52 protein-coding genes (1 of these 52 running past the window's edge) are annotated in these 57,320 nt (G+C 62.1%); 14 read left to right on the forward strand and 38 right to left on the reverse strand.

All coding sequences use genetic code 11. From position 1 onward, the window contains the following. The 3 genes from A8B82_RS12295 to A8B82_RS12305 form a co-directional block, all read left to right on the forward strand. Positions 1-332, forward strand: a 332-nt coding sequence (locus A8B82_RS12295; protein WP_138069752.1) for a pentapeptide repeat-containing protein, incomplete at its 5' end; no start/stop codon positions are given. A gap of 68 nt (positions 333-400) precedes the next feature. After that, positions 401-1,693 carry a serine--tRNA ligase gene (gene serS, locus A8B82_RS12300; RefSeq protein WP_067292744.1) on the forward strand — a complete coding sequence of 431 codons (1,293 nt, stop codon included), beginning with the start codon at positions 401-403 and terminating at the stop codon, positions 1,691-1,693. 93 nt (positions 1,694-1,786) lie between these two features. Beyond that, complete coding sequence (locus A8B82_RS12305; RefSeq protein ID WP_067292747.1) at positions 1,787-2,503, forward strand: tryptophan-rich sensory protein; 717 nt, start codon at positions 1,787-1,789, stop codon at positions 2,501-2,503. Positions 2,504-2,562: 59 nt separating this feature from the next. On the opposite strand, the gene der is transcribed toward A8B82_RS12305, so the two are convergent. Genes der through A8B82_RS12320 form a run of 3 tightly spaced genes read right to left on the reverse strand, consistent with a single transcriptional unit; the run spans position 2,563 to position 6,196 of the window. Beyond that, the gene (der, locus tag A8B82_RS12310; protein WP_067292749.1) at positions 2,563-4,026 is read right to left on the reverse strand and encodes a ribosome biogenesis GTPase Der; all 1,464 of its coding nucleotides are present in this window, start codon (positions 4,024-4,026) and stop codon (positions 2,563-2,565) included. 56 nt (positions 4,027-4,082) lie between these two features. Beyond that, positions 4,083-5,450: a PQQ-like beta-propeller repeat protein gene (locus A8B82_RS12315; RefSeq protein ID WP_235604683.1), complete on the reverse strand. Its 1,368-nt coding sequence runs from the start codon at positions 5,448-5,450 to the stop codon at positions 4,083-4,085. A gap of 38 nt (positions 5,451-5,488) precedes the next feature. Continuing rightward, entirely contained in the window at positions 5,489-6,196 is a 708-nt protein-coding gene (locus A8B82_RS12320) for a hypothetical protein (RefSeq protein WP_067292752.1), read from the reverse strand. A 627-nt stretch (positions 6,197-6,823) separates the two neighbouring features. Here A8B82_RS12320 and A8B82_RS12325 point away from each other — a divergent pair. Together A8B82_RS12325 and A8B82_RS12330 are read left to right on the forward strand one after the other, a co-directional pair. After that, a complete protein-coding gene (locus A8B82_RS12325) occupies positions 6,824-8,080 on the forward strand; it encodes an efflux RND transporter periplasmic adaptor subunit (protein WP_067292753.1) in 1,257 nt (418 codons plus the stop codon). Further along, positions 8,077-11,964 (forward strand): efflux RND transporter permease subunit, encoded by a 3,888-nt coding sequence (locus A8B82_RS12330; RefSeq protein ID WP_067292756.1) that lies wholly within the window; start codon positions 8,077-8,079, stop codon positions 11,962-11,964. Before A8B82_RS12325 ends, A8B82_RS12330 begins: the two co-directional genes overlap by 4 nt. Positions 11,965-12,494: 530 nt before the next feature. Here the strand turns inward: A8B82_RS12330 and A8B82_RS12335 are convergent. Beyond that, positions 12,495-14,354, reverse strand: a complete 1,860-nt coding sequence (locus A8B82_RS12335; protein WP_067292759.1) for an ABCB family ABC transporter ATP-binding protein/permease — start codon at positions 14,352-14,354, stop codon at positions 12,495-12,497. A gap of 115 nt (positions 14,355-14,469) precedes the next feature. Further along, positions 14,470-15,933, reverse strand: a complete 1,464-nt coding sequence (locus tag A8B82_RS12340) for a LysM peptidoglycan-binding domain-containing protein (protein ID WP_067292761.1) — start codon at positions 15,931-15,933, stop codon at positions 14,470-14,472. 103 nt (positions 15,934-16,036) lie between these two features. Here A8B82_RS12340 and A8B82_RS12345 point away from each other — a divergent pair, with 103 nt between their 5' ends. Further along, the gene (locus tag A8B82_RS12345; protein WP_067292764.1) at positions 16,037-16,600 is read left to right on the forward strand and encodes a TIGR00730 family Rossman fold protein; all 564 of its coding nucleotides are present in this window, start codon (positions 16,037-16,039) and stop codon (positions 16,598-16,600) included. Positions 16,601-16,646: 46 nt separating this feature from the next. Here A8B82_RS12345 and A8B82_RS12350 read toward each other — a convergent pair whose 3' ends face one another. The 10 genes from A8B82_RS12350 to A8B82_RS12395 form a co-directional block, all read right to left on the reverse strand. Next, positions 16,647-17,099: a host attachment family protein gene (locus A8B82_RS12350; RefSeq protein WP_067292766.1), complete on the reverse strand. Its 453-nt coding sequence runs from the start codon at positions 17,097-17,099 to the stop codon at positions 16,647-16,649. Beyond that, positions 17,096-17,305, reverse strand: coding sequence for a hypothetical protein (locus A8B82_RS12355; RefSeq protein WP_067292768.1), 210 nt, complete (start codon positions 17,303-17,305; stop codon positions 17,096-17,098). Before A8B82_RS12355 ends, A8B82_RS12350 begins: the two co-directional genes overlap by 4 nt. 303 nt (positions 17,306-17,608) lie before the next feature. Beyond that, the gene (locus tag A8B82_RS12360; protein WP_067292771.1) at positions 17,609-18,208 is read right to left on the reverse strand and encodes a superoxide dismutase; all 600 of its coding nucleotides are present in this window, start codon (positions 18,206-18,208) and stop codon (positions 17,609-17,611) included. 111 nt (positions 18,209-18,319) lie between these two features. Further along, positions 18,320-18,739 carry a hypothetical protein gene (locus A8B82_RS12365; protein WP_067292773.1) on the reverse strand — a complete coding sequence of 140 codons (420 nt, stop codon included), beginning with the start codon at positions 18,737-18,739 and terminating at the stop codon, positions 18,320-18,322. A 31-nt stretch (positions 18,740-18,770) separates the two neighbouring features. Then, complete coding sequence (locus A8B82_RS12370) at positions 18,771-19,184, reverse strand: hypothetical protein (protein ID WP_138069753.1); 414 nt, start codon at positions 19,182-19,184, stop codon at positions 18,771-18,773. 70 nt (positions 19,185-19,254) lie between these two features. After that, positions 19,255-19,827 carry a sarcosine oxidase subunit gamma gene (locus A8B82_RS12375; RefSeq protein ID WP_067292779.1) on the reverse strand — a complete coding sequence of 191 codons (573 nt, stop codon included), beginning with the start codon at positions 19,825-19,827 and terminating at the stop codon, positions 19,255-19,257. After that, positions 19,820-22,837 carry a sarcosine oxidase subunit alpha family protein gene (locus A8B82_RS12380; RefSeq protein WP_067292780.1) on the reverse strand — a complete coding sequence of 1,006 codons (3,018 nt, stop codon included), beginning with the start codon at positions 22,835-22,837 and terminating at the stop codon, positions 19,820-19,822. Before A8B82_RS12380 ends, A8B82_RS12375 begins: the two co-directional genes overlap by 8 nt. A gap of 82 nt (positions 22,838-22,919) precedes the next feature. After that, positions 22,920-23,249, reverse strand: a complete 330-nt coding sequence (locus tag A8B82_RS12385; RefSeq protein WP_067292782.1) for a sarcosine oxidase subunit delta — start codon at positions 23,247-23,249, stop codon at positions 22,920-22,922. 111 nt (positions 23,250-23,360) lie between these two features. Continuing rightward, positions 23,361-23,690 carry a hypothetical protein gene (locus tag A8B82_RS12390; protein WP_067292785.1) on the reverse strand — a complete coding sequence of 110 codons (330 nt, stop codon included), beginning with the start codon at positions 23,688-23,690 and terminating at the stop codon, positions 23,361-23,363. 136 nt (positions 23,691-23,826) lie between these two features. Continuing rightward, a complete protein-coding gene (locus tag A8B82_RS12395) occupies positions 23,827-25,071 on the reverse strand; it encodes a sarcosine oxidase subunit beta family protein (protein ID WP_067292787.1) in 1,245 nt (414 codons plus the stop codon). Positions 25,072-25,570: 499 nt separating this feature from the next. Between A8B82_RS12395 and ccmI the strand changes: the two genes are divergently transcribed. Genes ccmI through A8B82_RS12415 form a run of 3 tightly spaced genes read left to right on the forward strand, consistent with a single transcriptional unit; the run spans position 25,571 to position 27,508 of the window. After that, a complete protein-coding gene (gene ccmI, locus A8B82_RS12405; RefSeq protein WP_067292904.1) occupies positions 25,571-26,791 on the forward strand; it encodes a c-type cytochrome biogenesis protein CcmI in 1,221 nt (406 codons plus the stop codon). Then, positions 26,788-27,276 (forward strand): Holliday junction resolvase RuvX, encoded by a 489-nt coding sequence (ruvX, locus tag A8B82_RS12410; RefSeq protein ID WP_067292791.1) that lies wholly within the window; start codon positions 26,788-26,790, stop codon positions 27,274-27,276. The genes ccmI and ruvX overlap by 4 nt, the downstream gene beginning before the upstream one ends. Continuing rightward, positions 27,269-27,508, forward strand: coding sequence for a DUF1289 domain-containing protein (locus A8B82_RS12415; RefSeq protein ID WP_067292794.1), 240 nt, complete (start codon positions 27,269-27,271; stop codon positions 27,506-27,508). The genes ruvX and A8B82_RS12415 overlap by 8 nt, the downstream gene beginning before the upstream one ends. A gap of 21 nt (positions 27,509-27,529) precedes the next feature. Here A8B82_RS12415 and A8B82_RS12420 read toward each other — a convergent pair whose 3' ends face one another. From A8B82_RS12420 to A8B82_RS12480, 13 genes are all read right to left on the reverse strand, one after another. Continuing rightward, on the reverse strand, positions 27,530-27,766 hold the full coding sequence (locus A8B82_RS12420) for a hypothetical protein (protein ID WP_067292796.1): 237 nt from the start codon (positions 27,764-27,766) through the stop codon (positions 27,530-27,532). 102 nt (positions 27,767-27,868) lie between these two features. Continuing rightward, complete coding sequence (locus A8B82_RS12425; RefSeq protein WP_235604684.1) at positions 27,869-28,603, reverse strand: hypothetical protein; 735 nt, start codon at positions 28,601-28,603, stop codon at positions 27,869-27,871. After that, on the reverse strand, positions 28,600-29,421 hold the full coding sequence (locus tag A8B82_RS12430) for a sulfite exporter TauE/SafE family protein (RefSeq protein WP_067292798.1): 822 nt from the start codon (positions 29,419-29,421) through the stop codon (positions 28,600-28,602). The genes A8B82_RS12425 and A8B82_RS12430 overlap by 4 nt, the downstream gene beginning before the upstream one ends. A gap of 27 nt (positions 29,422-29,448) precedes the next feature. Continuing rightward, positions 29,449-30,459, reverse strand: coding sequence for a tRNA dihydrouridine(20/20a) synthase DusA (gene dusA, locus A8B82_RS12435; protein WP_067292800.1), 1,011 nt, complete (start codon positions 30,457-30,459; stop codon positions 29,449-29,451). Positions 30,460-30,782: 323 nt separating this feature from the next. After that, positions 30,783-32,345, reverse strand: a complete 1,563-nt coding sequence (locus A8B82_RS12440; protein ID WP_067292802.1) for a flotillin family protein — start codon at positions 32,343-32,345, stop codon at positions 30,783-30,785. A gap of 13 nt (positions 32,346-32,358) precedes the next feature. Next, positions 32,359-33,165, reverse strand: a complete 807-nt coding sequence (locus tag A8B82_RS12445; protein WP_067292804.1) for a coniferyl-alcohol dehydrogenase — start codon at positions 33,163-33,165, stop codon at positions 32,359-32,361. A 1-nt stretch (position 33,166) separates the two neighbouring features. Continuing rightward, positions 33,167-34,633, reverse strand: a complete 1,467-nt coding sequence (locus A8B82_RS12450) for an aldehyde dehydrogenase family protein (RefSeq protein WP_162841710.1) — start codon at positions 34,631-34,633, stop codon at positions 33,167-33,169. A 1-nt stretch (position 34,634) separates the two neighbouring features. Continuing rightward, the gene (locus A8B82_RS12455; RefSeq protein WP_067292913.1) at positions 34,635-35,780 is read right to left on the reverse strand and encodes an ABC transporter ATP-binding protein; all 1,146 of its coding nucleotides are present in this window, start codon (positions 35,778-35,780) and stop codon (positions 34,635-34,637) included. Next, positions 35,773-36,504, reverse strand: coding sequence for an ABC transporter ATP-binding protein (locus A8B82_RS12460; protein ID WP_067292807.1), 732 nt, complete (start codon positions 36,502-36,504; stop codon positions 35,773-35,775). Before A8B82_RS12460 ends, A8B82_RS12455 begins: the two co-directional genes overlap by 8 nt. Before the next feature lies 1 nt (position 36,505). Beyond that, positions 36,506-37,441, reverse strand: coding sequence for a branched-chain amino acid ABC transporter permease (locus A8B82_RS12465; protein WP_067292810.1), 936 nt, complete (start codon positions 37,439-37,441; stop codon positions 36,506-36,508). Beyond that, positions 37,438-38,304 carry a branched-chain amino acid ABC transporter permease gene (locus tag A8B82_RS12470; protein ID WP_082899280.1) on the reverse strand — a complete coding sequence of 289 codons (867 nt, stop codon included), beginning with the start codon at positions 38,302-38,304 and terminating at the stop codon, positions 37,438-37,440. The genes A8B82_RS12465 and A8B82_RS12470 overlap by 4 nt, the downstream gene beginning before the upstream one ends. 61 nt (positions 38,305-38,365) lie before the next feature. Continuing rightward, positions 38,366-39,565, reverse strand: coding sequence for an amino acid ABC transporter substrate-binding protein (locus tag A8B82_RS12475; protein ID WP_067292813.1), 1,200 nt, complete (start codon positions 39,563-39,565; stop codon positions 38,366-38,368). Positions 39,566-39,600: 35 nt separating this feature from the next. Further along, a complete protein-coding gene (locus A8B82_RS12480; protein ID WP_082899281.1) occupies positions 39,601-40,989 on the reverse strand; it encodes an aldehyde dehydrogenase family protein in 1,389 nt (462 codons plus the stop codon). A gap of 134 nt (positions 40,990-41,123) precedes the next feature. Here A8B82_RS12480 and A8B82_RS12485 point away from each other — a divergent pair, with 134 nt between their 5' ends. After that, positions 41,124-42,044 (forward strand): helix-turn-helix domain-containing protein, encoded by a 921-nt coding sequence (locus tag A8B82_RS12485; RefSeq protein WP_067292816.1) that lies wholly within the window; start codon positions 41,124-41,126, stop codon positions 42,042-42,044. Between the two features lie 205 nt (positions 42,045-42,249). Here the strand turns inward: A8B82_RS12485 and A8B82_RS12490 are convergent, their stop codons facing one another. From A8B82_RS12490 to A8B82_RS12535, 10 genes are all read right to left on the reverse strand, one after another. Further along, complete coding sequence (locus A8B82_RS12490; protein ID WP_067292819.1) at positions 42,250-43,734, reverse strand: mannitol dehydrogenase family protein; 1,485 nt, start codon at positions 43,732-43,734, stop codon at positions 42,250-42,252. 1 nt (position 43,735) lies between these two features. Continuing rightward, positions 43,736-44,509: an L-iditol 2-dehydrogenase gene (locus A8B82_RS12495; RefSeq protein ID WP_067292821.1), complete on the reverse strand. Its 774-nt coding sequence runs from the start codon at positions 44,507-44,509 to the stop codon at positions 43,736-43,738. Beyond that, positions 44,506-45,510, reverse strand: coding sequence for an ABC transporter ATP-binding protein (locus tag A8B82_RS12500; protein WP_067292824.1), 1,005 nt, complete (start codon positions 45,508-45,510; stop codon positions 44,506-44,508). The genes A8B82_RS12495 and A8B82_RS12500 overlap by 4 nt, the downstream gene beginning before the upstream one ends. Before the next feature lie 12 nt (positions 45,511-45,522). Continuing rightward, a complete protein-coding gene (locus A8B82_RS12505) occupies positions 45,523-46,353 on the reverse strand; it encodes a carbohydrate ABC transporter permease (RefSeq protein ID WP_067292826.1) in 831 nt (276 codons plus the stop codon). A gap of 15 nt (positions 46,354-46,368) precedes the next feature. Next, positions 46,369-47,235, reverse strand: coding sequence for a carbohydrate ABC transporter permease (locus tag A8B82_RS12510; protein ID WP_067292828.1), 867 nt, complete (start codon positions 47,233-47,235; stop codon positions 46,369-46,371). Between the two features lie 127 nt (positions 47,236-47,362). Further along, the gene (locus tag A8B82_RS12515) at positions 47,363-48,679 is read right to left on the reverse strand and encodes an ABC transporter substrate-binding protein (protein WP_067292831.1); all 1,317 of its coding nucleotides are present in this window, start codon (positions 48,677-48,679) and stop codon (positions 47,363-47,365) included. Positions 48,680-48,774: 95 nt separating this feature from the next. Next, positions 48,775-49,800: a LacI family DNA-binding transcriptional regulator gene (locus A8B82_RS12520; protein ID WP_067292834.1), complete on the reverse strand. Its 1,026-nt coding sequence runs from the start codon at positions 49,798-49,800 to the stop codon at positions 48,775-48,777. Positions 49,801-49,948: 148 nt separating this feature from the next. Further along, positions 49,949-51,127, reverse strand: coding sequence for a cytochrome P450 (locus A8B82_RS12525; protein ID WP_067292836.1), 1,179 nt, complete (start codon positions 51,125-51,127; stop codon positions 49,949-49,951). A 62-nt stretch (positions 51,128-51,189) separates the two neighbouring features. Beyond that, positions 51,190-52,836, reverse strand: a complete 1,647-nt coding sequence (locus tag A8B82_RS12530; protein WP_082899282.1) for a tannase/feruloyl esterase family alpha/beta hydrolase — start codon at positions 52,834-52,836, stop codon at positions 51,190-51,192. 55 nt (positions 52,837-52,891) lie between these two features. Beyond that, entirely contained in the window at positions 52,892-53,779 is an 888-nt protein-coding gene (locus A8B82_RS12535) for an amidohydrolase family protein (protein ID WP_067292842.1), read from the reverse strand. Between the two features lie 102 nt (positions 53,780-53,881). Here A8B82_RS12535 and A8B82_RS12540 point away from each other — a divergent pair, with 102 nt between their 5' ends. The 4 genes from A8B82_RS12540 to A8B82_RS12555 all read left to right on the forward strand — a co-directional run. After that, positions 53,882-54,664 carry a crotonase/enoyl-CoA hydratase family protein gene (locus tag A8B82_RS12540; RefSeq protein ID WP_067292845.1) on the forward strand — a complete coding sequence of 261 codons (783 nt, stop codon included), beginning with the start codon at positions 53,882-53,884 and terminating at the stop codon, positions 54,662-54,664. Between the two features lie 61 nt (positions 54,665-54,725). Then, positions 54,726-55,763 carry a TRAP transporter substrate-binding protein gene (locus A8B82_RS12545; protein WP_067292847.1) on the forward strand — a complete coding sequence of 346 codons (1,038 nt, stop codon included), beginning with the start codon at positions 54,726-54,728 and terminating at the stop codon, positions 55,761-55,763. Positions 55,764-55,842: 79 nt separating this feature from the next. After that, on the forward strand, positions 55,843-56,340 hold the full coding sequence (locus A8B82_RS12550) for a TRAP transporter small permease (RefSeq protein ID WP_235604685.1): 498 nt from the start codon (positions 55,843-55,845) through the stop codon (positions 56,338-56,340). 2 nt (positions 56,341-56,342) lie between these two features. Beyond that, positions 56,343-57,320, forward strand: partial view of a TRAP transporter large permease gene (locus tag A8B82_RS12555; protein ID WP_067292850.1) — the 5' portion only. 354 nt of this gene lie beyond the right edge of the window; 978 of the gene's 1,332 nt are visible here — the first part of the coding sequence; its start codon is at positions 56,343-56,345; its stop codon lies off the right edge, out of view.

Consider the following 57,320-nt stretch of genomic DNA (forward strand, 5'->3'; position numbering starts at 1 on the left):
GGGCAGAAGTCCGCGGGGCGCAGTTGCAGGGGGCGGAGCTCTTCGGGGCAAAGTTGCAGGGGGCCGACCTCCGCAGGGCGCAGTTTGATGCCGCCACAAACCTCAGCACCGCTGATCTTCGAGGTGCCGCGCTGAGGTCTGTGGACCTTACCAATGTCCCACAAATCGCGGAGCATCTGGAGGGGCTGTTTGGCGACGGCACGGTCACGCTTCCGGAGGGAATGGAGCGGCCCGAACGCTTTAGCGTTGAATTCGAGAAGCAACTTGATTTCGACACCGCATGGCGTGCTTTCCAGCGGTCCATCGGTCAGGACCCCGCCGATCCCAAATAGTCTACCGCTCCGCCGCGATCTGATGCATAAGGCGGCGCAACACATCAATCGAGCCAAGGACGCCCCCCATGCACGACATCCGCGCCATCCGTGACAACCCCGCAGCCCTTGACGCCGCCCTGGCCCGGCGCGGCGATGCGCCGGTCTCGGCCGCTGTTCTGGAACTGGACGCGGCACGGCGGGGCAAGATTTCGGCGGCGGAGGCCGCCCAGGCGGAGCAGAACGCCGCCTCCAAGCTGGTCGGGGCCGCCAAGGCCAAGGGCGATGAGGCGGAATTTGAACGCCTGCGCGCGCTGGTGGGCGAGAAGAAGGCCGAAGTGGCCGCGATGCAGGCCGAGGCCAAGGAGCTGGACGCGCAGTTGACCGACATGCTGGCGCGCATTCCCAACACCCCCGCCGATGACGTGCCGGACGGGGCGGACGAGGGCGACAACGTGGAAGTGAGCCGCTGGGGCGACATCCCCGCCTTCGATTTTGCGCCCAAGGAGCATTACGATATCACGGGCGTGGCCGCCTCGATGGATTTCGAGACGGCGGCAAAGATTTCCGGCAGCCGTTTCGTGCTGCTGTCCGGAGCCGTGGCGCGGATTCACCGGGCGCTGGCGCAGTTCATGATAAACACCCATGTGGACGAGAACGGCTTGACCGAAGTGAACCCGCCGGTGCTGGTCAAGGACGACGCGATGTATGGCACTGATAAATTGCCGAAATTCGGGGAGGACAGCTATCGCACCGAAGAGGGCATGTGGCTGGTCCCGACCTCCGAGGTGCCGCTGACCTATATCGTGGCCGACCATGTGGTCGAGGAAAGCTATCTGCCGCGCCGCTACACCGCGCATACGCTGTGCTTCCGGTCCGAGGCAGGCAGCGCCGGGCGCGACACGGCGGGGATGCTGCGCCAGCACCAGTTCGAGAAGGTCGAGATGGTCAGCATCACCCACCCCGATGAAAGCGACGCGGAGCAAAAGCGGATGCTGCGCTGTGCGGAGGGGATATTGGAGGCGCTTGGCATCCCCTATCGCACCGTGATCCTGTGCACCGGCGACATGGGGTTCGGCGCGCGGCGCACCTATGACATCGAGGCCTGGGTGCCGGGGCAGAACACCTACCGCGAGATTTCCTCCGTCTCCACCACCGGCGATTTCCAGGCCCGGCGGATGAATGCCCGGTTCAAGCCGAAGGACGGCGGCAAGCCGCAGTTCCTGCACACGCTGAACGGGTCCGGTCTGGCCGTGGGGCGCTGCCTGATCGCGGTGTTGGAGAATGGCCAGCAGGAAGACGGATCGGTTGTGCTGCCCGAGGCGCTGGCCCCCTATCTGGGGGGCAGGACAATGCTGTCGGCAGAGGGCGCGTTGGTCTGAGCCATTCCGCTGGGCGGGGTGCCGGGGTGCCCTGTGTTGCCTTGGGGCGCATCACGGCTATCTTTGGGGGACGTACCAACCTGAAGGCCTCACATGACCCCTGCCCTGCGCCCCGCCATCGCCGTCCTATGCTTCCTGCTGGCCGTCGCCTTTGCCGTTTCGCCCTTTCTGGTCGAGGGGTTTGCCGGGTTCGATCCTGAGCAGTTCCCGATCCGCCAGGACAATCCGCCGGTGCAGCCCGCCGGCTATGCCTTTGCGATCTGGAGTGTGATTTACGGCTGGCTGATCCTGGGGCTAGGCTGGGGCATGCTGCGGGCACCGCGTGACGGGCAGTGGCATGACATGCGCCTGCCCCTGTGCATCTCGCTGGCGGTGGGCACCGCCTGGCTGTCGGTGGCGGTGGCCAGCCCGGTCTGGGCCACGGTGCTGATCTGGGTGATGCTGATCGCGGCACTTGCGGCGCTGTTCATGGCCCCGGTGGCCGACACCCCCTGGGCCGCCCTGCCCGTCGGGCTTTATGCCGGGTGGCTCTCTGCAGCCTCATGCGTGGCGCTGGGGTTGCTGGCGGCCGGGTATGGCTGGCTGGACCAGCAGGTGGCGGCACTGGTTTTTGTAGGGTTTGCGATATTCATCGGCTGTTTCGTGCAAACGGCGCTGCGCCGCGCGCCGACCTATGGGCTGGCCGTGATCTGGGCGCTGGTCGCGGTGGCAGTGGCGAACTGGCACATGGCGCAGGTCGTGGCCTGGCTGGCGGCGGTGGGCATTGTGGTGATGCTGGTGCCGACATTGGCGGCTCTGCGCAGGCAGTAAGGCGTGACCCGGAGTTTTTGAAAACTCCGGTTCGATTTTTTCGAAAAAATCGCCCCGCCTCAGTCCTTGCGGCGTCCTTCGGTGTGTTTGCGCAATTTGGACGGCTTGGCCTTTTTGCGGCCCTTGTAGGGGTTCGCATCGTTCTGGCCGCGCATCCAAAGCCGGATCGGCGTGCCGGGCATGTCAAAGTCGATCCGCAAGCCATTGACAAGATAGCGGTTATAGCTGTCCGGCACTTTGTCCGGATGGCTGCACATGACCACAAAACCGGGGGGCCGTGTCTTGGCCTGGGTCATGTAGCGCAGTTTGATCCGCTTGCCCTGCGGCGCGGGGGGCGGATGCGCCTCCATCATACCCGAAAGCCAGCGGTTCAGCTGAGCCGTGGTCACCCGGCGGTTCCAGACTTCATAGGCGCGCATGATGGCGTCGTGCAGCCGGTCGAGGCCCCTGCCCGTCTTGGCGCTGACCGTGATCAGCGGGGCGCCGCGCAGCTGTGGCAGAAGCCGCTCGAAGCTTTCCTTCAGCGCCTTCAACTTGGCTTGGCGATCTTCCTCGATGTCCCATTTGTTCACCGCGACAACCACCGCGCGGCCTTCACGCTCGGCCAGGTCGGCGATGCGCAGGTCCTGTTGTTCAAAGGGGATCTCGGCGTCCAGCAGCACCACAACCACTTCGGCGAATTTTACCGCGCGCAGCCCGTCGGAGACGCTGAGTTTCTCCAGCTTTTCCTGCACCTTGGCTTTCTTGCGCATGCCTGCGGTGTCAAAGATGCGCATCGGCACGCCGTTCCAGTCGGTGCGCAGGGAAATCGCATCGCGGGTGATCCCGGCCTCGGGACCGGTCAGCAGCCTGTCTTCGCCCAGGATCTGGTTGATCAGGGTGGATTTGCCCGCGTTCGGGCGACCCACGACGGCCACCTGCAACGGCTTGGCCTTGGTGGGTTCCGGCACGGCATCGGTGATCTCGCCGTCGTCTTCGGGCAGGTCCACATCGGTTTCGGGCGCGTCTGTCTCTGCCTTGTCGGCATGGGCGTCGGCCAGCGGCATCAGCACGGAATAAAGGTCGTTCAGACCCTCGCCGTGTTCCGCCGACATGCGGATCGGTTCGCCCAGCCCCAGGGAATAGGCCTCAATCACACCGGCATCCGCCGCCCGGCCCTCGGCCTTGTTGGCCGCCAGGATCACATGGGCGGAGCGTTTGCGCAGGATGTCGGCAAAGACCAGGTCCGTGGGTGTCACACCCACGCGGGCGTCGATCATGAACAGGCAGATGTCGGCCATGTCCACCGCACGTTCCGTCAGGCGGCGCATCCGGCCCTGCAGGCTGTCGTCGGTGACTTCTTCCAGACCGGCGGTGTCGACCACCGTGAACTTCAGATCCGCCAGCCGCGCGGCCCCCTCGCGCAGGTCGCGGGTCACGCCGGGCTGGTCATCGACCAGGGCAAGCCGTTTGCCGACAAGGCGGTTGAACAGCGTGGATTTGCCGACATTGGGACGGCCCACGATGGCAAGGGTAAAGGACATGGTTCACAAGGCTCCGACAGGGCCGATGCGGCCCCTGAGCCTCGCGCTTTAGACCATTAGCGGTAGGCGTGCAATTGCCCCTTGGTGGAGACCACGTAAAGGGTGCTGCCCGCCACGACAGGAGCGGTCGTTGCACCGCCGGGGATTTCGACGGTGCCGGTCAGGCTGCCATTGGTCGGATCAAAGCTGCGCAGCAGCCCGTCGTTGGAGGCGATGATCACCCGCCCGCCTGCCACGATGGGGCCGTGGTGGGCCACCACTTCGGACTGGCGGCGCGGTCTGTCCTTGACGAAATTCGGCAGCGGAATGCCCCAGACGCGGCTGCCATCGCTGGCGTCGAGCCGCACCAGTTCGTTCAGGTCGGTGACCGCGAATACCGAATCCCCGATCGGCCAGACCGGGCCGATGGCCCCGTCCCGCGCGGTCCACAGACGCTGGCCGCTTTCGACGTTCAGCGCGGCAAGCCTGCCCGAATGGTTGCCGACATAGACGCTGCCGCCGGACACAACCGGCGCAGAAGTCACATCGGACACGGCAGAAAGCGCGCGGCCGGGGCGCGACCCCACCACAGAGGCATCCCAGCGCGGCAGCCCGCCACGGCGGAAGACACCCTGCACTTCGCCGGTGCCATAGGCGAAGATCACGAATTTGTCCGTCACCGCAGGGGCCGGTGCGCCCAGCACGTTGTTCACGCTGCTGCTGCCGCCGACCTGCCATTCGATCCGGCCTGTTCCCTTGTCCAGCGCCCAGCCGGTGTCATCGCCCGAGGTCACATAGACCAGATCGCCATAGATTGTCGGGGTGCCCGAGCCGGAGGCCTCAAGCTTTTGGGCCCAGCGTTCGCCGCCGGTCGCCACGTCGAGTGCCGCCAGCACGCCATAGCCGATGGAGACGTAAAGTGTCTGACCGTCCACGGCCAGACCGCCGCCGGTGCCCTGACCGGATCTGTCGGTGACCGGCGTCAGGTCGCGGGTCCACAGGGTCTCTCCGCCCGTGGAGATCGCGGTGACACGCGCATCGGCGTCCAGCGTGAAGATGCGCCCGCCCGCAACCACCGGATCGGCGGTGATGCGCTGCTTGCGGCTGTCACCGGCGCCGATGTCCACGGACCAGATCGGTTGCAGGGTGGCGCGCAACGCGGGATGGGTCGTGCGGTATTGCGGCGTGCCGATGCTGTGGGACCAGGACGCGTTGTTCGCCGTACCACCCAGCGCAATCGCGCGGCTGGTGTTTGGCCCCTTCTCTTCGCCTTCAAGCGGGGCGGCCAGATCCGGGTCTTGCAGGATGGAGCGCACGGGCTCGCGTTTGCCCGGCAGATAAACCTGTTCCTCGGCACAGGCGGTCAAAAGCAACAGCGCTGTCAGCGCCCCGCCCACCATCCGGGTCGTGCCGTGGTATTGCTTTTGCATCATGGTCCTGCCCATTCTCGTGCCCTTACCTCAAACCGTTTGGCCGGCTCTGATCAGTTTCCGACCGCTTGCCCGGTGACCGCGTCACCGGCTGCAATCGCGTTCTCGTCCAGCTTAGGTTCTCCACCCAGCGCCACAATCACCTGTAGGGCGCGCTGTTGCAAGTCCGAGGTGGTTTCCGCATCCTGCAAAATGGCCTGATAGCGCGCGATGGCCGCGTCGGGTTGATCCTGGCCGATGTCCAGCAGCGCCAGTTGTTCACTGGCCAGCAGCCGCAGCGGATTGCCGGGTTGGGCCATCGCCTCAAGCGCCTGGCGACGGTCCTCGATGGGCATGTCCGTATCCGGGAGGGTCATCGCCTTGAAACTGGCGACCTGGCGGTAGATTTCCGGGACATCGCCATCCACGGCGAGGCTTTCCAGCGTCGCGGCGGCGGCGGCGGTATCTCCGGCTTCGACCTGTTCGGCAGCGGTCAGCAAGCGCAACACTGCCGCAGCCTCGGCCGAGTGCGGGGCAATCCGGGCCAGTTGCTCGGCACGGGCGGCTACGTCATTGGTGGCGAGGGCCGCCAGCATTGCGTCGCCCAGGGCCTCGGCCTGCGCCTGTTCCTGCGCCTTGCTGTACTCGCGCCACGCCGCTCCTGCCACGATCAGCACGATGGCCAGTGCGGCAATCCAGCCATAGCGCCGGAACAAGTGAAACAGACGGTCGCGGCGGACCTCGTCGTTGACTTCGTCGATAAAGCTGTCTGTGTCGCTCATCAGGGCTGCCTCTGGTCTTGGTTTTTCACCTCTTAACCCGCACGGGGGGCCAAGCCAAGGGCTTGGGCCTGTGGACATTCACTTCCGGCACCCGTTTCAGTTCAAAATTGCCCGGTTCCAGACAAGAGAGCGCAGGAATAGCCAATTATTCCAGGCAGTGTCAGGTGAACCGGGTTTGACCCGAAGTGCCAAAGCGGGTCCGGTGCTTTGGCCTGGCCATCCTGCGGTGCTTTTGCAAATGAAGACATGTCATTTTTGACATGTCTTCATTTGCAAATCAGAGCCAATAGCGCCCCGCCATAGGCTCAGGTCAAAGGCCGGACGCTGAAGTCACCCGAATCCAAAAGACGTTGCATTGATCATTCAGACCCCGGATCGCTTGCGACCCGGTTCGCGCCCACCCTCGGGACCGGGCGCGAACCTCTGTCGGGTGGGTGCCTCAATGCCGCTAAGGTCAATACCGGATGACCAGCAGTCTGCTCAAAATCGCGCGTTTTAACGGTTTTCTGCAAGAAATCCGTTAAAAATGCCTCAACTAAACTAGGCAGTTCAATTTTAAAGTACTACATAGCCGAAAACGCGGTTGGCCGAGAGCTTGGCCAACCGCCCCAAGAATGGGGCCGCGCAATGCGTATCTTCTCTATCTTTGCCGCCATTGCGGTGACTGTCATCCTCGCAATGTCCATCCTGGCACGCCCGCAGCTTATGGCTCTGTTCGGCATGTCGGATGCGGCAGAGCAATCAACCGAGGCGGTTCCGTCCGGTACGGAATCAGAGGTGGCCGTTGCCGCGCCGCTGCAGGAAACCCGGCGCGTCAAGGTCGGCGTACGGCGATTCGAGGCGCAGCAGGTCGACAGCGCCGTCGTCCTGCGGGGCCAGACAGAGGCCGCACGCGCAGTCGATGTGCGCGCCGAGACCTCGGCGGTTGTCTCCTCTGCTCCGCTGCGCAAGGGCACGGAAGTGTCACAGGGCGATCCGATGTGCGTGCTGGACGCCGGAACCCGCGGTGCCGCCCTGCAGGAAGCCAAGGCAAGGCTGAGCGAGGCTGAAAGCCGGGTGCCGGAAGCTGAAGCGCGGGTTGAGGAAGCCCAGGCCAAGCTGGAAGAAGCCAAGATCAACCAGAATGCCGCGTCACGGCTGAGCGAGGACGGCTTTGCCTCGCAGACGCGGGTTGCCTCTTCGGATGCCTCCGTCGCCACGGCACGGGCGGCAGTCAGTTCGGCAACTTCCGGGCTGAGCGCTGCGCAGTCGGGCATCGAGGCCGCGACCGCTGCCGTGGCCAGCGCAGAAAAGGAAATCGAGCGCCTGACCATGACCGCGCCCTTTGACGGGCTGCTGGAAAGCGATACAGCCGAACTGGGCAGCCTGCTGCAGCCCGGTGGGCTTTGTGCAACCATCATCCAGCTGAACCCGATCAAGCTGGTCGGCTTTGTACCGGAAACCGAAGTGAACCGCGTCAGCCTGGGCGCGCAGGCCGGTGCGCGGCTGGCAGCGGGCGGCGATGACCTGGTGGGCAAGGTGATTTTCCTGTCACGGTCCGCCGATCCGCAGACCCGCACTTTCCGGGTCGAGATCGAGGTGCCGAACCCCGACCTGACAATCAGGGACGGGCAGACCGCCGAAATCGCCATAGCCTCGGCCGGGGTGCAGGCACATCTGATCCCGCAAAGCGCGATGACCCTGAACGATGACGGGGCGCTGGGTGTGCGCATGGTGGACGACACCGACACCGTATCCTTTGCCCCGGTCAGCATCATGCGCGACACCGCCAGCGGCGTCTGGGTCACGGGCCTGCCCGACACCGCGAATGTGATCGTGGTTGGTCAGGAATATGTGACTGCCGGTGTGCAGGTCGATCCGACCTATCAAGAGGTCACGCAATGAGCGGCATTGTCGATTGGGCCGCCGGCCGGGCACGGATGGTCCTGGCCTTTATCCTGCTGAGCCTTGTGGTCGGCGGCTATGCCTATTCCACCCTGCCCAAGGAAGGCGAGCCGGACATCGAGATTCCGGCGCTTTTCGTTTCGGTCCAGTTTCCGGGCATCTCGGCCTCTGACAGCGAAACCCTGCTGGTCAAACCGATGGAGACGGAACTGGCTGACCTGGACGGGCTGAAGACCATGACCGGCACGGCGGCGGAGAATTACGCCGGGGTCGCGCTGGAGTTTGAATTCGGCTGGGACAAGACCAAGATCATGGCCGATGTCCGCGACGCCATGGGCAACGCCCAGGCGGATTTTCCCGAAGGGGCGGAAACCTATACGATCAACGAGATCAACTTTTCCGAATTCCCGATCATCATCGTGAACCTGACCGGCCCTGTGCCCGAACGCACGATGGCCCGCGTCGCCCGCGATCTGCAGGACGATCTTGAGGGGCTGGACGCGGTGCTGGAAGCGGGCGTTGCAGGCGACCGCGACGAGATGCTGGAGGTGCTGATCGACCCGCTGCGGCTGGAGGCCTATAACGTCACGGCGAACGAGCTGATCAATGTCGTCCAGAACAACAACCAGCTGATCGCGGCGGGCGAGGTCGAGACGGACCAGGGCACGTTCTCGGTCAAGATCCCTTCCTCATTCGACGATCCGTCCGATGTCTACAGCCTGCCGGTCAAGACCAATGGCGACCGGGTCGTCACACTGGGGGATCTGGCCGAAATCAACCTCACCTTCGAGGACCGCAAGGGCACGGCGCGGTTCAACAACGAAAAGACGCTGGCGCTGCAGGTGGTCAAGCGCAAGGGATACAACCTGATCGACACGGCGGCGCAGGTTAAGAAAATCGTCGCTGAACGCTCTGCCGCCTGGCCCGACGGGTTGCAGGCGGCGGTCACCGTCGGCACCTCCAACGACCAGAGCCGTGTCGTGGACAGCATGGTGCAGCAATTGCTCGGCTCGGTCTTTACCGCCGTTGCGCTGGTGATGATCGTGGTGCTGGCAGCACTTGGCATTCGCGCCGCCTTGCTGGTGGGCTTTGCGATCCCGACCTCTTTCCTTCTGTGCTTCGCCTTCCTCGCGCTGATGGGCATTTCGGTGTCCAACATCGTGATGTTCGGCCTGATCCTGGCCGTGGGGATGCTGGTGGATGGTGCCATTGTGGTGGTGGAATACGCCGACAAGCGCCAGCAAGAGGGCGAAGGCCCGATGCGCGCTTATGTCGAGGCCGCCAAGCGGATGTTCTGGCCGGTGATCTCTTCCACCGCGACGACGCTGTGCGCCTTCCTGCCGATGCTGTTCTGGCCCGGTGTGCCGGGTGAATTCATGGGCATGTTGCCGGTCACGCTGATCTTTGTGCTGTCGGCCTCGCTGGTGGTGGCGCTGATCTATCTGCCGGTGATGGGCGGCGTGACCGGGCGGCTGGAAAACTGGATGGCGCGCCAGATGACCGCGGTGGCGGCGCTGCCGCTGTGGCTGCACCTGTTGCTGTTCGTTGGCGCGGCGATCCTGTTCGTGCCCGCCGTATTGCTGATGGGCCCGACCGCGCCCGGTGCACCCGGCCTGCTGTTCCAGTGGATCGGTGCGCAATTCAGCGGCATGGATGCGCTGTCGGTGTTCTCGGTGGTCAGCACCTTTGCCATCGTGTTTGCGATCATCGTGATCGCGGCTGCGGTTGGCGCGCTGGCACTGGGGGGGCTGATGCTCGGGCTGGTAAGCCTGTTCGCGCTGATGACCCGTCTGGGCCGTGCGGGCCGCTGGCTGGTCGCGCGCATGTTCCGCCGCGAACCCGACCGCATCCATGCGGGCTATCGCCGGAACGGCTTTGGCTATGTGATGGCCTTCATCGCGGGCAACCCGGTGATGCCCTTGGTGATGGCAGGCGCGGTGTTCATCTTTGTCGGCACCGTGCTGATCTACTTCACCAACAACTCCAGGGGTGTGGAGTTCTTTGTCGAATCCGAGCCCGAGCAGGCAATTGTCTATGTGCTGGCGCGGGGCAACCTGTCGCTGGAGGAAAAGGACCAGCTGCTGCAACAGGCCGAAGCGATTGTGCTGGACCATCCCGGCGTCGAAACGGCCTTTGCCTTTGCAGGCGAAGGTGGGCTGAACAGCAACACCGGCGGCGCGCAGACCCCCAAGGACAGCATCGGGCAGGTCCAGTTCGAGACGATCCCCTGGGAAGACCGCCCGCAGATGGTGGAACCCTGGTTCACGATTCCCTTGCTGGGCACGACCGTGACCCGCCACACCCAGGACCCGGCCTATGATGGCGATGTGATCATCGACGACCTGACCGCGCGGCTTGAGCAGATCCCCGGCATCCGGATCGAGATTCTGGCGCAGGCACGCGGCCCCGCATCGGGCAAGCCCGTGCATCTGCGGCTGAAGTCCGACAGCTACACCGATCTGGTCAAGGCGACCGAACAGGTCCGCGCGCAATACGAAAAGACTCCCGGTCTGACCCTGATCGAAGACACCCGCCCCCTGCCCGGCATCGACTGGCAGATCGACGTGGACGTCGAAAAGGCGGGCCGCTATGGCGCGGATGTGGTTTCCGTGGGCGCGATGGTTCAGCTTGTCACGCGCGGGTTGCTGCTGGACACGATGCGGGTCGACACATCGGACGAGGAAATCGAGATTCGCGTGCGCCTGCCCGAAAAGGACCGGGTGCTGTCCACGCTGGACACGCTCAAGGTGCGCACCGCTGACGGGCTGATCCCGCTGTCGAACTTCATCAGCCGCACGCCGGTCCCGAAGCTGGCCGAGATCAACCGGATCGACCAGAAGCGCTATCTTGACGTCAAGGCGGATGTGGCACCGGGGCTGATGAAAGTGGTGCGTGGTGACGCCGCCACTGGCGAGACCATCGCAACGCTGCGCCCCGCGCGACCGGGGGCTGCGGCGGACGTGACCCTGCCGGAGACTGGTGCCTATACCGTGATCGACCGCACCGAAGCCGGCAAGGGCGCAGACCTTCAGGCCGACCTGACCAGCGGCGCGTTCCGGCTGGTGCCGATCAACGCCAACGAGCGGATCGCGGAATTGACCAAATGGCTGGATACCAAGCCGCTTGACCTGGGCGTCACTGCCGAATGGACCGGCGACCAGGAGGATCAGGCGGAAAGCCAGGCATTCCTGTCGTCGGCCTTTACCGCCGCGCTGGGGCTGATGTTCATCATCCTGCTGGCGCAGTTCAACAGCTTTTACAATGCGGTGCTGGTGCTGGTGGCGGTGGTGCTGTCCACAACCGGGGTGCTGATCGGGATGCTGGTCATGGATCAGACGTTCAGCATCATCATGACCGGGACGGGCATCGTGGCCCTGGCCGGGATCGTGGTGAACAACAACATCATCCTGATCGACACCTATCAGGAATACGAGCGCTACATGCCCCGGATCGAGGCGATCATCCGCACCGCGCAGGCACGTATCCGGCCGGTGCTGCTGACCACGATCACGACAATGGCGGGTCTTGCGCCGATGATGTTCGGCCTCAGCCTCGACTTTGCCGTGGGGGGCTATACCATCGACAGCCCGACCGCGCTGTGGTGGAAACAACTGGCCACTGCGGTGGTGTTCGGCCTTGGCATCGCGACGGTGCTGACGCTGATGGTGACGCCCTCGCTGCTGGCGATCCGGGTCTGGGCCACCACCTATGTGCGCTGGGTGGCGCGGCTGCTGGCGCGGATGTCGCTGGGGCGGGCCAGCCGGGCGGCGCGGGACTGGGCGCTGGCGCGCGATGCCCGACGCATGAAACCGCAGGAGATCATCTGGGATGACGTGCCCGCGCCGGTTCCGGTGATGGCACAGCGCCTGTCTGCCGCCGAATAGGCGGCCGGCTGGCTGACCAGCAAGGAGAGCAAAGCGGACCTTCGTGCCGGGTGCAGCGAGCGACCGGAAAGAGCCCTTGCCGCATTCCACCCGCGCGGAGACAAGGCCGCAGGCCGCCGGCACGGCGATTTGGCTTCTGTAGTGTCTGACAGATAGTTAGGAGGTGCGTGGCTGCCATAAACTGCCAATCACTGAGGTCGGATCGCCGCGCCACGGCCCAACGATGCGCGGCTTTGCGAACGGCAGCAAAGTCCGCACACCTGACCTCAATGCGTCCCGCGTCAAAGGTCTGGTCTGGGTCAGGTATGCCTGTCCCGGCCCAAAGCGTTTCGGGATATACCTGGATCACTTGTTCGCTGCCTCTCCATTTGGTCAAACGCGAAAAGTGATCAGCGATGTTTCAGGTTTATCCCGAAACGCTGCATTGACGAGATTCAGAATGTCCGTGGGTCCGGGTCGCTGGCACAGGACAAACGACACGTATTTTTGACATAAAGAAGCGGGGACCGGCGATTGCCGACCCCGTTGCGCTATGCCTCTTCTTCGGATTGCTGGCGCTGCCACAGCTGCGCATACCGTCCGCCGCGCGCCAGCAAGTCGTCGTGACGGCCCTGCTCGACGATCTCGCCCTTTTCCAACACCACGATGCGATCCGCTTCGGCGATGGTGGACAAGCGATGCGCGATGGTCAGCACGGTACGCCCCTGCCCTGCACGGCGCAGCGCGTCCTGGATTTCCTGCTCCGTTTCGGTGTCGAGCGCGCTTGTCGCCTCGTCCAGCAGCAGGATCGGCGGGTCCTTGAGCAGGGTGCGCGCGATACCGACACGCTGCTTTTCGCCCCCCGACAGCTTCAAGCCCCTTTCGCCCACAGCCGTCTCATAGCCCAGCGGTAGGGACTGGATGAAGTCGTGGATCTGGGCATCGCGGGCGGCGGCTTCGATCTCTTGCCGCGTGGCACCCTCGCGCCCGTAGGCGATGTTGTAGAGGATCGTATCGTTGAACAGCACCGTATCCTGCGGCACCACCCCGATGGCGCGGTGCAGGCTGTTCTGGGTCACGTCGCGCACATCCTGCCCGTCAATGCGCAGCGCCCCGCCCTGCACGTCGTAAAACCGGAACAGCAGCCTGCCGATGGTGGATTTGCCCGAGCCGGTGGAGCCGACGATGGCCACGGTTTCACCGGGCTGCGCCTCAAGGCTGATGCCCTTGAGGATCTGGCGGTCGGGGTCATAGCCGAACCGCACGTCATCCAGGGTGACGCGCCCGCCGGTGACCTTCAGCTCTGCCGCGCCGGGTTTGTTGGTGATCTCGGCCGGTTGTTCCAGCAGGCCAAACATCTGGCCCATATCGACAAGCGCCTGCCGGATTTCCCGGTAGACCGTCCCAAGGAAGTTCAGCGGCACGGTGATCTGGATCATATAGGCGTTGACCATCACGAAATCGCCCACTGTCAGCGTGCCGTTCTGCACGCCGACGGCCGCCATGACCATCACCACGACAAGGCCCGCGGTGATCAGCAGGGACTGGCCGAAATTCAGGAAGGCCAGCGAATAGTTGGTCTTGATCGCCGCCAGTTCATAGCCTGCCATGGCATTGTCATAGCGGGCGGCCTCGCGGCTTTCCGCGCCGAAATACTTGACCGTCTCATAGTTCAGCAGGCTGTCGATGGCCTTTTGATTGGCGTCGGTGTCCTGATCGTTCATCTGGCGGCGCAGCTTTACGCGCCATTCGGTCACGGCAAAGGTGAACCAGACATAAAGCGCGATGGTGACCGCCACGACCACCGTGTACCAGAAATCGAACAGCGCAGTCAGGATCACCGCAATCAACAGCAGTTCAAGGATCAGCGGCCCGATGGAGAACAGCAGGAAGCGCAGCAGAAAATCCACGCCCTTGACCCCGCGTTCGATGATCCGGCTCAGGCCCCCGGTCTTGCGCGTGATGTGATAGCGCATGGAGAGCCTGTGGATATGCTCGAAGGTCTCCAGCGCCAGCATCCGCAGGGCGCGCTGGCCGACACGGGCAAAGACCGCATCGCGCAATTGCTGGAAGCCCACGTTCATCAGCCGTGCCATGCCATAGGCGATGGTCAGCGAGATCGCCCCAAGCGCCAGCATCGGCGTGCCTTCGCCCGCCAGCGCATCCACCGCATCCTTGTAGAACAGCGGCGTTGCCACCGAGATCAGCTTGGACACCACAAGGGCGACCATTGCCCAGACAACCCGGTGTTTGACCCAAGGCATGTCGCGGGGCCAGAGGTAGGGCGCAACCTTGCGCAGCACACGCATGGCGGATTGGCGTTCGGCCTGATCCGCAAGTTCTTCGTCTGTCAGGGGTTCGGGTGGCGTATCGGCCCCTTTGACAGAGGGGCTGGCGGTGTCTGACGGCATGGGGGTTCCTATCGGCTTGAAACCCTACATAAGGCGGGACAGCGGCGGTTGCCACCGCAACCGGAATATTCAGAATTTCCGGAGCATCTTTTTCCGAAAGCGTGGCGTCACGCCGTCAGTCGGGCAGATCGAAGACCTGGCCGGGATAGATCAGATCGGGGTCCATGATCGCGCCGGCGTTCGCCTCGAACACCCGGACATAAAGCAGCCCGTCGCCATATCGCGCGCGCGCAATGGCCCAGAGGGTCGCGCCCTTCTGCACGGTGATCGCCTTGATCGGTCCGTCCTGCCCGGCCCCGGCGGCTTCCAAAGTGGCCACGGATTCACGCTTGAACGGGGTCTCGACACGGCTGGATACCTTGCCATCGGTGGACACCTCATCCACCCGCAGGGTGTAGACCCCCGCATCCACATCCGGCAGATCGCCGCGCCAGCGGCCATTTTCGTCGACCGGCAGGCTGATCACCGACCTGTTGTTCAGATAGACACGCACCACCTGGGTGTCACGCCGCGCGCGCCCGGACAATTGCACCTCTCCGGCATCGGAATAGCTGATGGTGTCCAGTGCGACCGATTGCAGGGCATCCGGGCGCGGGGCATTGAGCAGTTCCACCCCGTCATCCGTCGCCTTGAGCAGTGCAACGCCCTGGCCGGGTTCCGGCGCAGTTGCATTTTCGGGGGCTGCGGCGGCGGTTTCAGGTTGTGACACCGCAGAATTTGACACGGCAGGCTCTGACGCGGGGCCGACACTGGCCATCCCGACCGATGTATCGTCACCTGCCACCGGTTGTGCCTCTTGAGCGGTTCCATCTTGCAGCGCTGCGGTTTCAGTTTCGGGCGCGGCCTGGCCTTCTGCGGCCTGGTCGAGGGCCTCTGTTTGCGCCACCACCGGGTCAGCGGGGGCCGGGTCAGGTACATCGGAACCGGCAGCCTGTTCTGTGGCAGGCACCGCATCCTCTGCCGATGGCACTTCGGCCTGCGCCGCTTCGGTCTCTGGTGCGGTTGTCGGTGCGAGGATGATGCTGTCGCGGGAGATAGTGGTCTGCCCCCCCGGCGCTGTCTGGGACAGGCTGAGCACATGGCCCTCGCCATCCGGCGGGATCATCGCAAGCGTCGCGAACTTGCCACTGCCGTCCGCTGTGGCGCTGGCGATGGCATTGCCGTCTTGCAGGATCTCGATCTGCGCACCGGGTGCGGCACGGCCTGCGATGACGGTCATGCCGTCACCTTCGCGGCGCACCTCATCAAATGCCGGGGCGGATTCGGGCTCGGCTGATGCCAACTGGCCGGAGTCCGCCGGCGCGGCCTGATCCGAAGTCACGGGATCTGCCACCGCTTCTCCCTCTGCCGGATCACCCTCTGCACTGGCTTGCGCCGGTTCATCAGTCTCCGCTGCGGCGGGTGCATTACCCGTCTCGGCTTGCGGCACTTGCGGGACAAGCGCCACGGGCGTGGCCTCTGGCGCATCTTCGGACCCGCGCAGCTGAAACCAGCTTGCCGCCCCGATCACAACAGCGCCGATGGCCACGAGTGCCAGAACACCTGACTTGCCGCCAAGCGCCGCCATTGACTTGCTCATGCAATCCGTCCTTCCCCAAGGTTGAGCCTTTCTATCAGGCGCGGTAACAGGGGTCAAAATCCCACTGCGGGTGACCTTCGATTTCCACAAAAGAGGTGCCGAGATGACGCATACCCCTAGCCCCAATTCCGTCTGTGTCTACTGCGGCTCGCGCCCCGGCACCGATCCGGCCTTTATGAAAGACGCGGAGAGCCTGGGGACAGGCCTGGCCCATGCGGGCCTGCGGCTGGTCTATGGCGCGGGGGATGTGGGGCTGATGGGAAGTGTCGCGCGGGCGGCGCAAGCGGCGGGCGGCGTGACCTTTGGCGTGATCCCACAGCATCTGGTGGCCTGGGAAGTCGGCAAGAGGGATCTGACGACCTATGTGGTGACAGAGACCATGCACGAGCGCAAAAAGGTCATGTTCATGAACTGCGACGCGGTGGTGGTTCTGCCGGGCGGTGCCGGGTCATTGGACGAATTGTTCGAGGTTCTGACCTGGCGTCAGCTTGGTCTGCATGAGAAGCCTGTTTTTATCGTAAATACAAATGGCTACTGGGATCCTTTGATGCAATTGGTGAACCATGTGATTGATCAGGGCTTTGCCGACGCCAGCTTGCTGGATTACCTCACGCCTGTGTCGGACGCGGCAGACGCGCTTGCCAGGCTTGACGCGCATTTCGGCTGAAGCGCCACTTAACGCGACGCTTCAACTTTTGGCATTAAACGCCTGATCAGGCTGCGATTTCCTTGGCAACCAGGGTCTCGATCTGATCAATGGGGTGGTTCGTCAGCGTCTTGGGAACCTCCGCCACAACCTTGTCCGCGACTTCCTTGTGGATCTCTTGGCGCAGCTCTCCAAGGGTGTGTGGTGGGGCGACCAGAACAATCCGGTCAAACGCCCCCTGGTGCGCCTTTTTGTACAGGATTTCTGCAAGCTCCGCGGCAAAACGATCCTTTGCCAGTTGGTGCCAGTCGGTGTCCTGCACGGCGGAGCGGTGGACGCTGGGGCCGTCGTTGAACCGCCCGCGTCGGTTCGCGGCCTGTTCACGGTTAGGTGGATTGTCTTGCGCCTCCTCCCGGAACACCTCCAGAAACGGGTCTTCGCCGTCGGTCTGATTGATCAGGAACAATGCCTTTTCACCATCAGCGATCAGAACCCATGTGCCATTTGTGAGTTTTGTCATGCGCTCTCTCCATGGTAGCGTTTGTCCTGTCCGGTAACACGTGTGGCCCCTGCCGGTTTCTCGGTGGCGCGCTTCTTTTCGTCCTGGGTGCCGACGTCCCGCTCCAGATTGCCGCCTGCGCGGCCTTGCTGGCTGATCCCGGCGCTTTCACCGATGATCCTGACGCTGTCTTTGCTGCCGTCTTTGGATCTGTGACGCTCTGCCATGTGGTGCCTCCTTTGGTTTGGGTGGTTAAGGAAGAAACGCGGGGGGCCGCCACGGGGTTCCGACACGAAAACACCCCGCAGGCTGAGCTGCGGGGTGTACCTGTCTGATCTCATTCAGATTTGGATCGCCATTTGCCTCAGAGCCGCGAGGCGACGTTTTCCCGGTTCGCCCAGCGTGCCACCGGCGCGCGTCGGTGACTGGGAGAGCAACGGTTCGATTAGAGCCGCGAGGCAACGTTTTCCCAGTTCACCCAGCCTGCCGCAAAGCGGCGGGCGTCGGTGACTGGGAGAGCGCCATTTGCCTCAGAGACGGGATGCAACGTTTTCCCAGTTCACAAGGTTGTCCAGGAAGTTGGACAGGTAGTCGGGACGCGCGTTGCGGAAGTCGATGTAGTAGGAATGTTCCCACACGTCGCAGCCCAGCAGTGCCGTCTGGCCAAAGCAGACCGGGTTCACGCCGTTTTCCGTCTTGGTGACCTTGAGGCCGCCATCGGTGTCCTTGACCAGCCAGGCCCAGCCGGAGCCGAACTGACCCGCACCCGCCGCCTTGAATTCATCCTTGAACTTGTCGACGGAGCCAAAGCTGTCGGTGATCGCCTTTTCCAGCTCACCGGGCATGGCGGTGCTGTCCGGGCCCATCATCTCCCAGAACTGGTTGTGGTTCCACAACTGGCTGATGTTGTTGAAAATTCCGTTCTGCGCGACGGCAGAGGCGTCGTAAGTGCCCTTGATGATTTCCTCAAGGGACTTGCCTTCCCACTCGGTGCCCTCAATCGCCTTGTTGCCGTTGGTGACATAGGCATTGTGGTGCTTGTCGTGGTGAAACTCCAGCGTTTCGGCGCTCATGCCCTTGGGGGCAAGCGCATCGTGGGCATAGGGAAGATCGGGAAGTTCAAAAGCCATGATCAAGGCCTCCTAAATTGCATTTCTCAGGTGTCACATGAAGTACGCATGACACATAGGTCAAGTGCACTCTATGACATCAACGCAGAAGATCAGCAATTCGATGCATCTTCATTTGATTTTCTTGCACTGCCCTTCGGTAAAATATCTGCCGACATTTGACGGAACGATGGATTCCATTCTGATATGAAGCGTTTTCTTGTCAACGGACCCTTTATAGATCACCCGACCGATGCTGGTGCCATCGCGGAATTTCAGGCCCTTCAGCTCCCAGTCAAAGCGAACACGCTTGCCCTCGTTGCTGATCAGATTGATCGGAATCGGCACCTCGTGAAGTTCCATGATCGCACCATCAAATGCCGCCGGGTTGGTCCAGCCCTCGACGAAACTCAAATACATTCTGTCGCCAAACCCACCGTTGGTGTTCAGCTGCTTCAAGTTGCATTCAAGAGTAAAACCCTTGGCCGCCTGCACAGGCCCCACACCCGCCAGAACCGCCAGGCCAACCGCTAAACTCTTGATAAACTTCATACCGCTATCTCTATTCCTGAAATCACCGCAATTATTTGTCCCGTATCTTGCAACTGCCCTTGGCGGACCACCGCTGAGGATACGCCGCGGGTTTGGCCACAACCGAAACAGCATGCGTCGCGGAATTCAGGTTCGCGAAGTAGCGGAATGTCGGTATGTAATTGCCAGCGTCGTCCTTGGCGTTCGCGACGGTCCAATTGATGCGCAGGTTGTCCCCGCGCCGGGTGACCTTTGCCTCCGCAGGTCCGTCCAGAAAGGCCAGCGTGATACCGTCGATCACCTTTGCCCCGCCGTCGTCTTCAATAACAAAGGCCATCTTGGGCGAAACCCAGCCATTGTGGATGCGAGTCTTGAGATCACATTCGAAGAGGGTCGCAGCCTGGGCAACGCCCGCAGCAGCCATGAGCACGAAAGCCGCGCCCGTCAATGAACGTCCAATGGTCACCTGAACTGCCCCGCACTCATTACACGAACTGGTTTTAAATCGCGAATGGCGGGGCAGGTCAAGGAATGTGTCAGGCGTAGTGACGTACTTCGGAACCCGGCATGGCGGCGTCTTTCAGCAGATCGAACATATATTGCGCGACCGACCGGAAGCAGACGATGCGTGCCGATCTGCCATCCGGCATCCAGAAGGCGGCAGGCACCTGGGCAAAGCGGGTGCGGCGGAACATGGTGCCGTTGAACTGATCCGGGTGCATGTCGACCGGGGCCAGCTTGGCAATGACCTCGCGCAGATGGTCGCCCGTGATGTCGAACACCGCCCGCGCGTCAGAGACGTTGACCGCCAGCGCGTGGCTGCCCGCCAATTTCTCTTGCAGGTCCGCCAGACGGGCGTGCACGTCCGCATAGGGGCACATGATCAGCAATTCGTCCGACGACATCCAGGCGATGCCCTGGCTGCCTTCGGTGTTGCACTGGCCCTGTTCGGGCAGGTTGACCCCGCCCGCAGCCACCGCAGCCTTGCCTAGCACCTTGTCCGACAGATCGCCGCGCAGGGTGACCATGCCGATGGGGCCGATTTCGGATACTCTCACTAGACCGGTGTCGTCAAAGATATTCTTGAGCGCGCTTACAGGATCAGACATTCTGCTTTTCCCCGTCCTTGTCATAGAAAACCGGATCGACGATCCGTGCCTCGTACACCTTGCCGTCCACGCCGGGGAAGCTCAGCACTTCGCCCATGCGGTCGGGTCCGTGATGGACCAGCCCCATGGCGATCCCCTTGCCCAGGTTGGGCGAATGATAGGTGGAGGTCACACGGCCCACGGTGTTGCGCTGACCGTTGTCGTTGGTCCCTTCGCCCACCGCATAGGCCCCGTCCGGCAGGGTGCTGCCGTCGGTGGTCTCCAGCCCGACCAGTTGCCAGCGTTCCGGGTCGGCCATGTGGCTGCGCGCCTGCGCACGCTTGCCAAGATAGTCATCTTTCTTCTTGGAAATCGCCCAGCTCAGCCCCAGATCCTGCGGGATCACGGTGCCGTCGCTTTCGTCCCCGATCATGATAAAGCCTTTTTCGGCGCGCAGGATGTGCAGCGCCTCGGTGCCATAGGGCATCACCCCCAGATCGGCACCCACCGCCATCAGCGCATCCCACAGGGCCTGCCCGTGGCTGGCATCGACCGCGATCTCATAGCTCAGTTCGCCCGAGAAGGAGATGCGGTAGACCCTGCAGTTGAACCCGCCCAGCGTGCCATCTGCCCAATCCATGAAGCCCAGCGTTTCCTTGCTGACATCCATGCCGCCCAGCCGTTCCAGCGCCTGCCGGGCATTGGGGCCGACCACGGCGATCTGCGCGTATTGTTCGGTCACATTGGCGACATAGACCTGCCAGTCCCACCATTCGGTCTGCAGCCATTCCTCCATATGGGCATGGATGCTTTCAGCACCGCCGGTGGTGGTGTGGCACAGCCATGTATCTTCGTCGATCCGTGCGACAACACCGTCGTCGATCAGGAAACCGTTTTCGTTGCACATCAGGCCATAGCGGCATTTGCCCGGCTTCAGGGTCGACATCATGTTGGTGTAAAGCATGTCGAGGAAACGGCCCGCGTCCGGCCCCTTGACGATGATCTTGCCAAGGGTGGAGGCATCGAGCAGCCCGAGGTTCTCGCGCACGTTCTTCACTTCGCGCATGACCGCGTCATGGGTGCTTTCCAGCCCACGGGTATAGGCGTAGGTCCTGCGCCACTGGCCCACTGGCTCCCAAATGGCACCGTTGGCGTCGTGCCAATCGTGCATCGGGGTGCGGCGCAGCGGCTGGAAGGTGGCACCACGCGCCCCGCCGCCGATCGCACCCATGGATATGGGGTGATAGGGCGGGCGGAACGTGGTGGTGCCGACAGTTGGGATCTCTGCATCCAGCGCGCCGGCCAGCGTGGCAAGCCCGTTGATATTGCTGAGTTTCCCCTGATCCGTCGCCATGCCCAGCGTGGTGTAGCGTTTGGCGTGTTCGACGCTGACGAACCCCTCTTGCGCGGCCAGCCGCACGTCGGAGACCTTGACGTCGTTCTGGTAGTCCAGCCAGGTCTTTTCGCGCAGCTTGGCACCCGCGCCGTGGGGCATCATCCAGACCGGGGCCATCGGCGCTTCCTCGCGGCGGGCAGCGTTGGGGGGGCTGATGTCGCGGGGCAGCTTGAAGCCCAGTGTCGTCATCACGCCATCCGCCGCCGCGTGGGCGTCGTGCAGCACGTCGTCCAGCGGGAACATGCCCGAAGCCGCCCCGGCGGTGGTGACAAAGCCAACACCATCGGCACCCTTTGGCGGGTTATCCACATCCGGGCTGAAACAGGCACGTTTGCTGTCCCAGCGCAGTTTGCCGCCGCAATGGGACCACAGGTGCACCACCGGCGACCAGCCGCCGGACATGGCAACCGCATCGCAGGCGATCTCTTCCAGCACCGCGCCTTCGCCCGCTTGCGAACAGATGGCGATACCGGTCACCCGCTTGCCGCCCTTCACAGCGGAAATCGCATGGCCCATCAGGATGCGGATACCCAGGGCACGGGCCTGCGCGACCAGTTCGCTGTCCTGCGGCAGGACCCGCGCATCGAGGATCGCAGGCACGTCGAGGCCCGCATGCTTGAGCGCAATTGCCGTAAGGTAAGCGTTGTCATTGTTGGTGACCAAGACGGTGCGGTCACCGACGGACACGCCGAAGTTCACCAGATAATCGCGCATGGCCCCGGCCAGCATCACACCGGGAATATCGTTTCCGGCAAAGCTGAGAGGGCGTTCGATGGCCCCGGTGGCGGTGATCACGTGACCTGCCCGGATGCGCCACAACCGGTGGCGCGGACCGGCGTTTTCCGGCACGTGATCAGTCAGTTGCTCATAGCCCAGGACATAGCCGTGGTCATAGACCCCTGCCCCCATGGTGCGCAGGCGCAGCTGGACATTCTCCATCTCCGAAAGCTCTGCTAGAATTTCCTCCACGAACTTATCCACAGGCTTGCCATCGACGGTGCCACCATCGACCGGCGCGCGGCCGCCAAAGTGGTTTGTCTGCTCAAGCAGCAGCACACGCGCGCCGCTGCGGCCTGCGGTGCGCGCGGCCTCAAGCCCCGCGACCCCGCCGCCGACGATCAGAACGTCGCAGAAGGCGTGGAAGTGTTCGTAGGTATCCGCGTCGCGCGCTTTGGGCGCCTTGCCCAGACCGGCGGAGTGGCGGATGAAGGGCTCATAGACATGTTTCCAGAAACTGCGCGGATACATGAACATCTTGTAGTAAAAACCCGCGGGCAGGAATCTGCTGAGGTGGGTGTTGATCGCGCCCACGTCGAACTCCAGGCTGGGCCAGTGGTTCTGGCTTGCCGCTTCCAACCCGTCGAAAAGCTCTGTGGTGGTGACGCGCTGGTTCGGCTCGAACCGTCCTTCGCTGCCAAGATTGACCAATGCGTTGGGTTCTTCGGGGCCCGCGGCAACCACGCCGCGCGGGCGGTGGTACTTGAACGACCGACCCATCAGCATCTGGTCGTTTGCCAGCAGCGCCGAGGCAAGCGTATCGCCCTCATAACCGCGCAACTGCTTGCCGTTGAAGGTGAAATTCAACGGTTTGGCGGTGTTCAGCAGGCGTCCGCCTGTGGCCAGTCTGGTGCTCATGAACGCGAACCTTTGTGCGGGCGGAGGCTGCGAGTGCCTCCGGCGGGAGTATTTTGTGGCATAAGGAAACGGGGGGCCGGGATCATCTTGCCGGGCCTGCTGCGGTATCGGGACGCCGGTCATGGATGATGTCCATGATCTCCTGCGGGGGCTCGGTGGTCTGGGCGCTGTAGCTGCCAAAGACTTCAAGCGTCATGGTGCAGCGCGCGACGTGGAACCATTTGCCACAGCCGTACTGGTGTCGCCAGCGTTCGAAATGCACGCCCTTGGGGTTCTTGCGCATGAAAAGATAGCCTTCGAATTCATCCTCGGATGAACCGGGGCCAAAGCGTTTCAGATGCGCCTCGCCGTGGGCGTGGAATTCTGTTTCCTCGGCGGTGACGCCGCAGCAGGGGCAATGGATGGTCAGCATGGCGATGTCCCGTGAAATTGGGGCGCGGGCAGGCGCGAAAAGGACGTGGAGACGGCAAAAAGGCCGATGCCCATGGGGGCATCAGCCTGAGTGCAGGTGGTGTGGTTGGTCTTAGTCGCTTGCGGCAGGCGCAGTTTCGCCGCCACCGGAGTTCTCCGTGGCAGGAGCAGGCGCTTCGCTGTCGGCTGCTGGCGCATCGGCGGCTGGTGCTGTTGCAGCAGGCTCTGCGCCTTCGACGGTGATGTTGACATCATCTGCGCCACTGGTGACGCCGTCATTGCCGCCGCCAAAGACGAAATAGGCAAGAACCGCGACGACAAGAACCAGCGCCGCGACGATGATGCCGACGTTGTTGCCACCAGACGTGGTGGTTGTGGTTGTTGTGGTGTTACGCTCCGCCGTGGTGCGATGTTCCGGGTCAGTGTTCTCTGGGTGTGCCATGAATTTGTTTCTCCTTCGTATCCCTCGTTCCGGGATTCAACGAAGGAAGCGACAGGCCGGTTCCGGGCAGCGCACCGCGCCGGCGTAATATCGCCTGCGCTGCGGCGATTCCGGGAAAACAACGGATGCGCGGCCATCAGTGCGCCACCCCCGCCGCGACGGATTCGTCAATAAAACGGCCTTCGGTAAAGCGATTCAGCCCAAAGGCGTCGGTCAGCGGCGAGTGGCCCTTGGCGATCAGCTCGGCCATGGCCCAGCCCGATCCGGGGATCGCCTTGAACCCGCCGGTGCCCCAGCCACAATTGACAAAGACACCCTCGACCGGGGTCTTGGACAGGATGGGGGAACGGTCGCCGGTCACATCGACGATCCCGCCCCACTGGCGCAGCATCTTGAGGCGCGACACCATCGGGAAGGTCTCGATCAGCGCACGCACGGTTTCCTCGATGTGGTGGAAGGACCCGCGCTGGGTGTAGTTGTTGTAGCCGTCGGTGCCGCCGCCGATGACCATCTCGCCCTTGTCGGACTGCGACATGTAGCCGTGCACGGTATTGGCCATCACGACCACGTCCATGCAGGGTTTGATCGGCTCTGACACCAGCGCCTGAAGGGCCACGGATTCAATCGGCAGACGGAAGCCCGCCATGTCGGCCAGATGCCCTGAATGGCCCGCAACGACCATGCCCAGCTTGTCACAGTCGATGTCGCCACGGGTGGTGGAAACGCCGGTGACCTTGCCAGCCGTCTGGCGGATGCCGGTCACTTCGCATTTCTGGATCACATCCATGCCCATGTCGGAACAGGCCCGCGCATAGCCCCAGGCCACCGCGTCATGCCGCGCAGTGCCGCCACGCGCCTGCCACAGCCCGCCCAGCACCGGATAGCGCGGCCCGTCCAGGTCGATGATCGGCACCAGTTCCTTGACTCGGCTAGGGCTGATAAATTCGGTCGGCACGCCTTGCAGCGCATTGGCATGGGCGGTGCGCTTGTAGCCGCGCACCTCATGCTCTGTCTGGGCCAGCATGATCACGCCACGCGGGCTGAACATCACGTTGTAGTTCAGGTCCTGGCTCATTGTCTCATAGAGCGAGCGCGACTTTTCGTAGATCGCCGCTGACGGGTCCTGCAGGTAGTTCGAGCGGATGATGGTGGTGTTGCGGCCGGTGTTGCCGCCGCCGAGCCAGCCCTTTTCCAGGATCGCCACATTGGTGATGCCAAAGTTCTTGCCCAGGTAATAAGCCGTGGCCAGCCCGTGCCCGCCTGCGCCGATGATGATCACGTCATAGCGCTTTTTCGGCGCGGCATCACGCCAGGCTCGGGTCCAGCCGCTGTGGTGGCGCATCGCTTCGCGGGCCACTGCAAAAACGGAATATTTCTTCATGCTCTCAGGGTCCCTGCTTGGCTGGAGTAGGCAGATTCGGGTCGGGCGCGGTCGCTTACCCCGTTCTGGCTATCTTGGCCAAAAAAAGAATAATGGCCACGGCACTCCTTGGCAAATTTGCGACATGGGTCGCGATTGTTGCGGACGCGCCGGGAGGGTGGTCAAAATGTCCCCTTTTGTGCATGGGGTTGAATGACTAGGGCCTGTGGACGTTCATCTTCCGCCACCCGCGCGAGTCGGATTTTGCCGCTGGCGCTCTGATTTGAGTGCAGCAATGTGATCATTGGAAGCGAAAATCCGAGATGGCAGAGGCAAAATCCGCCGCGCCCTGCAAGGGTTTCGCCAAAATTGCCCATTTCTGCGTTAAGAGAGCTTGAAATAGCTGGCTATTCCTGCGCTCTCTTGCCTGGAACTGAGCAATTTTGGACTGAAACGGGTGGTGGAAGATGAACGTCCACAGGCCCTAGGTATTCTTGAATTCGAATCTGTCGGGGACTGCATGACGTTCTGGATCATCACCTGCGCGATGGCGGCCATGGTCGCGGCCCTTCTGGCGCGCGCGATGGCGCGTGGCGCAAAGGTCGGACCGGAGGATGCGGCGGCCTATGATCTGCGGGTCTACCGCGACCAGCTGGCCGAAGTGGAACGCGACGTGGCGCGCGGCGTTGTCCCGCCCGAGGACGCTGAACGCGCAAGAACCGAGATTTCGCGTCGCATTCTGGCGGTCGGTGCCGCAGAGGGCAAAACGCCCGCTACCGGCAAAGGGTCACCGCGTATCGTCTATGGCCTGCTGGCGCTTGTGGTTGTCGCCGGATCCTTGCTGCTTTACCGCTCTGTTGGTGCGCCGGGCTACGGCGACCTTGGGCTGGCGGATCGGATCGCCTTTGCCGAAGAGATGCGCGAGAACCGTCCCAGCCAGCAAGCCGCCGAGGACAGCCTGCCCGCAATGCCCGCTGAGCCCGGCATTACCGAGGAATTCCAGACCCTGATGACACGGCTGCGCGAGACCGTCGCGAAACGGCCCGAAGATTTGCAGGGCCACCAGTTGCTGGCAACCAACGAGGCCCGGATCGGGAATTTTTCGGCGGCGGCAGGCGCACAGGCAGAGGTGCTGCGGATCAAGGGCGACAGTGCCACCGCAGCCGATTACAGCGATTACGGCGAATTCCTGGTGCTGGCGGCGGGGGGATATGTTTCGCCGCAGGCAGAAACGGCATTGCGGGCCGCGCTGGGGCGTGACGCGCAGGACGGGCGGGCGCGCTATTATGTCGGGCTGATGATGGTGCAGACCGGACGGCCGGATGTCGCGTTTCGCATCTGGGACGGATTGCTGCGGCGCGGGCCGGAGGACGCGCCGTGGATCGCGCCGATCCGGGCGCAGATCATGCCGGTCGCGACACTGGCCGGGGTGGACTACGAAATGCCGCAGGCAAGCGCGGCGCGCGGCCCTTCTGCCGAGGACATCGAGGCCGCCGGAGACATGAGCGCGGAAGACCGGATGGAGATGATCGGCGGCATGGTGGCAGGGCTGTCTGACCGTCTGGCCACCGAGGGCGGCCCGGCGACGGATTGGGCGCGGCTGATCACCTCGCTGGCGGTGCTGGACCGGGCCGAGGAGGCGCGGCGCATCTATGACAACGCTTTGGACGTCTTTGCCGGGGATGCCGCGGCGCTGGACATCATCAGCCGCGCGGGACAGCAGGCCGGGGTGGCGGAATGATTTATGACGAGATGGCGGAATTTGCGGCCGCCCTGCCCCCGATGGCTGCGCTGATCGGGCTCGATTTGGGGGAAAAGACCATCGGCGTCGCGGTCAGCGACAGTTTCCTCAGCGTGGCGACCCCGCTGGAAACGGTCCGACGCAAGAAATTCGGACTGGATGCCGCCCGCCTGACAGAGATCATCCGCGACCGGCGCATCGGCGGTCTGGTGCTGGGCTTGCCGCGCAACATGGACGGCTCCGAAGGGCCGCGCTGCCAGTCCACCCGCGCCTTTGCCCGCAATTTCGACCGGTTGCTGCCGTTGCCGATCACCTTTTGGGACGAGCGGTTGAGCACGGTGGCGGCAGAACGCGCGCTGCTGGAGGCGGATACGACACGAAAACGTCGCGCGGAAGTGATTGATCACGTCGCAGCGGGCTATATTCTGCAAGGCGCGCTGGACCGTCTGGCGGTGATGCGCAGGCAAGGAGCCAGGGATGACTGACGACATCTGGAAACGCGCCGAGATCGAAAGCCCCTGCATCAAGATATGCGTGGTGCATCCGGACTCGCGGCTGTGCACGGGATGTCTGCGGTCGATTGACGAGATTGGGCGCTGGTCCCGGATGACCCCGGAAGAACGGCGCGGGATCATGGCGGAATTGCCGGGCCGGGCGAGTCAGTTGACCAAACGCCGGGGCGGTCGCGCCGCGCGCCTGGCGCGACAGGGCAAATAAACTTGAAAAAGCGGGTTGTTGTCAGCGGTTGCCGGCAATCTGGTAGAGCAGGTCGAGCCCGAAATCCGCGGTGATCGCCCCTTCGGCGCCGGTCGGGGCGTGGTTGCCATTAGCGGCGAAACGGCTCAGCCGGGCAAAGCTGCATTTGCGTTCCAGTGCCGCGGCCTGGAGTTTGCCGAATGCCATTGTTGTGCGGCCGTTCTGAGCGGCGTTCCAATACGCCACTGCGCCGTCGGGTCCTGTCAGAATAATGTTCATTTTGCCGTCCCCGGATCAAAAAATTTATGATCCATGAATTGCTGCAGGAAAAGGCAACAATGAGGCGCAGTCGAGGTGATTGTTGGGAAATCGGGCGGATGTTCAGCCGTTCAGCCAGGCGGAGGCGGAAATTTGTGGCCGGAAATAGGCAATCATCCGCCCCTCCGGCGGGGCTGTTTCGCCTTTGGCCCAGGGGGCGACGCCGTGCAAAAGGTGGCGGTGCAGCAAGGTGGCCTGCCCCGGTTCGGCCAGCACCTGCACCGGGTCGATGGCATCGAAAACCACGCGCCGTGCAGCCCCGTAGGCATCCGTCAGGTCGACTGTTCCGGGGTCGCGGTCGCCAATCGCCCGGCGCAGGGTGTCGCCCATGATCCGGTGACTGCCCGGCCAGACCACCAGCGGTGCGGCATCGGCATGGTTCAAAGGCAGGCCGAGGATAAACCCATGCGGTTCTCGCAGGAAACGGCGGCGGGCGGGGCCTTCGGGCAGCAGCCCATCAACATGCGCGGCATGGCGGTTGATGCGGAATTGGTGGTTCGCATCGCTCTCTGACGGGTCCTTCCCCGGATAGCCGGGATAGACGATGGACAGCTGCGCGCGGTGCCAGTGGTCAGGCGGCGCAATATCCCCACGCCAGGGCCCATCAAGCGGCACCCCGGCGATGCTGCCATCCGGCGCATTCGGCAAGGCATCCACGCCCACGAACCAGGTGTCGCCGTGACGCAGGTTGTCGGCACGGACCGCCGGGTCGTTTGCAAGGTCCAGCGCCAAGCGGTGCGCGGCCTGCGCCCAACGCAGGGTGGCAGGGTCCGGGGCGAATACCCGGAACCCGCTCACCAGCCCAGCGCCTTGCGGATCATGTTCAGCGCCACCAGGATCAGGAACACCGAAAACACCCGTTTCAACGGTTTGGGGTCCATCGCATGGGCCAGCTTGACCCCCAGCGGCGCGGTGATCAGCGTCATGGCGATCACGATGCCAAAGGCGACGAGGTTGACCGTGCCGATGGTCAACGGCGGTGCGCCTGTCGTCATCGGGACAAACAGGAAGCCGATGACCGAGGGCACCGCGATCAGCACGCCGAACCCTGCCGCCGTGGCCACCGCGCGGTGGATCGGGGTGGCATAAAGGCTCATCAGCGGCACGCCGAAACTGCCCCCCCCAATACCCATGAGTACCGACAGGAAGCCGACAGATGGCGAGAGCAGCGCGCGGGTGATCCCGCGCGGCATCGCGGCCCCCAACCGCCATTCCGACCGGCCCAGCCCCATATAGAGGCCCACAACCAGCGCCAGGCCGCCAAAGATCGCCTGCAAGGTGCCGGAGCGCAATTGGGAGACCAAAAGCATCCCGCAGATCGCCCCGATCACGATACCCGGTGCCCAGCCGCGCAGGATATCCCAATCGACGGCACCCTTCCGGTTATGGCTCAGCACTGACCGGACGGAGGTGACGATGATGGTTGCCAGCGAGGTCGCCAGACACATCTGCATCAGCTGCGGCCCCTCATAGCCAAGGGTCTGAAAGGCATAGAAAAATGCGGGGACAAGAACGATCCCGCCACCGACGCCCAAAAGCCCTGCAAGCACGCCTGCAAAAGCGCCGATAAAGGCCAGGAGCACGCCCATCTGGATCAGCAGTATCGTGTCTGGCATGGGGTCTCTCCTTCTTGACGCCCCCTGCTACACCGCCTGCGCCTGCTGCGCCAGCGCCTCTATCTCTTCCAGCGCCTGAACCACCAGTTCGGGGCCTGCGCTCGGCTTGCTGACCCCTTCGGACAGGCTGCGCCGCCAGCCGCGCGCACCGGGGCGGCCCGCGAAAAGGCCCAGCATGTGCCGGGTGATCTGGTTCAGCCGCCCGCCCTTGACCAGATGCGCCTCGATATAGGGCAGCATGTCATGGACAGCCTGTTCCGGCGTGCTGTCCGGGCCTGCGCCAAAGATCCGCCGGTCCGCCGCGCAAAGAAGGTCGGCGGGGCTGTGATAGGCGGCGCGCCCGACCATGACGCCGTCCAGGCCCCCGCCCAGAAACGCCTCCGCCTGATCCAAAGAAGTGATGCCACCGTTGACCGAGATGTGCAGGTTCGGAAAATATTCCTTCATCAGGTGCACAAGCGGGTAGTCCAGCGGCGGGATGTCGCGGTTCTCCTTGGGGCTGAGCCCCTGCAGCCAGGCCTTGCGGGCATGAATGCTGACGCGGGTGCACCCGGCAGCCACAATCCGGGCAAGGAAATCCGGCAGGACATCCCGTGGTTCCTGATCGTCAACGCCGATGCGGCATTTGACCGTCACCTCCACGTCCACCGCCGCCTGCATTTCGGCCACGCAATCTGCCACACGGGCCGGGTCCTTCATCAGCACCGCGCCAAAGGTGCCCGATTGCACCCGGTCAGAGGGGCAACCGCAATTGAGGTTGATCTCATCATATCCCGCATCCGCCCCCAGCCGCGCCGCCTGTGCCAGTTCGCGCGCGTCGGAGCCGCCAAGTTGCAGGGCAACGGGGTGTTCACTGACGTCATGTTCCAACAGATGCACCGCCCCGCCCCGCACCAGCGCAGGTGCGGTCACCATCTCGGTATACAGCAGCGCCCGCCCGCTCAGCAGCCGGTGCAGGTAACGGCAATGGCGGTCGGTCCAATCCATCATGGGGGCGGTGGACAATCGCGCTGCCGCACTGGCTGCGTTGTTGGGCATTCTTCACTCTCCTGTGGTCCGCGACCCGGTTCTGCGTGCTTGTTGCACACATACTGCACAGGAATTGGGGCAGTCCAGCCCCCCGCAAGGCAAGACTGGGAAACGGCGGCTATTGGGGGGATATGCAATCTTGGTGACCCACTCTATCGCACAGCCTCGGTGCCGGGCGCGGACCTATGTTGCGCGCGGTTATCAATGCCGCGAACTTTGATAACCTGTCACGCCAGCGTCCGGCCTTTGACCTGAGGCAGACCCCATCGCCAACGTCCCGAGAGCACGTCGCGCGGCAAGGTATTGGCGGTTCAAGTTTGAGGCCGGACGCCTTAGCTCTTGTCGTCAGCTTCTTCGGCGTCTTTCTTAAGTGCAGTATCCAGATTGACGCCAATACTGTCTCCCAGCTTTTTCAGCGCGGGCAATGAAATGGCCATGTCCATGATTGCGTCGACCGTCTGATTGATGGGTGAGGCCGCCCCCCTATCACCGGATCTCTCAAGTCCGGTGATGTGGTTGATCGAAATCCCGTTGATCTTTTCTGCCGGCTTCACCATTTCAGCAAGAATTTGTGGCAAGGCATTCAGCCGCGCCAATTCCAACGCCATCTTGACCTGCGCCTCGGAACGGGCATTTTCTGCGCTGATCTGCGCAAGGTTCGCTTCCGTTTCGGCCAGTTTCATGGCCTTGAGAGCTTCAGCCTCTTCGCGTTTGGCTGCGGTCTTGTCGGCAGCAGTGGCCTTATCGCTTGCTGCGGCGATCTTGGCGCGCGCGGCTGTGGCTTCGGCCTGTTCTTGTGCTGCGATCAGGGCGAGCGCCTTGCGCCTTTCAGCTTCTGCCATCTGGCGGGCGGTATGCACGGCTTCCGCGGCCGTCACAGCGGCAATGCGTGCCGTATCCGCTTCGGCATGCGCACGGCTTCCTTCCTGGGACTTTGCGGAAAAGGAAATTGCGCGATCCTGTTCCGCGACTTCGATGGCCAGCGCTTGCGCTATTTCCGCGACGCGCAGTGTCTGTTCCTTGGCAATATCTGCCGAAGCGATGTCTTGCTCCATCTGAATGCGCGCCTGCGCAGCAGAGCGTTCGCTGTCAGCCTTGCGTGCGGCGATTTCAGAAAGCTGTGCTGCAATCAGTGTTTCTACTTCCTGCGTTTGCGCGATTTCGGCACGGCGCTGTTCAAGATTGATTTCCAGTTTGCGGCGCGCGGATTCCATCGCAGCGCGCGCGACACTGACCTGGCTGTCTCCTTCAATTTCGGCCCGTTCTTTTTTGGATTGCGCAATCACCTCAGCAAGTTTCCGCATCCCCACAGCGTTAAAGGCGTTGTTTTCATCCAGCGCGGCAAATGGGGTCTGGTCAAGCGCCGTAAGCGACACTGAATCAAGCTGCAAACCATAATTGGCGAGCGTATCCGTCAGGGCCTCGCGCACCTGTTTGACAAAGCTGGCACGGGTCTCGTGCAATTCATCCATGGTCATCTGCGCGGCAACCGAACGCAGCGCATCAATCATCATTCCGTCGATCAGATTTTTCAGCTGATCGGGTTGGAACACCCGCTGCCCCAAGGTCTGCGCCGCCCGCGTGATCGCGTCCTCGCTGGGGGTCACGCTGGCGAAAAACTCAGCGCCGACATCGACGCGCAGGCGGTCCTTGGTGATAAGGGATAATTCTCCCGACCGGGTCACGTCCATGCGCAGGGTTTGCATGTTGACGCGGTTGATCTCGTGGAAATAGGGGATCGCCAGGATACCCCCGTCGATAATCACACGGCGGCCGCTCAGACCGGTGCGCACAAGGGCGACCTCGTTCGTGGCGCGTTGGTAGAACGACGCGGCAAGCGCGATGACGATTGCCGCGACAACCAGTATGATGATGATCCAAGCCAGTGCTGACATGTTGTCGCCCTCCTTATGATGACAGCCCGTGCATGTCGCACAGGATGTTCGGTGACATGCCGCCGTCGGCGGGAATATTGGTGCCGCGGATCCAAGATGTCATGTCTGACAACAGGAAGGCGACGATAGGTGCAAGATCTTGCGGCGAGCCGGGACGATCCATGACGCGGGCGTCCTCTTCGGCGCGTGCGCCAAGCGTTTCAAGAAAATCACCCAGGATGGGGGTATCGACCGGCCCGGGACTGACAGCGTTCATCCGGATGCCACGGTCCCTCCAGGTCCAACGGTTTTGCATGGTCCAGGCAATCAGCGCCTCTTTGGAAAAGAAATAGCTGCGCCCGCCTGCGTTGGTGATCTGCTGATCTGCGGCAAAGCGCGCGGCATCATCCACATGCACGCCTTCACTGGCCCGGATGGCAGGAATAGAGTCCGGCCAGCCGAATCCCGCAAGCGATGCAAGGTTCACGATGCTGGCACCATCATTCAATTTCGGCAGCAGACCAAGCGTCAGATGCTTGAGCCCGAAGAGATTGACGGCGAGCACCTTTTCCGCAGGTGCAGTGGGCGGCAGGCCTGCAATATTGGCAATCCCGTCGATACCCTTGGGCAGCACGTCAACCAAGGCGTCAATCGTGGCGCCATCAGACAAATCCGCGCGGTAGAACTCTTCGACATGATCAAACCGTTTGGTCACATCAATGCCCAGCACCTTCGCCCCCATCGCGGTGCAGACACGCGCGGTTTCCAGCCCGATCCCCGATGCGGACCCGGTCACGACGATTGTCTTTCCCTTCAGCAGGGGTGCGCGTTCCCAACTCATCTCAAAACACCGGCGGGTAGGGGCGATCGCCACGATCGAGCGTGATCCAGCGCGTTTCGGTAAATGTTTCCATCGACCATTTCCCCCCATGCTTTCCGACGCCCGATGCTTTGCTGCCACCGAAAGGTACATGCGGTTCGTCGTTCACGGACGAACAGTTGACATGGCACATGCCCGTTTCCAGCTTGCGTGACATCTCAAGCGCGCGATTTTCATCACGTGTAATGATCCCGGAACTCAGCCCGTATTCGGTGTCATTGTTCAGCGCAATGGCCTCGGCATCCGTACGAAACGGAGCCACAACCGCAACGGGGCCGAATGTTTCGTCCTGCCACACGGCCATGTCAGGGGTGACATTGGTCAGGATCGTCGGTTCCACATAGCGGTCCCAGACCCGTCCACCCAGCACGGCCTTAGCACCCTTGGACAGCGCATCCTCGATTTGAAACTTCACCCGTTCGACCTGCCGATCATTGATCAACGGGCCGATCACATTGGACTCGTCCGCAGTATCACCGGTTTTCAGCGTGGCCGCGCGGGCCACGAACTGGCGCAGGAATTCGGGATAGATGCTTTCGTGGACCAGCACCTTTTCCACCGACATGCAGATTTGCCCCTGATGCATGAAGCTGCCGAAACTCGCGGCGGCTGTCGCGCGGTCCATGTCGGCGTCTTCCAGCACGATCAGGCTGTCCTTGCCGCCCAGCTCGACGCAAGCCTTTTTCAGATGCGCCCCGGCCTTGGCCATGATCTGACGCCCGATGGGGGTGGACCCGGTAAAGGAAATCCCCTTGACGACAGGGCTCTCAACCATCTCGTCGCCCATTTCTGACACGCGGTCGCGCGAGCAGGTGATGACGTTGAACACACCTTTGGGGATGCCAGCCTCTTCCATGATTTCGGCGAAATACAGCCCCCCCGCATAGGGGGTATCCTCGGATGGTTTCAACACAATCGTGTTGCCCGCAGCCAGTGCAAAGGCAAAGCCGCGCGATGACAGAATGCCGGGCATGTTCCACGGGCTGATCACGCTGACCACGCCCATCGGGACACGTTCCACCATCGACACCTTACCGTGTTGCGACGGCAGCATTTCCCCGATGGCGTTGTAGCACATGGCAGCTGCGGCGCGGAAAACTTCCGGGACGTAACCTGCCTCGAACATCCCCTTGCCGAACCAACCGCCTCCTTCGGACCGGACTGCGTCGACAAAATCCATCTTGCGCCGTTCCCAGACATCCGCAGCCTTCAGCAAGATACGGGCGCGGTCCTGAAAATGCAGCGCAGCCCATGCCGGAAAGGCAGCCTTGGCCGCATCAATCGCCGTGCGTGTTTCCATGCGCCCCCCGTCGGGGATCTGCGCCCAGACGGCACCGGTCGAGGGGTTGATGTCGTCAAACAAGCGGCTAGATGTCACCCAGTCCCCGCCGATGAACATGCCTTTGATATGGTTGTGTGAATCGAGCATTCTATTTCCTTTCAAAGCCGGTGCCATCGGGCTGGCGGCGATAGACTTCCACGCGGGGTGCCCGGTAGACTTCAATCACAGGAGGCGGTTTTGGCTCTGGTGATCTGTCTTGGGTCGGGGCGGTTGCGGATGGTTTGGGTATTGCGGGCGCTTTGGTGCGTTTGCGGGCTTCGATCGCGCCACGTTCAATTCTGGAGAGCGTCGCAGACAAGCGGTCTTGCGGGATTTCGGCGCTTGGCCCGTGACCGGTGGCAGGCCGCGTTTGCGCCACCGCATCACCGCTTTGACGGCTGGCTGCGGCAACTAGGTCGGCCACGGACCGGCCAAGGATCGCATCCGCCGACTGGGTTTGCTGGCTACGTGGTCGGATCTCAACGGCCGGAACCAAGGGTTCATAAATATCCGCAGCCTGCGCCGGTGTGGCGGTTGCCCCGGCGCTGCCAACACCCAGATAGGCCGCCTGAACTGCCGGATCGCGCATCAGGTTGGCGGCGCTGTCCTCATGCACCACATGGGCGTTTTCAATCAGATAGCCCCGGTCCGCAATGGCCAGCGACTGTTTGGCATTCTGTTCCACCATCAGCACGCCAATCCCCAGATCGCGGACGCGGGTAAGGTTTTGAAACAGCTCCTTTGACAACAACGGCGACAACCCCAGCGAAGGTTCGTCCAACGTCAGGATCGCCGGGTTCGACATCATCGCGCGGCCAATGGCGACCATCTGTTGCTCGCCGCCGGACATGGTGCCGACGATCTGTTTTGCACGCTCGCGCAGCTTGGGAAACAGACCATAGACTCGCTCCAGCGTCATCTTTTCGTCGTCCCGCGCCCGTGATGAATAGGCCCCGAGCGTCAGGTTTTCGCGCACGGTCAGGTCCGGAAAAACGCCACGGCCCTCGGGCACAAGTGCCAGTCCTGCATCGACGATCCTGTTTGCAGGCAGTCCCGCCAGATCGGCCCCGTCAAGCAGGATGCTGCCCGCAACCACCCCTTCGCAGATCCCGCTCGCTGCCTTTAGCAAGGTCGACTTGCCCGCCCCGTTGGCACCAAGGATGACCACGATTTCGCCCTTGGCGACGTTGACGGATGCCTTTTCGAGCGCGCGGTGCTGGCCGTAGTGGACGGTGACGTCATGGAGTTCAAGCATCGTCATCTCCCAGATAGGCACGAATGACTTCCTTGTCGGACAAGACTTGCGTCGGCGTGCCTTCTGCAATCTTTGTGCCTGCGGCCATGACCACGCAGCGGTCGCAAAGCGACCGGATTGCATCCATCACATGTTCCACCAGAATGATCGTGCGCCCCTCGTCGCGCAGCGATTTGATCAGTGTGATCCCGATTTGCAATTCCGTCGGGTTCAACCCGGCCAGCCATTCATCCAGCAGCAGAACCTTGGGGTCGCTCGCCAGGGTGCGTGCCAGTTCAACCCGCTTGGTATCAATATAGGTCAATTGGCGCAGGGGCATATCCCCTTTGCCACCAAGGCCCACCTTATCCAGCAGATGTTCGGCATGATCATGCGCGTCATGCCCCCAACGACGGCGGTGACCAAAGACTGCACCGGCAATGACATTCTCGCGCACGTTCATCGACGGCAGCAGGCGCACAAGCTGGAATGTGCGGCTGACCCCTTTGCGGTTGATTGTCTGCGCGGGCAGGCCAGAAATCGGACTGCCCCACAGTGACACGGTGCCGGAGGTCAGCGGCAAAGCACCCGATACAAGGTTCAAAGTTGTCGATTTGCCAGAACCATTTGGCCCTAGCAATCCAACCACCTCGCGCTCGGCTACGTCAAAGTCCATCGCATTGACCGCCACCAGACCGCCAAAGCGTTTCGTGACACCGCGCAGGGACAGAACGGGATTTACCATGTTACGCCCCTTCCCTTGCGTTGAGCCGGTGCAGAATCTTGCCCAGCAAGCCGACAAAGCCGCCGGGCAGCAGATAGACGATCACCAGAAATGCGATGCCGATGACCAGCGTGGTCTGGTTGGGGAAATTGGACGACACGGCCTCTAACAGAAAGGTGAAGGGTATCACGCCGACCAGCGGCCCCCACAGGCGCGATGCGCCGCCCAGCAAGGCCATGATCACCACCTGAAACGACAGGATCGGCGCAAAGGCCAGCGACGGTTCGATATAGACATAGCGCGGCGCAAGGATGGCCCCGGTCATCGCCGCGACCGCACCGGGCAGCATGAACAGCAGCACCTTCGCGCGGGCGGTGTTGATCCCGGAATGGGCCGCGACGGTTTCATCATCGCCAATGACCCGCAGGGCAAAGCCAAGGCGCGACCGCCCGATCAGCCAGCCCGTCAGAAACACCGCCGCAGCCAACCCAAGGAGCCACCAATAGATGCCTGCTTCGTCCAGATCGGTCAGGACATAAAGCCCCTTTTGCCCGGTGTTGTTCTGCACCCAGGTGATGGATTGCCGCACCAGTTCGGCCAGTCCCAGTGTGAAGATCACGAAATAGACGCCCGACAATCGCAGCGTCGCCAGACCCACAAGCGCGGCCAGCACCGCGCCGATCAGACCGGCAATGGCGACCAGCGACCAGAACGGCAGCGCATCAATGCCCAGCCCCGTCACATAGGTCCCCACACCAAAGAAAGCGGCGGTGGCAAGGCTGATGTAATGGGTCGGCCCAGAAAACAGCGCCCAGGATGTGGCAAGGGTTGTGAACATTGCGATCGTGACGCCAAGTCCCAGCCAATAACCATTGTCGCCCAAAGGCAGCAGCGCACAGATCGCGAGGGCCGCCGCCGCAAGGATCAGGTTGCGGATATCGGTTTTGGTCAGGCTCATGTCGGCTTTTTTCCAAACAGGCCCTGTGGGCGAAACAACAATATCCCAAGAAACATCACATAGGCGGCGGCAAGGGTCAGGCCCGGATCAAGCAGTGTTGCGACCAGCGTTTCCAGGATGCCCAGCAGCAGGGCCGCGACGATCGTGCCGCGCACGTCACCGACGCCGCCCATGATGACGATGATCAACGCCTTGAGCGTAAAGACAACGCCGGTCGATGCATCAAGCGTCAAATAGGTTGAAATCAGCGCGCCACCAACGGCTGTCACGGCCCCGCCAAGCGCAAAGGTAAAAGCCGACAATGCCTTGACGTCGATCCCCACAAGACGCGCCGACGCAGGCGTCGTCCCGATCGCGCGGATCGACAGGCCCGCGCGCGAACGGTTCAGCCAGAGATAGAGTGCGCCACATATCAATACGGCCATGACAAAAGACAGCACACGGTTTGCGCCATAGGTATTGCCAAGCACCTCTACCGGCACCGCCATAAAGCTGTATGAAAAGTAATCACCGCCGAAAAAGCTCAGCATCAGGCCCACGCCGATGAACGACAACCCAAATGTGGCGAGGATGCTGTCACTTTCCAACTGGCCACGGGACTTGGCGCGGTTGACCAAAGGTTGCAGCATCACGCGGTAGATCAGCGAATTCAACGCAAATGCCAATGGTGCGACCAGAAAGATCGTCAGGATCGGGCTAAGCTGCGTCGCAGTATAGGCAATAAAGGCAAAATAGCCGCCTGCCACAAGAATTTCACCATTGGCGAGATTCATGATCCGCGCCACGCCGTATTGCAGGTTCAACCCCATCGCGATCAACGCATAGGTGCCGCCCAGCAAGATGCCTGTGACCAGAATGTCCAAGGTGGTGTTTCCTTTGTCTGTCGTTTTGGGGCGGCGTTCCCTCCCGCCGCCCCGTTTGGGACTACTCCCAGCCGTCTTTCAGGATGACAGGCACGGTGCCGTCGCGGCCACGGGATGCCACGCCCTTGAACACGCCACCCTGCCACTGACCCACTGTCCAGAAAGCAGCATTGGAGTTGTTCTCGTCAAAGCTGATCGGGCCAAGGATTGTCTCGAAGGTGCTTTCCTTGAGGTGCGCAGAGACCGCAGCACGGTCCAGACCGACGGCCTCGATGGCCTGGCCAAGGATCTCCAGCGACGCATAGGTCGTGGCAGACGCCCAATAATCCGGCTTGGCACCTGTCACCGCTTCATGCGCTGCGGCATATTCCATGAACGCAGGGCTCGCCGGGTTGACGCCACCAGCCCCAAGAATGCCTTCTGCTGCGGCACCAAATCGCGTGCCATAACTGGGGAAAGGCGTGGCAACGGCGGTGTAGAACGCCTTCACATCAAGGTTTTCGATCATCGCCTGTTCGGTCAGACCGAAAGTGTCCGGCGGATAGGACCACGCCACGAATGCGTCAGGCGCGGCGGCCGCGGCCCCTTTGATCACAGGCGACAAATCCTGCGTGCCAAGCGGATAGGAGGTTTCATAGACGATATCGAAACCCGCTTCTTCGAACAGCGGTTTGGCGGCGGTTGCCAGTTCGATCCCGAAGGCGTCAGCCACGTTCACCATGGCGACCTTGTTGCCCATCTGGCCCGCGTCGCGCATCCCGCTCAGGACCTTGACCACATCTGCGGCCAGTGCCGTGGTCGTGCCCAGCGTGAAGAACATGTTGGAGAACTTTGCAGCCAGGTCAGCCTGCTGGTCGGTGATGGCCGACACCGCAATCTGCGGGTATCCATAGCGGTCGAACAGGGGTGCGGCGGCAAGGTTCAGACCCGTGCCATAGGGCGCGATGATGAAATTCGCGTCATCCTGGGTTGCCAGACGCTGCACAGCCTTGATGGTTTCGCCGGGGTTTGTCTGATCGTCATATTCGATCAGTTCGATCATCATCTTTTCGCCATCAACGGTCAGGCCGCCAGCGGCGTTGACCTGGTTGACCCAAAGCTGGATCGACGGCCATTGTGTGACTGTCGCACCACCGGCAAGCGGTCCGGTCTTGGGTGCCACGGCACCGATGCGGATGGTTTCGGCGCTGGCGGCGGTGGCGGCCAGGGCGGTGGCGATTGTCAAAGCACTGACAAGTTTCAAAAATGGTCTGCGGTTCATTGCGTATCCTCCATTTGCAATTGGTCGTCTTACGTTCAAAGTTTCGGTCTTTGGTCCTGCGAATGCGTGGCGATCCAGCGTGTTTCAGTAAATTCAGCGATGGCCTGTGCGCCGCCAAAGCGTCCGTATCCGCTGTGCTTCATGCCGCCGAATGGCATCTCCGGATCGTCATGCACGGTCGGGCCGTTGATCTGCACGACGCCGTATTCCAGCCGGTCTGCGATGTCGTGGGCGCGGTCAATGTCACGGGAAAAGACCGCGGCGTTCAGCCCAAAGTCGGAATCATTCGCGATCGACACCGCTTCTTCGGCGTCATGCACACGCATGATGCTTGCCAATGGCCCGAAGGTTTCTTCGCGGTAAAGCCGCATGTTGGCGGCGATCCCGTCAAGCAGGGCGGGTTGCATCACGCAGCCGTCGATCTGGCCACCGACCAAAAGCCGCGCGCCCTTGGACACGGCATCCTCGATCAGCCCGTTGACGCGTTGTGCGGCCTCGGCAGATATCATGCGGCCCAGTTCGGTGACTTCATGCATGGGGTCAGCGGCCACGATTTGCCGGGTGCGCGCCTCCAGCTTGGACACGAATGCATCGGCCACGGATCGCACCACGATGATCCAATCGGTGGACATGCAAATCTGACCCTGATTGAAGAAAGCCCCAAAACAGGCCGCTTCGGCAGCGGCATCCAGATCAGCGTCGTCCAGAACGATCAGCGGGGCCTTGCCGGACAGTTCCAGAAGGGCGGGTTTCAGGTGGCGCGCGGCTTCGATTGCGACTTCGCGACCGACGCGGGTGGAGCCGGTGAAATTGACGCGGCGAATGCAAGGATGCCCAATCAGCTGCACCATCGTGTCATGCGCATCCTCGGGCGCGCTCAGCACGCAGGTCAGCGCGCCTTCGGGAAGGTCGGATTCATTCAGAACATCCACCAGATGCTGGTGCGTTCTCGGGCAGTGCTCTGACCCTTTCATGACGACCGTGTTGCCGCACATCAAGGCGTTGGCAATCGCCCGCACTCCCAATGCAATCGGCGCGTTCCAGGGGACCAACCCCAGCACGACGCCAGCGGCCTGCCTGCGGATGATGGAATGTTTGCCCGATTTTGGGTCCGTCACGATCTGATCATCCAGCGCGGGGGCAAGGCCCGCCACATGCGACAGCATCGCCATCGCAAGGTCGATATTGAAAGCGGTCCATGATTGTGCGGCCCCGGTTTCCTCTGCGGCAATCGCGTAGAATTCGCTGCGATGACCATCAAGAAGAGTGATCATCTCGCGCAGGACCGCTGCCCTTTCAGCGACCGGCGTGCGCGACCAAATCGGGAAAGCAGCCGCGGCGGCATTCACAGCCGGTTCCACGGGAGTCGCGGAAACATCCACCTCCCTCATCCGGCCAAAACTGGACGCCACTTGCTGCAACATGATCCCCCCGGTTCTGCCGAACGCACCTCCATACGTTCGGACAGACGGCCTATCTGTGGCCGCTGCTGCAAAGTTAGATCAAACAGCCAATCAAGGAATATTGATATCTGGTCATTTATTGTCATTATCCGGGAATGCGGACGTCATTTTCAACTTTCGAAGCGCTTCGGGGCCACAAGGCCACCGTCCATGCAGACGCGTTTCGCAGCGCATTGGCCGATCGGTTCCTGGGGGGACTCGTCGATTTTCCGGGCCGGACGGTGCAATGCATCATGGTCCTGTCAGGCAGAGCTGTCCGCCTGCAACAGGACGAGGAGGAGACAATCATCGGGCCGGCGATCAACTGGGGCCCAAAGGACAGCCACACCCGGATCAGGGCCAAGGCAGGCAGCAACGGCGTGATCATGACGATTGGCGATAGCACGTTAAGCAACGCGATCGGGCACAATCCCGAAGCGGCCACATTGCGCCTGATGTCGGCGCGGTCCTTTACGCTGAACCTTGTGGAAAAGCCAGATATCGCACACTCACTGTCGGCCTGTTTCGACGCGATCTTCAAAGAGCTCGATGCGGGTCAGACGGGCATGGAAACCGTGATCGAGGCGCAAATCAGGATCATGTTGGTATCTCTCTGGCGCGCAGGCGTGAATGAAATGCTTGAAGACCAAAGCTACCGGACCGCGAACCTGACGCTGGAAAGGTTTCGCCATTTGGTAGAGGCACATCTGCGCGAACGCTGGCCGGTACACCAATTCGCCACCGAGCTGGGCGTTTCGCCTGATCGTCTTCATGACATTTGCACCCGCACGCTCGGCAAGCCGCCGCAGCGCCTTGTCCGCGACCGCCTTACCTTCGAAGCGCAAGCGTTGCTGCAACGCTCGCACCAGACACTAGATCAAATCGCCGACTATCTTGGGTTTCGCAGCACGTCCCAGTTCAGCGCGTTTTTCAGATCGGAAACAGGCCAGCCTCCAGGTGCTTTTCGCAAGGCAATCCGACGCAATGACATTGCAAAAAGCCAAGTAGACGTTGGCAGTTTTGCGGATTGGCCCTGAGCACACATTTTCACTTGCAGCGGGGCCTGATTCTAAAGGCCTGCTGCCTCTGAACAAATCCTTTCCCAGTTTCCATCTGCCAAGTCGGCCTGAAGATCAGAACCGTTTGCCGGGTGCTGCTTTGCGAACACACCCGCAAGATCTGGCCTCCAGAATCAGATCGTTTCATCCTCAATCCGACCCACCAAATGCCGGGATCAAGCACCTAACCCTGTTTCGAACACCCCGCCGTGCAATATTCGTTAAGGGCCGATCTGAGGCCCTGCTCCCAGATGGTGCGCAGCCAATAGTCGAACCGCGTCGAGAAGGCCTCCTGCCCGGCAAGGTCACCATAGATGCCCGTCATCTCCAGCCATGCGGCGGGGCGGCTGCGCGCGGATTTTGCCGTCTCGGTCAACTTGTCCCACATCGGATCGTTGGGCTCGATCACGCTGCCATCCTCGCGCGTGCCTTCGCACATCCGCGCCCAGCACGCTTCGACCATGGCCAGACCGTCCATCGGCAGCCCCGCTGCCAGCGCCCGGCGCACCAGCGGCAACACGAAACCAGTGTGCCGCGCACTGCCGTCAAAAGCGACACGTCGGGTTGTATCCTCGATCTGCGGATTGGAGAACCGCGCCGCAATCAGATCGACATAAGCCACCGGGGTCATGTCCGGCACCGGTGCGACATGGGGCACGATTTCGCGCAGCGCGACTTTGCGAAACAGCCCGCCCACCTGGGGATCGTCCATGCAGGCAGAGATTGTGGGGATCGACAGAACCTCGCCCGCATTGGCGATCACCTGATGTCCGGCGTTCAGGATACGGATCTTCATGGTTTCATAGGCGTGGACATCGTTCGAAAATATCGCCCCTGCCCGGTCCCAGTCGGGCCTGCCCGCGCAGAAATAATCCTCCATCACCCATTGGCGGAAATTCTCGTGGCAGACGGGTGCCGTGTCGTCGATGCCCAGCGCGCGGGCCTGGGCAATCTGGGCCGGGCCGGTGGCGGGCACGATGGAATCGACCATCGAATTGGGAAAGCTGCAATTGCTGTTGATCCAGCCTGCAAGCTCCGGGTCCTGCATGCCGGCCAAACCGACGACGGTATGGCGCAGAATGTCACCATTGCCCTGCAGGTTGTCGCAGCTTTGCGCGGTAAAGGGACCTGTGCCTGCCTCGCGGCGCAGGCGCAGGGCCGCCACAATCGCGCCGAAGGCCGTGCGCGGGCTGTCCGGGTTCTGCGCGTCATGCAGGATATCTGCATGCATGGCATCAAAGGCCTTGCTGACCGGATCAATGTAATAGCCCCCTTCGGTCACTGTCAGGGCCACGATGCGGATGTCGGGCTGCGCCATGCGCGCGATGAGGGGGCCATTGCCCTCTTTGATGGGCACATACTCGATCATTGCGCCCACGACCTCGGCAGACTGGGACGTGGGTGACAATTCGATCAGCGTTGTCAGGTAATCTTGTTCGGCCAGACGCAGCCGCATCGCCTCGTCATAGGGGCGCACCCCGGCACCGACAATCGCCCAGTCAAGTGCCGCGCCCTGTTGCATCAGGCGGTGCAGATACCATGCCTGATGCGCCCGGTGGAAATTGCCCACGCCGATGTGGACAATGCCCGGCGTCAGGGCGGCTCGGTCATAGCTGGGCCGCAGGATGTCATCCGGCAGGTCGGGCAGCGTTGCATTGGACAGTTTCATGTCAGCTCATCCATTGTCCGCCATCCACGTTGTAGGTCTGGGCAACGATGTAATCGGCCTCGGAGGAGGCCAGAAAGACAGCCATCCCGGTCAGATCCTCGGCGCGGCCCATCCGACCGAATGGCACGGCTGCGCTGACTTCGCGCTTTTTCTGGCCCGGTGCCTTGTTCTCGTATTTGGCAAAGAAGGCATCGACGCCGTCCCAATGTTCACCGTCCACCACGCCGGGCGCGATGGCGTTCACGTTGATGCCATGTTCGATCAGGTTCAGCCCTGCGGACTGGGTCAGGCTGATGACTGCCGCCTTGGTGGCGCAATAGACCGCGACAAGGCTCTCGCCGCGGCGACCGGCCTGGCTGGCCAGGTTGATGATCTTGCCGCCGCCACCTTGCGCAATCATCTGCCGTGCCACCGCCTGCAGGGTGAACAGGCAGCCCGACACGTTGATGTCAAAGGCACGCTGGTAGTCCTCGCGGGTAATCTCGACGATCGGTGCCGCGGTAAAGATCGCGGCGTTGTTGATCAGAATGTCGATCCTGCCGAAATGGGCGACGGCCTGAGCGATACCGGCGTCGATGCTGGCCTGATCTGTCACATCCATCGCCACGGCGCAGGCGTTTTCGCCCATCGCCGTGGCTGTCTGCACTGCTCGGTCGTTGTCGATATCCGCGATCACCACCTGCGCGCCTTCGCGCAGATAGGCTTGCGCGAAGGCTTGTCCGATACCCCGCGCCGCGCCGGTGATCAGCGCGGTCTTTCCTGCCAGTCGGTTCATGCGATCCGCAATCCTGCTGTGTCAAAGCGGTGGATTTCATCCGCGCGGGGCGCGAGGTGGATCTTATCGCCATGGGTCAGGCTGACGTCACCAATGGCGCGGACGGTCAGCGTGTCGGCCAGCCCGGTGTTGTGGATGTGGAAGAACGTGTCGGAGCCAAGGTGTTCGGCCACGCCAACGGTGCCCTGCCAGGTGCCGCCGCTTTCGACCACGTCGATATGCTCGGGCCGGATGCCGATGGTATGGGCGTCGTGCTTGGCCGCTTCCTCGCCGGTGATCAGGTTCATCCTGGGCGAGCCGATGAAACCCGCGACAAAGGTGTTGCGCGGGGCGCGGTAAAGCTCAAGCGGGCTGCCAACCTGTTCGATCACACCCGCTTGCAACACCACGATCTTGTCGGCCATGGTCATCGCCTCGACCTGGTCGTGGGTGACGTAGATCATCGTGGTGGCCAGCTTCTTGTGCAGTTCGGAGATTTCCATCCGCATGCCAACGCGCAGGGCGGCATCGAGGTTTGACAGCGGTTCGTCAAACAGGAAGGCCGCCGGTTCGCGCACGATGGCGCGGCCAATGGCGACACGCTGGCGCTGGCCGCCCGACAGCTGGCCGGGGCGGCGGTCGATATAGTCGGCCAGGTTCAGCACCTGCGCTGCCGCATCCACGCGCTTGTCGATCTCGGCCTGGTCCATCTTGGCCATCTTCAGCGGAAAGGCGATGTTCTTGCGCACCGACATATGCGGATAAAGCGCATAGGACTGGAACACCATCGCCAGCCCGCGCCGTGCAGGAACCACATCCGTTGCATCGCTGCCGTCGATCTCGATATGGCCGGTGGTGATGTCCTCCAGCCCCGCGATCAGACGCAGAAGGGTCGATTTACCACAACCCGAAGGGCCCACGAATACGGTGAATTCGCCATCCTTGATGGTCAGGTCCAGCGGCGGGATGACCTGCACATCGCCAAAGGATTTCGTCACCTGTTTAAGTTCAATCTGTCCCATATTCCCGGTTCCCTATTTCACGGCGCCGAAGGTCAGGCCCCGGACGAGTTGTTTCTGGCTGAACCAGCCAAGGATGAGGATTGGCGCGATGGCCATTGTCGATGCGGCGCTGAGTTTGGCGTAGAACAGCCCTTCGGGGCTGGAATAGCTGGCGATGAAGGCAGTCAGCGGTGCCGCCTGTGCTGCGGTCAGGTTCAATGTCCAGAACGCCTCGTTCCAGGCCAGGATGAAATTCAACAGCAGGGTTGAGGCAATGCCGGGGATCGCCATCGGTGTGAGCACATAGAGGATCTCCTCCTTGAGCGTGGCCCCGTCCATCCGCGCGGCTTCCAGGATTTCGCCGGGAATTTCGCGGAAGTAGGTGTAGAGCATCCAGACGATGATCGGCAGGTTGATCAGCATCAGGATGATGACCAGCGCCACGCGGTTGTCGAGCACGCCCAAACGGATGCACAGCAGGTAGATCGGGTAAAGCACCCCTACCGCCGGCAGCATCTTGGTCGAGAGCATCCACAGCAGGATGTCCTTGGTCCGTTTGGACGGAACAAAAGCCATCGACCACGCCGCCGGCACCGCGATGATGATGCCCAGAAGGGTCGAGCCACCCGCGATGATGATGGAGTTCCACAGGAAGCGGCCGTAGTTCGACCGCTCCATCACGGTGCTGTAATTCTCGGTGGTCCAGTCAAAGAACAGGAACAGGGGTGGATCGCTGATCGCCTGGGCTTCGGTCTTGAAGCTGGTCAGGATTGTCCAGAGAATCGGGAAGAAGATCAGCAGCCCGATGATCCACGCGATTGTGGTATTGATCGTCTTGCGCTGTGTCGTGACGGAACGTGCCATTTGTGGCCTCCTCCCTCAGGTATCAAGGTTCTTGCCGACGATGCGCATCAGGAAGATGGCAACGATATTGGCAAGGATGATGGCATAGACACCGCCCGCAGAGCCCAGACCGATGTTCTGGCTCTCCAGCACGCGCTGGAAGATCAGATAGGACAGCGTGCGGGTGCCGAAGGCGCCGCCGGTGGTGACGAAAATCTCGGCAAAGATCGCCAGCAGAAAGATCGTCTGGATCAGCAGCACGATGGTGATCGCGCGGGAAAGATGCGGCAGGGTGATGTAGAAAAACCGTGCAAGGGGCGATGCGCCATCCATTTCGGCGGCCTCAAGCTGTTCGCTGTCCAGCGACTGGATTGCGGTCAGCAGGATCAGCGTCGCAAAGGGCAGCCATTGCCAGCTGACGATCAGGATGATCGACGGGGTCGCCGCGTTAGACAGCCAACTGACCGGGTCCGCCCCGAAGAACCGCCACAGATGGGCAAAAAGCCCGTTGGTGGGGTCCATGAAGATGTTCTTCCAGACCAGCGCCGAAACGGTGGGCATGACAAAGAAGGGTGCAATTACCAGGATGCGGACAACCCCCTGCCCCCACATCGGCTGATCCAGCAGGATCGCCAGCAGGACGCCAAGGGCGATGGTGATGGCCAGGACACCGGCGACGATAATCAGCGTGGTCGAGACGGCGGGCCAGAAGGAACTGGAGGTGACAAAGCGAACGTAGTTGTCAAAACCGGTCCAGCCCTGGTCACCGCCACGCAGCGGCAAATAGGTTCGGAAAGAGAACCACAGCGTCATCGTGAGAGGCACCAGCATCCAGCCCAAAAGCAGGATCACGGCGGGGGCCATCATCAGTCTGGCGGCGGATCGGGAAGCCTTGGTCGCCATGGGATACGTCTCCTTGTTTGACGAAACGCCGGTTCAGGCGTCCGGTGCTTGGACGTGGATGAAATTGCGGCATTGATCAAAGACCACGGGGCGGGCGATGCGCCGCCCCGTGGGTCGGGTCATCGGCTTACCGATACCCGGCAGCTTCCATCGCTTCGTTGGTGATGTCCTGCGCCTTGGCCAGTGCTTCCTCGACGGTTTGCTGACCGGCATAGGCGGCCGAGAACTCCTGGCTTACCTCGGTCGCGATACCGGCAAATTCGGGGATCGCGGCGAACTGGACACCGACGTAGGGCACCGGATCGACGGTCGGGCTTTCCGGGTCAGCCGACAGGATGCTGTCCAGCGTCATCTGCGCGAAGGGCACTTTCTGGTATTCGGGGTTCTCGTAAAGCGACTTGCGCGCGCCCGGCGGGACATTGGCCCAGCCTTCGTTTTCGGCCACCAGTTCGATATAGTCCTTGGAGGTTGCCCATTCGATGAATTGCTTGGCTTCGGCTTCCTGCTGCGTGCCGGCGGGGATCGCAAGAGCCCATGCCCAGAGCCAGTTGGACCGCTTGCCCAGCCCGGTATCGGGTGCCAGCGCAAAACCGACGCTGTCGGCGACGGTGGAATCATTGGCGTTGGTCACGAAGGAGGCCGCAACCGTGGCGTCGATCCACATGCCGCATTTGCCTTGCTGGAACAGCGACAGGTTTTCGTTGAAGCCATTGGTCGCATAACCGGCAGGGCCGGAGGCATCCATCATGTCCTTGTAGAAGTTGAGCGTGTTCGCCCAGGCCTCGGTATCGAACTGGGCATTCCAGTCCTCGTCGAACCAGCGCGCACCAAACGAATTGGACATCGCGGTGATCAAGGCACCACCCTCGCCCCAACCGGCCTTGCCGCGCAGGCAGATGCCGTTGATTTCATTGTCGCGGTCGGTCATTGCAGCGGCGGCTTCGGCGATGAATTCCCAGGTCGGGGCTTCGGGCATTTCCAGCCCGGCCTTTTCCATCAGATCCGTGCGGTACATGATCATGGAGCTTTCGCCGTAGAACGGTGCTGCATAAAGCGTGCCGTCATGGGACAGGCCCCCTGCCATCGCGGGCAGGATGTCGTCGACGTCATATTCGGCGGACAGATCGTCAAGCGGCACCAGCCAGCCCTGTGCGCCCCAGATCGGGGTCTCGTACATGCCGATGGTCATGATGTCGAACTGGCCACCCTTGGTGGTGATGTCCGTTGTCACGCGCTGACGCAGGACGTTTTCCTCCAGTGTCACCCACTCCACGGCGATGCCGGTCTCTTCGGTAAATGTATCGGTATAGCCCTGCATCCGGATCATGTCGCCGTTGTTGACGGTGGCAATGGTGATGGATGGGCTGTGGCTGTCTGCATATGCGCTGCTGGCTGCGATCAGCCCAAGCGCGGTTGCAGCACAAAGCGTGCTCTTCAAAGACATCCGTTATCCTCCCTGGTTGGACGTTCTGATCCGAGCCTATGGCAGAGATGTACGCGACGTCAACAAAAATTTATCGCGCGTAAACTATTTGCACATCACGCGGAGTCTCTCAGGATCAGCCTGCCTTCCAGGCGCGTGCTGCTCCAGGGGGTCACCTCCCCGTTGATCGCCGCGAACAATGCATCGGAGGCGGCTTTGGAAACAGCATCATAGGCATGCGAAATGGTGGTGAGCGGCGGACAAGTATAGCGCGAATGCGGATGACCGTCCTGCCCCGCGACGCGTACGGCACAATCGGGCCCACGCCCCACGGTCACACCCTTTTCATAGCAGGCCGTCAGCAGCCCGATGGCCAGCCGGTCATTGCTGCACAGGATGGAGTTTGTGGGGAAAAGCCCCTCGGAAAAGGCGGTGTGCCCCCCCAGACGCCCGATTTCCTCAAAATCCCAGCCATCGCCTTCGACAGAGATGACATGGGGCTCGTGACCAAATTCTGCCATCGCATCCAGATAACTCTGGCGGCGGCGGTGGGCATTCGGGTTGGTCGGGCGCTTCATCTCGAAAAAGCACGGCGGCTCACCGGTGCGGCAGAGGTAATCGGTGATATGGGCTGTGAACTGGATATTGTCCGAACCGACAAAGGCGAGGCCCAACTCGCCCACGTTGCTGTCAAACAGCAAGGTTGGCACATCCGCGCAGAACCGTTCCAGCGCACCACGATCAGAGGCGCGGCCCAGCGGGGCCAGCAGGACACCGGCGGGCCGGATCGCACGCAGGGAATTCAGCACATCCGTCTCATGCGCGGGATCGCCATGGGAGCTGAACAGCGTGGGGTGATAGCCCGCCTCGATGCAATGGCGTTCCAGCTTGCGCGCGATCTCTGCAAAATAGGGGTCCGTCAGCAGGGGCACCACGATGCCGACATTCTTGGTCAGCTTGCGGTTCTGGTTCATCGCGTAAAGGTTTGGCCGGTAATCGTATTTCTCGATTGCCGCTTCGATCTGTGCGCGGGTTGACGCCCGGACACTTTCGGGATCGTGAAAGTACTTTGAAACGGTTGGCCGGGAAATGCCGCTGACGGCAGCGAATTCCTCCATGTTCCTGATTGTCCTGGTCGACATGTGGCCCTCGCAGTATTTTTACACCTGCAACCATGACTTTCCGCGCGGAAAGTATCAACCTTTCTTTGCGAATAAGCCATGCCTTCCTCCGCGGTCTGCCGGTTCAGCATGCCGGGGCACCAAAGGGGGATGCAAAAAGGCTTTGCCGTTACTGCAGCAGGATCGGTATCTGGATCGGTCCGCGAAAGCCAAAGCCTTTCCAGATCACATCATCCCTGTCAGGGATGCTCATCTTCGGGAAGCGGTCGAACAGCATCGGCAGCATGATCTGCCCCACAGCCCGGCGGGCGACGTGGGTGCCCTGGCAGAAATGCGGCCCGTTGCCAAAGGCCTGATGCGGGGCCTTGTCGCGGTAGACGTTATAGTTTTCGCCGTCTTGATAGATGTCTTCGTCCCGGTTGGCGCTGGCCTGAATGGTCATCACGGTATCGCCTTTTGGGATCGTGTATCCGCGCAATTCGGTGTCCTGCGTGACCAGCCGCGATGAGGCCTGGATCGGCGCGACCCAGCGCACGCCTTCCTCAAAGGCCTGGTCCCAGTGGTCATTCCTGCGGACCTCTGCCAATTGGTCCGGGTGGGTCAGCAGGCCATAGAGGATGGTATTGAGCGCATCGCGCGGCTCGTTGATACCGCCACCGATGGCGATCTTGATGTTGGCATATATCTGCTTTTCCTCGATCGGATCATCGGCATTCAGCATCACCGAGAACGCCGAATTGTCCGGCTCGGCGCGGTGCCGGTCCTGGATGCTGTCGAGCAGCGCATGGATCTGCGTATTGGCCCGGTCCGCGCGTTCAAAGGGCGCATCGGCCCAGCCGAAATTACCCGCCCCTTCAATCAGCGCCTGCGACCATTCCATCATGTCCTCGTCCGAGGCTTCGGGCATCCCCAGCAGGATCGCCAGCCCCCGCGCGGCATAGGCCCCCGACAGGACCGCGAAAATATCCACAATCTCGCCGCGCGGCAGACGCGCCACGTATTCCTCGGCGATCTTCACATATTGCGGCATCCAGTCGTTCTTGATCACCTTGGGCGAAAAGGCCGGGGCCATCGCCATCCGCTCGCGCTTGTGATCCTCGCCATCCTTGCGCATCAGCGTATGCGACCAGAACGCCCGCTTCATCGGCGTGTTGGGATCGTCGGAGCTGAAAATCTCGGGGTTGTCTTTGACGTATTTCGTGTCTTCCGCCTTGGTCAGCAGGGTGCGCCCGGCGGACTTGACCCGCAGCACCGGTGCCTCCGCACGCAGGCGGCGGTAGATCGGGTAAGGGTCGCGATCAAGCTGCGCCAGCGTGATGCTTTCGTCCAGTGGGGCAAGCGTAGGCATTGTGAAACTTTCTCAGGCAGGAAAGACGCAGGTGCCGGGGCACCCGCGCCATGACCCCCATGTTATTCGCAAGTGAAGCTTTCCGCCATCCCCTCGTCGCCACCGGTGTAGCGCGCGACAGTTGGCGCAGGGCACAGCGGGCGCGAGATGTCTGCCATCGCTTCGGGCAGATCGCGGTTCGACGCCCGCGCCGTTGCGGTCACGGCCTGCGGTTCTGTGCCGTTTTCAACCCATGCGACCAGTTCCGCGAACATGTCGAAGCCTTCGACCGCAGGGCCACCCGAACAATGGGTCATGCCGGGCACGGGGTAGAACCTGGCAAAGGCTGCCGCCTTGCCTGCATTGTTGGAATCCAGCTTGCTGTACCAGTTGGCGGTGTCGTTGACGGAAAATACCGGGTCCGAGACGCCGTGAAAGACGATCATCTTGCCACCTGCATCGCGGAAGGCTGCCAGTTCGGGGTTGTCCGATCCGGGTGGGGTCATCACCTCCATTGCCGATTCAGGGTAGGCTTCGCTGGTGGCATAGATTTCCGCCGCGCGGGTGGACAGGTCAAAGTCCTTGAGGAACTGTTCCAGCGTGTCGGGGTCGCCCGCCACTTCGGTTGGTGGCGTGGTGAAGACCTGTGCCAGCGATGACGCGCCCATCACCGCGATGATCGGTTTCTTGCCCCAAGGCGGGATCGGGCTTTCCAGTTTCCAGAACCGCCAGCCGCCGCCCGCGATCCCGGTGTCCCAGGGGAAATCGCTGTAGACCGGGGTGCCGCCATCTGGCGTGCCTGCATGAATGATGTCCAGTGCGGTGACCTGTTCGGGCGAGAGGCAGGCCGAGTTCTGACCGTCGGTGCATTGCAGGGCGGCGCTGTCAAAGCTGGCCTGACAGGCGGCGGTGTCCATCACCAGTCCGTCTTGCAACCCGTCCAGCGCGTCACATGCTGCAAGGACACCATTCGCCACGGTTTGCAGATCGTCCGGGCTGAAAGCGGTGGCCAGATCGCCGGTGATGGCGGTCAGGGCCTGCACATCAACCGCATGTTGCAGCGCCGCCTTGGGCAGGTTGTAGCCCGGCGCGCCGGCCAGCAGACCGTCGAAAGCCTCTGGCATACGCGATGCCGCAACCAGCGCGTGCCGCCCGCCGTTGGAGCAGCCCACACCATAGCTGTGGCCGATCCCGGCCCCATAGAAGGCCTCGACGATCTGACGGGCCAGCGGGTCCAGCACCGCGACGGCCTTGTAGCCGTACATCTGCCGCGCCTCGAAATCGAAGCCAAAACGCGCGCCGCCCGCAAGGCCCGCATCCGCGACAGCCTTGCCGTCATGGCCAGCATCCGAGGAGACCACCGCAAAGCCGCGCGCCAGGGGGGTCTGCTCACCCGTACCAGCGCCCATGCCGCCGGTGGCCGGTTTCACTTCACCGTCGTTGCCGCCGTTGAACTGGTGGACATAATCGCCGTTCCAGACCTCCGGCAGGGCCAGCTCGAACCGCAGCGCATAGGCGCGCCCGTCGGTGCCGGTGCGTTCGGCAGTGGTGGCACGGATGCGGCATTGCGCGGCGGGGTTGTCATCGCCCGCGGGCACTGCGGCCACATCGGTAAAGGTGACACCGCTCAGGCCCAGTGCCTCGGGCGTAAGCCCGTCACACTGCATTTGGGCCGCAGCCAATGTGGCCGTTCCGCTCAACAGCGCGGCTGTTCCTATGGTTTTCAACATCACAATATTCCTCCCAGAGTGTGTGATTTGTTATTCTTCACGACGCGCCCGCGCCTCAGCCGGTTTCTCCCAACAGACGCAGGGCGTTTTCCTTCAGGATCAACGGGCGCACCTCGTCCTTGAACGGGGCCGCCTCGAAATCCGCCAGCCAGCGGTCGGGCGTGATCGCGGGCCAGTCCGAGCCGAACAACATCTTCTTTTTCAGGATCGAGTTGGCATAGCGGATGAAGGTTTCGGGGAAGTATTTGGGCGACCAGCCGGACATGTCGTAATAGACATTCGGCTTGTGCTGGGCGACGGACAGACCTTCCTCGGTCCAGGGGAACGAGGGGTGGGCGAGGATGATCTTCATGTCGGGGAAATCCACCGCCACATCGTCCAGGTACATCGGGTTGGAATACTTCAGGCGCATTCCCATGCCGCCCCGCATGCCCGACCCGACGCCGGTCTGGCCGGTGTGGAAAAGGGTGATCACGCCCTCTTCGGCACAGGCTTCCAGCACCGTATAGCAGGCGTCGCGGTCATTGGGGTAAAAGCCCTGCATGGTGGGGTGAAACTTGAACCCGCGCACACCGAACTCGCGCACCAGACGGCGCACTTCGCGCGCTCCGGCCTTGCCCTTGTGCGGATCGACAGAGGCAAAGGGGATCAGGATGTCGTCATTCTCTGCGCAGATCTGCGCGACTTCTTCGTTTGAATAGCGGCGAAAGCCTGTCTCGCGCTCCGCATCGACGGGAAAGATCACCGCAGCGATGTTACGCTCGCGGTAATAGCTGGCGGTATCCTGCACCGTGGGCAACATGCCTTCGGCACCGGCGGGATTTTTGAAGTAAGCCGCCATGCCGGCCTGAAACTCGTTATACCCATCGTCGCGGTGGTCACAGCAGGGCTCTTCTGCATGGGTGTGAAAATCAATCGCCTTCACCTTGCTGAAATCGACCATCCTGTTTGCCTCCCCAAAACCGTTGATGTTAAAAACCGCTATACAAGAAAACTGTTAATCTGTACAACATAAATCTAGGACAGGCAGGAGGGGGAGATTCCGATGCAGGATAGCCAGAAAACCGGCAAGGCCACGCGTGTGGAGATTGACGGCGATATCGCCACGATCATTTTCGACCGCCCTGACAAGCGGAACGCGATGAACGACGCGTTGGTCGGCGACCTCGATGCGTTTTTCTCCAACCCGCCCGAAGGTGTGAATGCCGTCATCCTGACGGGTGCCGGGGGACATTATTGTTCCGGCCTGGACCTGGCCGAGCATGAACAGCGTGCGCCGATCGCGGGAGTCTACCATTCGCGCAACTGGCATCGCGTGGCCGACCTGATCGAGTTCGGCCCCCTGCCCGTCATTTCCGCCATGACCGGGGCGGTGATCGGCGGCGGTCTGGAAATCGCCACATCGACCCATGTGCGCATCGCGGAGCCCGACGTGCGGTTCCAACTGCCCGAGGGGCGGCGCGGTATTTTTGTCGGGGGCGGGGCGACCGTGCGGGTCAGCCGTATCATCGGTGCCGACCGGATGCGCGAAATGATGCTGACCGGCCGCAACTACGGGGCCGAGGAAGGTCTGGCGATGGGACTGGCGCATTACTCTGTCGGCGCGGGAGAGGCGCTGCCACTGGCACGCAAGCTTGCGCGGAAAATAGCAGACAACGCGCCGTTTTCGAATTACCTCATGATACAGGCGATCTCGCGGATCGGCGATATGTCGCGCCACGACGGCCTGTTCACCGAAAGTCTTGCGGCAGCCATGTCGCAAACCTCGGACGGAGCGAAAGAGGGCCTGCGCGCATTTCTTGAGAAGCGCGAACCAAAGTTCAGATAGCGCCCTGCCGGGAAGTGGAGACCCGGTAAGGCGATGACAGAAAACAACAGGGAGGAAGACCATGAAAAGAAGAGAATTTCTGAAAACGACCGCTGCCGGCACGGCCATGATGGCCGCCATGCCCGGCGTTGCACTGGCCCAGGAAGTAACCCTGCGGCTGCACCAGTTCCTGCCCCCCGTGGCAACAGTGCCCGCAAGGATCCTCAAGCCCTGGGGCGAGCGTCTGGCAGAGGCCTCTGACGGCCGCCTGAACGTGCAGCATTTCGATGCGATGTCCCTTGGCGGGCGTCCGCCCGAGTTGATGGACCAGGCGCGCGACGGTGTCGTGGACCTGTCGATGACGGTTGTCGGCTATACGCCGGGCCGCTTCCCGCGGACCGAAGTCTTTGAGCTGCCGTTCATGATGACCAGCCCCGTCGCCACATCGCTGGCGTTTTGGCAGATGGTCGAAGAGGACTTCCAGTCCAACGAATATGCCGACTTCAAGGTGCTGGGTGCCTGGGTTCACGGACCCGGCGTGATTCACTCCACCGATCCCATCGAAAAGCTGGAGGACATGAAGGGCAAGACCGTGCGCGGCCCTACCCGCGTGATCAACGACATGCTGTCCGAACTGGGGGCCACCCCGGTCGGCATGCCCCTGCCCGCAATCCCGGAGGCGCTTTCGAAAGGTGTCATCAACTCGACCGTGATCCCCTGGGAAGTCACCCCGGCGGTCCGTCTGACGGAACTGGTGTCGAACCACACCGAATTCTCCGGGGCGGAATCGCTTTATACCGCGACCATCGTGCTGGTGATGAACAAGGCGAAGTATGACGCCTTGCCCGATGACCTCAAGGCCATCCTTGACGCGGAATCCGGCGCCAAACTGTCGGAATTCGCTTCGCAGATAATGTGGGACTACGACGCACCGGGACGTGAACTGGCGGTCAAGAACGGCAACAACATCATCCAGCTGGGCGAAGCCGAAGTCGCCCGCTGGAAGGAAGCGGCCCAGCCGGTGATTGAACGCTGGGTGGCCGACCTGGATGGCAAGGGGATCGACGGGCAGGCGCTGATCGACCGCGCCAAGGCCCTGATCGCCGAAAAGACAACCTGACGTCATGAACTGACATCAGAGGGCCCTCGGGCCCTCTGCTTCTATGGGGAAGTGGCTGATGTACGCGGCAAGTTACAAAATGGCTGATATCATCGCGCGGGGGCTGGCGTTTGTCGGTGGCGGCATCCTGATCCTGATCACGCTGATCACCTGCGTGTCGATCATCGGACGTGCCTTTGTGCCGCTGGATATTGGCATCGGCCCGATCCGGGGCATTTATGACATCACGGAAATCGGCATGGCAGCGGCGATCTTTGCCTTTCTGCCCTGGGCCCAACTGCATGAAACACATGCGCGGGTCGATCTGTTCCAGGCGTTCATGCCGGGCGGATTCGACCGGGCACTGGATCTGCTTTTCAACATCGGCATGGCCATTATCGCCGCAATTGGCACCTGGCGGCTCTACCTCGGGATGCTGGACAAACTGTCATACGGCGAAACCACATTGATTGCGCAGATTCCGGTCTGGCAGGGCTTTGCGGCCTCGCTGGTCGGGGCAATCGGTTTTGTGATCGTGGCAATCTTTTGCATCTGGCGGTCGGTCCGCAGGCTGGCCGGCATGGAACAACAGGAATAGAAATGTCGAACTTTGAACTCGCACTCTGGTCGTTTCCCGTCCTGCTGATCCTGGTATTCCTGCGCGCGCCCATTGCTCTGGCGATGATTGCGGTCGGGGTTGGCGGGACCTATCTGGTCATCGGCACGCCGATGATGACACTGAACCAGCTGAAGACGCTGACCTATGGCACGTTTTCAAACTATTCCTTTTCGATCATTCCGCTGTTCCTGCTGATGGGCCAGTTCGCCACGCTGTCGGGCATGTCGGCCTCACTGTTCAAGGCCGCAGAGAGCTTTCTGGGCCACCGTCGCGGCGGTGTCGCGATGTCAGCCGTGGGGGCCTGCGCGGGCTTCGGCGCGATTTGCGGGTCGTCGCTGGCGACCGCCGCCACCATGGGCCAGGTCGCCCTGCCAGAGCTGCGCCGCTATGGCTATCCCGATTCACTGGCCACCGGCGCGCTGGCGGCAGGCGGGACGCTGGGCATCCTGATCCCGCCCTCGGTGATCCTGGTGATCTATGCGATCCTGGCCGAACAGAACATCGAGAAGCTTTTTGTGGCCGCCCTGATCCCCGGCATCCTGGCCGCCATCGGCTATATGATCGCCATTTCGATCTGGGTGCGCGTGTCGCCGAACTCTGCCGCTGTACGCAACCGGGTGCCATGGGGGGAACGCATGGTGGCCCTGGGCAAGGTCTGGCCGGTGATCACCATTTTCGTCACTGTTGTCGGCGGGATCTATGCGGGCATCTTTACACCTACCGAAGCCGCTGCCGTGGGGGCCGCAGGGACCGGGCTGGTCGCACTGGTATCGGGCGAGATGTCATGGGACCGCCTGCGCGAGGCAGTCCTGACGACGGCGGGCTCCACTGCGATGATCTTTCTGATCATCCTGGGGGCCGGCATCTACAACAACTTCCTGTCGCTGACGCAGCTGCCGCAATCGGCCTCGATCTGGGTCGGGGAACAGGGGTTTTCGCCCTGGTTCGTTTTGACCATC

It is taken from the genome of Sulfitobacter sp. EhC04, assembly GCF_001650875.1.
Classification (GTDB): Bacteria; Pseudomonadota; Alphaproteobacteria; order Rhodobacterales; family Rhodobacteraceae; genus Sulfitobacter.

Bases quoted from the DNA above. Each gene is read 5' to 3' on its own strand.
- A8B82_RS12335 (WP_067292759.1), bottom strand. From the start codon at position 14,354: ATGCCGTCAGACACCGCCAGCCCCTCTGTCAAAGGGGCCGATACGCCA.
- A8B82_RS12305 (WP_067292747.1), top strand. From the start codon at position 1,787: ATGACCCCTGCCCTGCGCCCCGCCATCGCCGTCCTATGCTTCCTGCTG.
- A8B82_RS12465 (WP_067292810.1), bottom strand. From the start codon at position 37,441: ATGAGCCTGACCAAAACCGATATCCGCAACCTGATCCTTGCGGCGGCG.
- A8B82_RS12395 (WP_067292787.1), bottom strand. From the start codon at position 25,071: ATGAAGAAATATTCCGTTTTTGCAGTGGCCCGCGAAGCGATGCGCCAC.
- A8B82_RS12480 (WP_082899281.1), bottom strand. From the start codon at position 40,989: ATGTTGCAGCAAGTGGCGTCCAGTTTTGGCCGGATGAGGGAGGTGGAT.
- A8B82_RS12390 (WP_067292785.1), bottom strand. From the start codon at position 23,690: ATGGCACACCCAGAGAACACTGACCCGGAACATCGCACCACGGCGGAG.
- der (WP_067292749.1), bottom strand. From the start codon at position 4,026: ATGTCCTTTACCCTTGCCATCGTGGGCCGTCCCAATGTCGGCAAATCC.
- A8B82_RS12460 (WP_067292807.1), bottom strand. From the start codon at position 36,504: ATGGTAAATCCCGTTCTGTCCCTGCGCGGTGTCACGAAACGCTTTGGC.
- A8B82_RS12360 (WP_067292771.1), bottom strand. From the start codon at position 18,208: ATGGCTTTTGAACTTCCCGATCTTCCCTATGCCCACGATGCGCTTGCC.
- A8B82_RS12375 (WP_067292779.1), bottom strand. From the start codon at position 19,827: ATGTCTGATCCTGTAAGCGCGCTCAAGAATATCTTTGACGACACCGGT.
- A8B82_RS12330 (WP_067292756.1), top strand. From the start codon at position 8,077: ATGAGCGGCATTGTCGATTGGGCCGCCGGCCGGGCACGGATGGTCCTG.
- A8B82_RS12365 (WP_067292773.1), bottom strand. From the start codon at position 18,739: ATGAAGTTTATCAAGAGTTTAGCGGTTGGCCTGGCGGTTCTGGCGGGT.
- A8B82_RS12485 (WP_067292816.1), top strand. From the start codon at position 41,124: ATGCGGACGTCATTTTCAACTTTCGAAGCGCTTCGGGGCCACAAGGCC.
- A8B82_RS12415 (WP_067292794.1), top strand. From the start codon at position 27,269: ATGACTGACGACATCTGGAAACGCGCCGAGATCGAAAGCCCCTGCATC.
- A8B82_RS12450 (WP_162841710.1), bottom strand. From the start codon at position 34,633: ATGCTCGATTCACACAACCATATCAAAGGCATGTTCATCGGCGGGGAC.
- A8B82_RS12320 (WP_067292752.1), bottom strand. From the start codon at position 6,196: ATGAGCGACACAGACAGCTTTATCGACGAAGTCAACGACGAGGTCCGC.
- A8B82_RS12420 (WP_067292796.1), bottom strand. From the start codon at position 27,766: ATGAACATTATTCTGACAGGACCCGACGGCGCAGTGGCGTATTGGAAC.
- A8B82_RS12490 (WP_067292819.1), bottom strand. From the start codon at position 43,734: ATGAAACTGTCCAATGCAACGCTGCCCGACCTGCCGGATGACATCCTG.
- A8B82_RS12380 (WP_067292780.1), bottom strand. From the start codon at position 22,837: ATGAGCACCAGACTGGCCACAGGCGGACGCCTGCTGAACACCGCCAAA.
- A8B82_RS12505 (WP_067292826.1), bottom strand. From the start codon at position 46,353: ATGGCACGTTCCGTCACGACACAGCGCAAGACGATCAATACCACAATC.
- A8B82_RS12340 (WP_067292761.1), bottom strand. From the start codon at position 15,933: ATGAGCAAGTCAATGGCGGCGCTTGGCGGCAAGTCAGGTGTTCTGGCA.
- A8B82_RS12325 (WP_067292753.1), top strand. From the start codon at position 6,824: ATGCGTATCTTCTCTATCTTTGCCGCCATTGCGGTGACTGTCATCCTC.
- A8B82_RS12430 (WP_067292798.1), bottom strand. From the start codon at position 29,421: ATGCCAGACACGATACTGCTGATCCAGATGGGCGTGCTCCTGGCCTTT.
- A8B82_RS12500 (WP_067292824.1), bottom strand. From the start codon at position 45,510: ATGGGACAGATTGAACTTAAACAGGTGACGAAATCCTTTGGCGATGTG.
- ccmI (WP_067292904.1), top strand. From the start codon at position 25,571: ATGACGTTCTGGATCATCACCTGCGCGATGGCGGCCATGGTCGCGGCC.
- A8B82_RS12445 (WP_067292804.1), bottom strand. From the start codon at position 33,165: ATGAGTTGGGAACGCGCACCCCTGCTGAAGGGAAAGACAATCGTCGTG.
- A8B82_RS12315 (WP_235604683.1), bottom strand. From the start codon at position 5,450: ATGGGCAGGACCATGATGCAAAAGCAATACCACGGCACGACCCGGATG.
- A8B82_RS12475 (WP_067292813.1), bottom strand. From the start codon at position 39,565: ATGAACCGCAGACCATTTTTGAAACTTGTCAGTGCTTTGACAATCGCC.
- A8B82_RS12535 (WP_067292842.1), bottom strand. From the start codon at position 53,779: ATGGTCGATTTCAGCAAGGTGAAGGCGATTGATTTTCACACCCATGCA.
- serS (WP_067292744.1), top strand. From the start codon at position 401: ATGCACGACATCCGCGCCATCCGTGACAACCCCGCAGCCCTTGACGCC.
- A8B82_RS12530 (WP_082899282.1), bottom strand. From the start codon at position 52,836: ATGTTGAAAACCATAGGAACAGCCGCGCTGTTGAGCGGAACGGCCACA.
- A8B82_RS12540 (WP_067292845.1), top strand. From the start codon at position 53,882: ATGCAGGATAGCCAGAAAACCGGCAAGGCCACGCGTGTGGAGATTGAC.
- A8B82_RS12545 (WP_067292847.1), top strand. From the start codon at position 54,726: ATGAAAAGAAGAGAATTTCTGAAAACGACCGCTGCCGGCACGGCCATG.
- A8B82_RS12355 (WP_067292768.1), bottom strand. From the start codon at position 17,305: ATGGCAGAGCGTCACAGATCCAAAGACGGCAGCAAAGACAGCGTCAGG.
- A8B82_RS12525 (WP_067292836.1), bottom strand. From the start codon at position 51,127: ATGCCTACGCTTGCCCCACTGGACGAAAGCATCACGCTGGCGCAGCTT.
- A8B82_RS12385 (WP_067292782.1), bottom strand. From the start codon at position 23,249: ATGCTGACCATCCATTGCCCCTGCTGCGGCGTCACCGCCGAGGAAACA.
- A8B82_RS12510 (WP_067292828.1), bottom strand. From the start codon at position 47,235: ATGGCGACCAAGGCTTCCCGATCCGCCGCCAGACTGATGATGGCCCCC.
- ruvX (WP_067292791.1), top strand. From the start codon at position 26,788: ATGATTTATGACGAGATGGCGGAATTTGCGGCCGCCCTGCCCCCGATG.
- A8B82_RS12495 (WP_067292821.1), bottom strand. From the start codon at position 44,509: ATGAACCGACTGGCAGGAAAGACCGCGCTGATCACCGGCGCGGCGCGG.
- A8B82_RS12345 (WP_067292764.1), top strand. From the start codon at position 16,037: ATGACGCATACCCCTAGCCCCAATTCCGTCTGTGTCTACTGCGGCTCG.
- dusA (WP_067292800.1), bottom strand. From the start codon at position 30,459: ATGCCCAACAACGCAGCCAGTGCGGCAGCGCGATTGTCCACCGCCCCC.
- A8B82_RS12440 (WP_067292802.1), bottom strand. From the start codon at position 32,345: ATGTCAGCACTGGCTTGGATCATCATCATACTGGTTGTCGCGGCAATC.
- A8B82_RS12515 (WP_067292831.1), bottom strand. From the start codon at position 48,679: ATGTCTTTGAAGAGCACGCTTTGTGCTGCAACCGCGCTTGGGCTGATC.
- A8B82_RS12455 (WP_067292913.1), bottom strand. From the start codon at position 35,780: ATGCTTGAACTCCATGACGTCACCGTCCACTACGGCCAGCACCGCGCG.
- A8B82_RS12520 (WP_067292834.1), bottom strand. From the start codon at position 49,800: ATGTCGACCAGGACAATCAGGAACATGGAGGAATTCGCTGCCGTCAGC.
- A8B82_RS12350 (WP_067292766.1), bottom strand. From the start codon at position 17,099: ATGACAAAACTCACAAATGGCACATGGGTTCTGATCGCTGATGGTGAA.
- A8B82_RS12550 (WP_235604685.1), top strand. From the start codon at position 55,843: ATGGCTGATATCATCGCGCGGGGGCTGGCGTTTGTCGGTGGCGGCATC.